Here is a 57,671-nt window from a genome sequence, read left to right as displayed (position 1 = left end):
CAACTAATTGAATTTCTCTCACCACTTCTCCTAACCTATATGTATCAAAATACAAATTTTGCAGCAATTTCACTTCTTGTTGAGAGTTTAAATAGGTTTGATACCCAATATTACTGTAATTAAACAAATTATTAGGTTCTTCCATTATTATTTTACTCAAAAAAGATTCAGAATTTAATTCGTCTTCTAATGCTCCTAAGTTAAAATGACTATCAACAGATACTAAATTAATAGTTTGTTCTAATACGTCATAAGCTCTATAATTAGCATAAGTAATATCTTGACTCCCTCCCAATAAAACTACTACTATATTTTTTTTTACTAAATCAGAAACCACTTCAGCTACAGCAAAATATGTGTCTTTAACCGCACTTCCTTGCTGAATATTACCTAAATCAGCTATAGTTAAATTCCAATCCCCAATAAACAACTTGTAAAATGCTTCTCGAATTTTTGTTAGGTCTTCTCCACATCCTAGGTTATCTATTCCGTTTCTTCCCTCTTTAACCCCTATAAGAGCTACACCCACATCTTCTAAATCTGGAAAATCATTTTGAGATGAGTAAATCTTTATATTTCTCCCTAAAGTATCTGGTGATTGCTCTTCTAATTGAGCGACTACTCTTTCATTAACAGGAGACAAAAAATCTGTATTCATTAATTTGGGGATTAGTGAATGCTGAGCAATATATAAATTTATTTCTTTTTAGAAGTCTTTCTAGTTGTTTTTTTAGTTGTTTTTTTAGAATCAACTAACTTAACCGCATCTTCTTTTGTGAATTTTTCAATCTCGGTAGTTTTAGGTAACTCTATTTTAGTTTTACCCTTAATAACATTAAACCTACCCCATCTTGCTTTCTCTACTCGAATACCTACATCTTCCCAATTATGAATTAATTTCTCTCTTTCTTTTCTCTTTTTATCTTCTATTAATTCTTCTAAGTCTGATTGAGTTAAGTTATCGAAATCATATTTTTTATTCACATTAATAAAAATAGAATTCCACTTTATAAAAGGCCCAAATCTCCCAACACCTTTTTGAATTGGAAAACCTTCATATTCTCCTATTGGAGCATCTGCTTTTCTTTTTGCTTCGATAAGTTCAATTGCTCTATCCATGTCAACAGACATTGGATTTTCATCTTTATCTAAAGAAACATATTTTCCATCAAATTTTATATATGGACCAAACCTTCCATTAGCAACAACAACTTCTTTTTCTTCGTAATTCCCAAGGGTTTTAGGTAATTTAAACAAATCCATAGCTTCTTCATAAGTAATTGAACTCATCGTTTGATCACCTTGTAAACTTGCAAACTTAGGTTTTTCTTCATCTGTAGCCTCTCCAATTTGAACCATAGCACCAAACCTACCTAAACGAACGTATACGTTCTTCCCAGAATCCGGATCGACTCCTAACAACCTTTGTCCGCTAGCTCTTTCCGCATTTTCCGCAACATCTTTAACTGTTGGATGAAAGTCTTTATAAAAATCTTTAATTACTGAAGTCCAATCTTCTTTTCCTCCTGCAATATTATCAAAATCACTTTCTACTTTAGCTGTAAATCCGTAATCTAGAATACTTGAAAAATTCTCAACTAAAAAGTCATTTACAATGTTACCAATATCTGTTGGCATCATTTTTCCTTTATCTGAACCAACTTTTTCTATTAAAACCTGCTCTTTAATTGAATCTGATTTTAATACTAATTGAATGTATTCACGTTCAACTCCTTCTGCAGTTCCTTTTTCTACATAACCTCTTCTTTGTACCGTAGAAATTGTTGGTGCATAAGTAGAAGGTCTACCTATACCTAACTCTTCCAAATGCTTCACTAAAGAAGCTTCTGTATATCTTGCAGGAGGACGAGTATAACGTTGCGTCGTTGTAATATATTCGTTATTTAACTCTTCTCCTACTTTCATTTTTGGCAACATTCCTGCTTGTTCTTCCTCTTCATTATCTGTTCCTTCTAAATATACTTTTAAGAAACCTTCGAATGTAATTACCTCTCCATTTGCAGAAAAATCTTTATCATTTTTATTGTTAGAAATTTTAACATTAGTTCTTTCTAACTGTGCTTCACTCATCTGAGAAGCAATAGTTCTTTTCCAAATTAAACTATACAATCTATCTTGATCATAATCTACAGAAACAGTATGAACCGCCATATTAGTAGGTCGAACAGCTTCGTGAGCTTCTTGAGCTCCTTTAGATTTTGTAGAAAAACTTCTAGGCTTACTATATTCTTTACCATACGAAGCTTTAATTTCTTCTGCTGCTGCATTAACTGCTTCAGAAGATAAATTCACGCTATCAGTTCTCATATAAGTAATCAATCCAGCTTCATATAAACGTTGCGCCATTAACATCGTTTTTGCAACAGGAAAACCTAACTTACGAGAAGCCTCTTGTTGTAATGTTGATGTTGTAAAAGGTGCAGCTGGTGATTTCTTAGCTGGCTTTGTTTGTAAATCTGAAACTGAAAAATCTGCAGACAAACATGAATTTAAAAAAGCTTCTGCTTCTTCTTTAGTGGAAAAATTCTTCGGTAATTTTGCCTTAAATTTTTTACCTTCTGTATTAGTAAACTCAGCATCTACTCTATAAGAAGCTACAGGTTTAAAGTTTTCTATATCGCGTTCACGTTCTACAATTAAACGCACAGCTACAGACTGAACTCTACCCGCAGATAAACCTGCTTTTACTTTTCTCCATAGCACAGGAGATAATTCATATCCTACGATCCTATCTAATACGCGCCTTGCTTGTTGAGCATCTACTAAATCATAATTAATAGTTCTTGGATTTTCTATAGCTTTTAAAATAGCATTTTTAGTAATTGAGTTAAATACGATACGTTTTGTATTGTCTTTATTTAACTTTAATTGCTCCGCTAAGTGCCATGCAATAGCTTCTCCCTCTCGATCTTCATCGGACGCTAACCAAACCATTTCTGCTTTCTTAGCTAAATCCTTTAATTTTTTCACTACCGATTTCTTATCTGAAGAAACAATATACTTAGGTTTAAAATCTCCATCGACATTAACACCTAATTCTTTAGATGGTAAATCAGCAATATGCCCATAACTTGACTCAACTTGAAAATCTTTACCTAAAAATTTCTCAATTGTTTTTGCTTTTGCAGGAGACTCTACAATTACTAAATTCTTTGCCATGTATCTTTTCTTATAGATTTTTTGTTACACCATATATATAGTGTATTTTAAATTGCAAAAGTATACAGTTTTTTTTTATTAGGAATTGTTTTGAAAGAATTAACGCTAATTTAAATTTGAAACGACGTATTATTTAATGACAATTTGTCACGCAATCATAAAATTGGTTGTATATTTGCCCTCTACTTACAAGAGATAAGATTATGGATCAGGTTGAAAAAGTTATAGACGAAAAAAAACAAGGAAAACCTTTATTAACAGAGCAGAAAGAAGGCAACAGCAAAAAACTTTTTATTGAAAGTTATGGCTGTCAAATGAACATGAACGACAGTGAAATTGTTGCAGCAATTCTTGCTGAACAAGGATTTAATACTACTAGCGATATTAATGAAGCTGATTTAGTTTTAGTAAATACTTGCTCTATTAGAGAAAAAGCAGAACAAACTGTTCGTAATAGACTACAAAAATACAATCATGCTAAAAAGCACAATCCTAAAATGAAAGTTGGAGTTTTAGGTTGTATGGCAGAGCGTTTAAAAGCTAAATTTCTAGAAGAAGAAAAAATAGTTGATTTAGTTGTTGGACCTGATGCTTATCGTGATTTACCTAATTTAGTAGAAGAAGTAGAAGCTGGTAGAGATGCTGTAAATGTAATTCTATCCAAAGAAGAAACTTATGCTGATGTTTCTCCTGTTCGTTTAAATTCTAATGGAGTTTCTGCATTTGTATCTATTACTAGAGGATGCGATAATATGTGTACTTTTTGTGTAGTTCCTTTTACCAGAGGTAGAGAACGAAGTAGAGATCCGCAAAGTATTATTGAAGAAATTCGTTCGATGCACGAACAAAACTTTAAAGAAATCACTTTACTTGGACAGAATGTTGATTCATATTTATGGTATGGTGGAGGATTAAAGAAAGATTTCCATAAAGCTTCTGAAATGGCTCAGGCAACTGCTGTAAATTTCGCACAACTTTTAGATATGTGCGCTACTGAATTTCCTAAAATGCGTTTTCGTTTTTCTACATCGAATCCACAAGACATGACTTTAGATGTGATTCATATTATGGCTAAACACAAAAATATCTGTAAATACATTCACTTACCTATTCAAAGTGGAAGTAACACAATGTTAAAAGCCATGAACAGATTACATACTCGTGAAGAATATTTAGAGTTAGTAGAAAATATTTATAAAATCATTCCTGAAATGAATTTAAGTCAAGATATGATTGCTGGTTTCTGTGGAGAAACAGAAGAAGATCATCAAGACACTTTAGATTTAATGGAAAAAGTAAAGTATAGCTTTGGTTTTATGTTTGCTTATTCTGAAAGACCAGGAACGCTTGCAGCTAAAAAAATGGAAGATGACATTCCTTTAGCTATCAAAAAAAGAAGATTACAAGAAATTATAAACTTACAACAAGAACATAGTTTATATAGAGCTAAAGAACATGTTGGAAAAGTTCAAGAAGTTTTAATTGAAGGAACTTCTAAAAAGAGTGAAAATGAATGGAAAGGTAGAAATACCCAAAATACTGTTGTTGTATTCCCTAAAGAACACTATAAAATTGGTGATTTTGTAAATGTAAAAATAGAAGATTGTACTTCTACCACATTAAAAGGAACTGCTGTAGGGTATTCTGAAAATAATTAAATAAGTGATAAAAGAAATTAAAATAAAACCAACATTCTTAGTAAGGGAAATTTTTAAAGTGAATGTTTACTTGATGTCCAAAAGCTGGAAAACATGGGCTCTTTTATTTTTTTTAATTTACTTTTTTATAATCAAAAGCCTTAATGACCCCATAAATACAGTAGCCCTTAAAAGTTTAGCTTTAGTAATCTGTGTTTTATTTTTTTTCTTATCACTTTACAAAAAATCAAAAAAACTAATAAGCGAAAATCCAAGATTAAAAGAAGATATATATTTCATTTTTAATCAAGAATATTTTGAAGAAAAAGGAGACACCTTTTCAGTAAAGCATTACTGGAAGAATGTTATTAAGATTGAAGAAAAAAGAGATTGGTTTTTAGTTTACATAAAAAAAAGTAATGCTATGATTATTAGAAAAAATGATCTAAAAGAACAAATAACTGATTTCAAAAAGCTGATAAAAAACATCAATTTAAAAGCCTAGTAGTTGAAAAAATAAATTTGAAAATGGAAAGTTTACAAGCTGTAAAACAACGATTCGGAATTATTGGTAACGATACTCAGTTAAATAGAGCTATCGAAAAAGCAGTTCGTGTTGCTCCTACAGATATTTCTGCGTTAGTTATTGGAGAAAGCGGTGTTGGAAAAGAAAGCATTCCTAAAATTATTCATCAGTTATCTCACAGAAAGCATGCAAAATACATTGCTGTAAACTGTGGTGCAATTCCTGAAGGAACTATCGACAGTGAACTTTTCGGTCATGAAAAAGGAGCTTTTACAGGAGCTACCCAAACAAGAAAAGGATATTTCGAAGTTGCAGATGGTGGAACAATTTTCTTAGATGAAGTTGGAGAATTACCATTAACAACTCAAGTTCGCTTACTTCGTGTTTTAGAAAATGGTGAATTTATTAAAGTAGGATCTTCTCAAGTACAAAAAACAAATGTTCGAATTGTGGCTGCAACCAATGTTAATATGCATGAAGCCATAAAAAAAGGAAAATTCAGAGAAGATTTATATTATCGTTTAAGTACTATAGAAATCGGACTTCCCCCTTTAAGAGAAAGAGGAACAGATATTCAATTATTATTTAGAAAGTTTGCTTCAGATTTTGCCCAAAAGAATAGAATTCCTGTAATTCGTTTAGATGAAAATGCTAGCAATTTATTATTAAATTATCATTTTCCTGGAAATATTAGGCAACTTAAAAATATTGCTGAACAAATATCAATTATGGAAGAAAACAGAATAATTTCATCGGAAATTATTTCGCAATATCTTCCAAATATCTCTGGTAACTTACCAATGGTTGTTGGAAATTCCAACTCTTCGAAAAATGATTTTGCAAATGAAAGAGACATTATGTATAAGATTTTGTTCGATATGCGTAATGACATTAACGATTTAAAGAAACTTACTTTAGATTTAATGCAAAATGGAAATAGTACTGAGGTTCAAGAAGAAAACAGAAATTTAATTCAACGTATTTACAACGAAGAAACACCTACACATAATGTAGAAGTAGTTGAAATTCCTGAAATAACTTCTCAGAATAATTATGATTTCATTGAGACTATAGAAGAACACGAAAGTTTATCTTTACAAGAAAAAGAGGTTGAGATGATAAAAAAATCACTAGAACGCAATAAAGGAAAACGTAAACTGGCCGCTAAAGAATTAGGGATTTCTGAGCGAACTCTATATAGAAAGATAAAACAATACGATTTATAAATCGAAAGCAAAGCCTACCAAAAAATGAAAAAAAGCATACTTATATTTTTCTACAGTTTTAGTCTTGTTATTTTAATGGGATGCGGAGTTTATTCTTTTACAGGAAAAGGTGATATTGGTGATGCAGAAACTATTCAAATAGATTTCTTCCCAAATCAAGCTCCTTTAGTAGAACCAAGTTTAAGTCAACGATTCACTCAAGACTTACAAGATTTATTTACTAGACAAACAAACTTAACTTTAGTAAGAGCTGGTGGTGATTTACGTTTTGAAGGAGAGATAGTTGATTATAGAATTACACCAATGAGTGCTACTTCTAGCCAAGGAAATCAAACTGCTGCTCAAAACAGATTAACTGTTGTAGTTAATGTTAGATACACAAATTCAAAGAAGGAAGAAGACGACTTCGAAAAACAGTTTTCTTTTTATTCAGATTACGGTGCAGCTCAACAATTATCTGGATCAGTTTTAGAAGCTGCCTTAGATGAAATTTTAACTAGAATACACCAAGATATTTTTAATGCTTCTGTAGCTAAATGGTAAAAGAAAACTACATAGAAATCCTTAATCATCCTGAAAAAATCAAGGATATAAACTCAAATAATTTGAAATCTATTGTAGATAAATATCCGTATTTTCAATCTGCTAGAGTATTACATTTAAAAGCTTTAAAAGATCAAAAAAGTTTTCGATACAATAATGAATTAAAATTAACTGCTGCACATACTTTAGACAGAGTTATTTTATTTAACTTCATTACTTCAGACATTTTTAAAGAGTCAAAAATCACTAGTAAATCTCAAGAAAACAATAACCTCAATAGTGACACTAAAAAGAACGAAAAAGAAAGCATTGAAGAAGAACTTAACATAGGAAAACCGTTAACTTTTACTAAAAATGAAGCTTTTTCTTTCAATCAATGGTTGCAATTATCTTCAGATATCCCTAATACACCCCAAAAAAAACTAGAGAAAAAAGAAAGGAATATTCAAGAAGATATTATTGAACGTTTTATTAACAACAACCCTAAAATTTCAAGAATTAACAAGAACGCTTCAGTTCCTTCAAAGCAAAATGTAGTAAGCCAAGAACCTACATTAATGACCGAAACTTTAGCTAGAATTTACCTTGAACAAAAGAAATACGACAACGCAATAAAAGCTTATGAAATATTAAGTTTGAAATATCCAGAAAAAAGTGGTTTCTTTGCAGACCAGATTAAAAAAATAAGAATTTTACAAAATATAAAATAATGACAACGTATAATTTACTTTTAATATTAATCTTAATTGTTGCAGTAGCTTTAATTTTAATCGTAATGGTTCAAAACCCTAAAGGAGGAGGATTATCATCTTCTTTCGGCGGTGGCGGTGGTATGAACATCGGAGGTGTACAAAACACAAACAACTTTTTAGATCGTACTACTTGGACTTTAGCCATTGCTATGTTCGCTTTAATCTTATTAGCTAACTTTGCTATACCTAGAGCCAACAGCACAAACACACCTGATCTTAAAGAATCGTTAGAAGGTATTGAAACTACAGCTCCTGCTGAAACAACACCTCCAGCAACTAAAGATTCTGTACAGTAGTAAATTTTATACAAAAAAACAAAAATGCTAACGATGACACGTTGGCATTTTTTTTTATATTTTTTTAAGAAAAGAATCCTCCTCAGTAAAATTGTCAGTTTTGTTTCAATGGCACAATTTCTGTCAATTAGAATGGAGAATATAAATTAAGATTAATCAATAATTTTTAAATAAAATGGGATTAAACATCAAACCTTTAGCAGATAGAGTTCTTGTAGAACCAGCTGCAGCTGAAACTACTACCGCTTCAGGAATTATCATACCTGATAATGCAAAAGAAAAACCTCAAAAAGGAACTGTTGTAGCGGTTGGAAATGGTAAAAAAGATGAGCCTTTAACTGTAAAAGTTGGCGATACGGTTTTATACGGTAAGTTCTCTGGAACTGAACTTAAATTTGAAGGAAAAGATTACTTAATGATGAGAGAATCGGACATTTTAGCGATCATCTAAACAATCAATTAATCTATTAAAAACAAAACACAAAATGGCAAAAGATATAAAATTTGATATTGAAGCTCGAGACGGATTAAAACGTGGTGTAGATGCATTAGCAAATGCTGTAAAAGTAACCTTAGGACCAAAAGGTCGTAACGTAATCATCTCTAAATCTTTTGGAGCTCCTCATGTAACTAAAGACGGAGTTTCTGTAGCAAAAGAAGTAGAATTAGAAGACGCTCTTGAAAACATGGGAGCACAAATGGTAAAAGAAGTTGCTTCTAAAACTAACGATTTAGCTGGTGACGGTACTACTACTGCAACTGTTTTAGCTCAAGCTATCGTTAAAGAAGGGTTAAAAAACGTTGCTGCTGGTGCAAATCCAATGGATTTAAAAAGAGGAATCGACAAGGCTGTAACAGCTTTAACTGAAGATTTAGCAAAGCAATCTAAAGAAGTTGGTGATTCTTCAGAAAAAATCCAACAAGTTGCTTCTATTTCTGCAAATAATGACAAAGTAATTGGTGATTTAATCGCTACAGCTTTTGGTAAAGTTGGTAAAGAAGGGGTTATTACTGTTGAAGAAGCTAAAGGGACAGACACTTATGTAGATGTTGTAGAGGGAATGCAGTTTGACAGAGGTTATTTATCTCCTTACTTCGTAACAAATGCTGATAAAATGATCGCTGAGTTAGAAAACCCGTATATCTTATTATTCGATAAGAAGATTTCTAACCTACAAGAGATTTTACCAATCTTAGAGCCAGTTGCTCAATCTGGCCGTCCTTTATTAATTATTGCTGAAGATGTAGACGGACAAGCGTTAGCTACTTTAGTAGTAAATAAGTTAAGAGGTGGATTAAAAATTGCTGCTGTTAAAGCTCCAGGATTTGGTGATAGAAGAAAAGCAATGTTAGAAGATATTGCAATCTTAACTGGTGGTACTGTAATTTCTGAAGAAAGAGGTTTTTCATTAGAAAATGCAACATTAGATTTATTAGGAACTGCTGAAACAGTAACTATCGATAAAGATAATACAACTGTTGTTAATGGTGCTGGTGATGAAGAGCAAATTAAAGCTCGTGTAAACCAAATTAAAGCACAAATCGAAACTACAACTTCTGATTACGATCGTGAGAAGTTACAAGAGCGTTTAGCTAAGTTAGCTGGTGGAGTTGCTGTATTATATGTTGGTGCTGCCTCTGAGGTAGAAATGAAAGAAAAGAAAGATCGTGTAGATGATGCTTTACATGCTACTCGTGCAGCTGTAGAAGAAGGTATTGTTGCTGGTGGTGGTGTTGCTTTAGTTCGTGCTAAAAAAGTATTAGAAACTTTAACTACTGAAAATTTAGATGAGACTACAGGTATTCAAATTGTAAACCGTGCAATTGAAGCTCCTTTACGCACTATCGTAGAAAATGCTGGAGGCGAAGGCTCTGTAGTAATCAATAAAGTATTAGAAGGTGAGAGTAATTTCGGATATGATGCTAAAACTGAACAGTATGTAGATATGTTAGAAGCTGGTATTATTGATCCTAAAAAAGTGACTCGTGTTGCCTTAGAAAATGCTGCTTCTGTTGCTGGTATGATCTTAACTACCGAGTGTGCTTTAGTAGATATTAAAGAAGAAGGCGGTGCTGGTGCAGGAATGCCTCCAATGGGTGGTGGAATGCCAGGAATGATGTAATAAAAACTCAATCATAAAATTTAAAAAGCAATCTTAAAAAGGTTGCTTTTTTTGTATTTATTGTCTCGTCCTGAAATAAGTTGACACAAATTTGACTTATTTATGAAAGATTCAGAAAAACCTAACAACTCTATTTCATATTAAAATCTTTTTAATTGCTATCCACAAGGAGCCTTATTATATAGAAATACACCCTTAAAATAACAAAAGTTTTTAAAACGTTTGTTTAAAAAACAAACACACTTTTAGTATCACATCTTGTTTATATTTATTAGTAAATTTATAGTGCTATCAACCAATAAAATTTAACATTTATGTTATTACAGGATTATCTTAAAAAGTTGAAGCCAATGCCTGATAAAGATGCAGATGAAATAGCTTCTTTCTTTAAACAAGAAACAATTAAAAAAGGTGAATTAATAATTAAAGAAGGGAAAACAAGTAAAAAATCTTATTTTCTCCAAATCGGTATTATTCGCTGCTTTATTTTTGATTTAAATGGAAATGAAGTTACTACAAGATTCTATTCTGCTCCAGATTTTTTAAATGATTATTTATCTTTCTTTAAGCAAGAACCAAGTGAAGAAAATTATGAAGCTCTAACTGATTGTAATGTTTGGAGCATTAACCATAAAAATGTTCAATTTTGTTTTCATAATATTTCAGAGTTTAGAGAATGGGGACGTATGTTATTAACTTTAAATTATGTAAAAATGCATAAGCACATGATTTCTTTCCATAAATATTCTGCTCAACAACGCTATGAAAATTTACTAAAATCACATCCTGAAATTATTCAAAAAATCCCTTTAAAAATAATTGCATCTTATTTAGGTATCACTAAATTTTCTTTAAGCAGAATAAGAAAGAAAATTACTTAATTTTTTACCTGATTCTCAAAAGTTGTCATACAGCAACTTTTTTGTTATTAATCTAAACTTACTTTGTATAAAAAATAAGTTATTATGGATTTATCTATCTCTTCTATTCCTATTTGGTTATCTGCTTTATTTACAATTATTTTTTTTATTATTCCACCGTTAATGATTGCTAATACTGCAAAAACAGCTATAAAATTATCAGGGGGATTAAATAGTAAAGAAATTAAAAAAAACATTTTAGTATTTTATTGGTTTTTTTTTATTGTTGTAGCTATTATTTCTTTGTTAGGAGTATTTTCAGTAAACACTTTCCCTCCTAGAATTATTATAATTACTACACTGCCTTTATTTCTTTTTTATTTATTATATGTTTCCAAAAAAAAATGGTTCCAAATCGTTTTTAAACATGTAAAAACCGAACAATTAGTCTTTATACATATATTTAGACTAGTAGGTGTTTTCTTTTTTATAATTAATTATTATGGATCATTACCTGATTTTTTTGCTCAAGTTGGAGGAATTGGAGATATTCTTACAGCAGTTTTAGCAGTTCCTGTTATATACGCTATAAAAAGAAAATTAAGTTTTGCTAAAACACTTGCTTGGATATGGAATATAATTAGTTTTATTGATATTACCTTAGTTATATCAATAGCTATCTATTTAACAAAAATAGCTTTAAAAAATAATGAAAATGGCATTTTAGAATTAGGTGTTTTTCCTTTTAGTTGGATTCCTGCTTTTGCACCAGCTACTATAATATTTTTACACATATTAATATTCAAAAAACTATTAGAAAAACAAAAAACTCAGGAATAATTCCTGAGTTTTCTTTATTTATGATTTTTGCTTCTTTTTATGATCTTCTTTTACTTCTTCATCTCGATACTTACAACATCCGTGTAAATTATCATAAACTTCTTGAGTGGCTTTAATTTCTTTACTATCGTGACCTACGTTAGCTACACTCTGACAAACTTTTTTCTTGTCTGTTTTTCGTTCATCGATAATTACCATTAACTGATGTGTATCTACATTCCAATTGGCAAATTTCACTCCTTTTGTATTTAAAGCAGCTTTTTCTATACGTTTTTTACACATCACGCAAACACCATCTACTTCAAAAGATAACTTTGCATTTTTTTTCTTTTTTTGTTGACTATAAGTTGTTACTACAACTAGTAAACATAATAATGATATAATTTTTTTCATTTTTTTTATTTTTATTATTTTAATCTATTTTAAATCTAAATCCAGCGTAATAAGCACTACCAAAAATAGGTGCATACACTATTGTACTATCAAAATTAGCTCCAAAAGGATTATCACTACCTAAGATCGGATTCCTTTGTTTCACATTTGTAATATTCTCTCCTCCTATATACATTTCTATTTTTTTAGAAAACACCTTTGTTATTTGAGTGTTTAATAAATTAAATCCATTAGAATAACTAGGTAAACGATCTTGAACAGGGTTAATGTTAGTATTTGGTAATCTTTGTTTACCTATAGAATTATAAGTTACATCAAATTTCCATTGTGCTCCATTAGTTTTCTTATGTGTTTCATATGATATATTTGCAAAAAAACGATGCTTAGCTTGTAAAGGCTTTGTTAAATTGCCTGAAATATAATCTGTAGACACATCAAAAAACTTGTAAGCTGTTCTTAAGTTAAAATGCTTCATTAAATTATAATTAACTTCTACTTGAAAACTATTAGCAATACTTTTTCCTTCTAAATTATAGAATGAAATCTCTCTTGGATTTTCCCAGTCTACAACCGCTTGATTTTCAAAATCAGTAATATAATAATCAAAAGTCACATCGCCTCTTTTCCCCAATAATTTAAATCCTTGTAAAAAAGAAACTCCATAATTCCAAGCAATCTCAGGGTTTAAACCATAAATATTACCTCCTATACTATTAATATTTATTTGCCTAGAAGAAGCGAATAGTTGTTGGTTTTCAGCAAAAATATTAGCACTTCTTTTTCCTCTCCCTATTGAACCTCTTAGCACACCTTTCTCCCACGGTACATAACGCAAATGCAAGCGAGGTGTTAAAAATGTTCCTAATAAATTGTGAAAATCAACCCTTAAACCTGCTGTTAAACTAAAATCTTCTGTATTATCATAAGCGTATTCGAAAAAAGCTCCTAATGAATTCTCATCTCTACTAAAATCTCTTACTTCAACCAGCTCTTTATAATCATCATAAGTAAAACTTAAGCCTGTTTTAAATTTATGTCTTGTATCTCCAATTATAGAATTGAAAATGAAATTTGAATACACACTTTGATGTTCAATATTATAATCTCTTAAACCAAAATATGATTCTTGATCGTGATTACTATACGCTAATTGTAATCCCATATTTTGATACGGGAGTTCTGGAAAAACATAGCCTAATTTACCAGAAAAATCAAATCGAGATGTTTTAATTTCACTTCCCCAAGCATTTGTTGTTTTCTTATCTATATCAGGATTAAAATTAAGTTCACCAGTTTGTTTTCTATCATTTAAATATCTAAAATTCAAAAAACTCACCCATCCAGTTTCATTATTTACATACTGCCAACGATTCATTACATTAATTTGTTCTGCTAATGGTGCATCTATAAAGTTATCATTATTATTATCAAACTTTTGAGATCTTAAATTACCATGTAAGTACAAACCTGTTTGCCATTTATCACTAACTTTTTGATTAAAATGCGTATTTAATTCTAATCTTCCATTTAAATTACCATATCCATTAACAAATATTTTTTTATCTGTTGATGGCTTTACTAACTCTGCATTAATTTGACCTGATATACTTTCAAAACCGTTTACAACACTACCTGCTCCTTTTGTAATTTGAATACTTTCTACCCAAGTACCAGGAGTAAATGTTAATCCATAAACTTGAGATGCTCCTCTTACCATCGGAATATTCTCTTGAGCAATTAATAAATAAGGACTATTAAGTCCTAACATTTGAATTTGTCGAGTTCCAGTTAATGCGTCTGAAAAATTCACATCTATAGATGGATTTGTTTCAAAGCTCTCTGCCAAATTACAACAGGCCGCTTTTAACAATTCTTCGCTATTTACAGTAAATACATTTTCTGTTTGTAAAAACGATTTAGCAGTCGCTTGTTTTTTTACAGAAATAGAAACTTCATCTAATGTAGTTTGTTCTGTTAGAAAATGATGAATTGGCTTTGTAGTATTGATTGTTAGCGTATCTGTTTTATATCCTACAAAACTTACAATTAACTTTTTATATTCTTTTTTATAAGGTATTTCGAACCATCCTTTTTCATTTGTAGTGGTTCCAATTTTTGTATTTAACCAATGCACATTGGCTCCAAACACTCCTAGGTTATCTTTTGGATTATTTTTATCCATAATCATACCTTTAAATGTTTGCTGTGCAGAGACTTGTGAACTTATTAATATAAGCACACAAATCAACATTTTAAAATTCATGATTTTTGTATATAATTTATATGTTTTACTTCTTCTTATCTATTGACTTAAAGTCATTAAAAAAGATTCATAAATCATATTATATATACCTCATATAAAACTTGTAAATCTAGATTTAGATTTGGCGGTGTATAGAATTCATTTAAATTAATTTGTTTGTTAAAATCTGCAAACAAATTATAATATGAAGAGAGAAATGCTACAACAAACTGTTGCTTTTGGATATCAAATTTCTCGAAAGAATTTTTTAAATCATCTTGACCCTGAATTTGTTGAATTTCATCTTTACAACATTTTTTTTTCTTTATTACTTGTGGGTCATCACAATCTTCTTCTCCTTCTTCGTCTCCACAATTTACTGAATTTCCAAAATAAGATATACTAACTAAAAACTCACCACAATAGTGTTTTTCTACAGTAAAAGAAAATGTAGAGAACAACACTAATAGTGCTAATAAGGTTGATGATATTTTAGAAAATACTATTTTCATTATGCTATACAAAAATATAAAAGTTCTAATAATAATCTTACAACATTAACATTTTGGTAACTAAATAATGTTGAATAGTATGATTTAATCGGTAAGTGGTTATTATTGGAAGTTTAAGATTAAATCTTTCTTTCAACAACATAATCAATCATCATTAATAACGATTCTTTGTATTCTGAGTCTGGATAATTTTCTAAAATTTTTAATGCTTTGTTTTTATAATCATGCATTTTATTTATAGTATAATCTATACCTCCATTTTCTTTTACAAATGTTATAACTTCTTTAACTCTTTTTTTATTTTTATTATGTTTTTTCACAGAGTTAATTAACCATTTTCTATCCTTCTCACTACAATTGTTCAATGTATAAATTAGAGGTAAAGTCATTTTTTGCTCTTTAATGTCTATACCTGTAGGTTTTCCTATTTTTTCTTCAGTATAATCAAATAAATCATCTTTAATTTGAAAAGCTATTCCTATATATTCTCCAAATTTTCTCATTTGTTGAACAACTTCGTTACTACAACCTACAGATGCTGCACCAATTCCACAACATGCTGCAATTAAAGTTGCTGTTTTTTGGCGAATAATTTCAAAATATACATCTTCAGTGATATCTAATTTTCTTGCCTTTTCAATTTGAAGTAATTCTCCTTCACTCATTTCTCTAACTGCTATTGAAATGAGTTTTAATAGATCGAAATCTTCATTATCAATAGATAATAACAAGCCTTTTGACAATAAAAAATCACCAACAAGTACTGCAATTTTATTTTTCCAAAGCGCATTTATAGAAAAGAAACCTCTTCTTCTATTACTATCATCTACAACATCATCATGAACTAATGTTGCCGTATGAATAAGCTCTACAATGGAAGCTCCTCTATATGTTCTTTCATCGAAGCCTCCATTAGAAACCATTTTTGCAACTAAAAAAACAAACATCGGACGCATTTGTTTCCCTTTTCTTCTTACGATGTAATATGTAATTCTATTTAATAATGGAACTTTAGAAAGCATTGAATCTTTAAACTTAGATTCAAATAGTTCCATCTCCTTTGCTATTGGAATTTTGATTTGTTCAACAGGTTTCATTAAGCCTTCCTTATACTCGTCAAAAATAAAGAAATAAATTAAGATGCTTATATTTGATTATAAAGTTTAATTAATGAAAAGAGTCATTTCTATTTTAATATTTCTCTCTTCTATTTTGGCTATATCACAAAAGAAAAAAGAGACTTTTCCTAATTCATTTTTAGGTAAATACAGTGGTACACTTGAGATATTCTCTAAAAAAGGGACACAAAAAATCCCAATGGAATTTCATCTCACTAAAGCCGAAAAAGATTCCACTTATAACTACACTATTGTTTACAACAAATCACCTCGTAATTATTTTTTAAAAATAGTTGATGTAGAAAAAGGAATTTATCAAATTGATGAAAATAATGGTATCATTCTCCCTGCATCTTTTCATAAAAATGTGCTTCATAGCATTTTTGAAGTACAAGGAAATATTTTAAGTACACGATTAGCTTTTAATTTAAATCAGGTAGAATTTGAAATTTTATTTTCTCGCCTAGAGAGTAAAACAATTACTGGCGGAACATCTAAGGAAATTCCAAAAGTTTTTGGTTACCCAATAAATGTATTTCAAAAAGCGACCTTAAGCAAAAAAAATTAATTGTTTTTATAATTAATTTTAAACACTTTTTCCATTGAAATCAATTTCCCATCTTTTGAAATTCCTTCTATAAATACTCGAACAGATTCTTGTTTTAGCTTTGGAAAAGTAATTGAATGTTCTTTTTTATTTTCATCTAAATAAATATTAGGTTCCCAATGTACTGCTCCGAACCTCTTAAAACTATCACTATTAGTATTTAAATATTTTGGTTGATAATATTCTTTTTGAACATGAAAACCTATTGGAACTTTGTATTCATAAAAAGCATTAACATAGTTTTCAGTTTTAACCCTGTCTTTAGTGTATAAGTAAATGCGTAAATCAAAAACGTCTGTAATAAAGATTTCATCATACTCACCTAACTTTGTATGCCTAAGATTTAAAAGTCTTTTAGGATCTAAAGTAATATCTTGATTATCTAAAAACACTCTAGTTTTTGATTCTAAAATCTCTCTTTGATCTGCAGTTGAATCAAAAGCTCTTTCTTTAGTCATATTCACTCCAAAATCACTAGCTCCAGATCGTGCAACAATGCCTTCATCAGCAGGATTATTTCTTAAACTAAATGCTCTTTGTCTAGATCTTCTTATTCGAACTGTTTCTGGGTTTGTTAAAATATCAAGACCAACAGATCTTAAAAAACTAAACAAAGCTTGATGTTTAGAATAATCTTCACTTACTTTATAACCTCTAGCTCTATCACCTATTAATGGAGTATGATTAAATTTTAATTTGCCTTTAATTTCAATTTCATTCAATACTTCTTCTGTTTCTGTTAAAAGAGCTGCTAAATCTTGGCCTTCGTCTCGCTTTTCTATTTGATCTTGTTGTTCTGGAATTTTAATTTTTCCTTTATTTATTATTTGAGACGGCTGAACATATAAATTCGGCATCTTAAACTTCCCTTTTTTATCTGAATATGATATATATACTTTAGAGTTATCTTTAATAAATAAGTTATTAAACTCAAATTTATTTCCTTTCAATTTTCTACTCGTAAACAACTTGTTTTGTCCACTTCTAATAAATACATCTACATCATTACCTAAGCCAGTCATATTAAAAGTTCCTTTTACTTTAATTCCTCTTTCAAAATCGAACCTTTCTGTAGGTGGATTATTAAAAATATTATACCAACTGTATTTAGACCATCCTTGAGTTAGAAGCAATAAATCTAACTCCCATAATTTTTTTCTATTTATATCTGTAAAGAAATAATCTCCATTTTTAATGCTCCCTTTAATATAAGGTGCTAAAAGAAATTTAGAATAAATATTTTGATAAGGTTTATATGCCTTAGTATCATATGGTAAAACAGATGCACTTAATTTATATTCTCCTAAATTATTTGTACTCTTAACATTTAATGACACACTATCTTTTCCTTCATTAAGATTGATTATCACATTATCAAATAATGACTTTTGATAATTAAAAAATAAACGTTCTGCAATAGGCTGATCATCATCTGTAAATAAAGTAACAATATTTGTTCCTGGCTTGAAAAGTTTTTTACTTATAAATAGAGAATAGGTTAATAAATTCTCTTTAAATTCTATATCTCTTCTTAGAAATGAATTCGTGTTATGAATTAAAACATAATATTTTCTATCTACTAATTCATCTATTGTTTCCTTATTTGTTGAAACAATCACTTTAGTCATATTACTACTAATATTCTCGAAAGCCAAAGAAACTCCTCTATTGTTTTTTACTGGAAATTTAGTTGTTATTTTTTCTCCATTTCTAAGTTTTATTTCTGCTTTATAATCTTCCTCTAAATTAATATAAACAGGAATTTTAACCATTCCGAATCGATTTAAAGTAAAGTCTTTTATCACTTCATTTTTACTATCAATAATTTGTCCTTTTTCAACCTCAGGGATATTTCCGTGTTGATCTTTTAAAATAATCCCTACACTATTTGTTGAATTGGCAAGTAAATGTCCTCCTTCAGGTAAAACTTGCAAATCATATTTTGTTTGATTAGTAATAGTAGATTCTTTTGTTTGTTCCTTATTTATAATTTTTATTTTCTGAATAAAAGACTGATTCTCCTGAAAATTCTGCATATAATTTGTTGAAGCTTTTATGTAAAAATTCTTCCCCGCAAAAGTTGAATCTACTTTAAAGCTACCATTACCTACCCCGTCATTTAAATAAATGAGTTTTGTTTTTTTAAAAACTCCTTTATCATCGTAAATAGAGCAATATAAATTAGATGTAGATTGATGCAATTTTTGTGTATTTGTGTTTAATACATAAGCTTTAAACCATATTTCTTCTCCTTGCACAAAAGTTGTTTTATTTAAATGTAAATAGGGGATTTCTCTCTCATATCCAAAGTACTTAACATAAGCACTATCAAGAACCTTATCCTGAGCTAACAATGTGTAAACAGAGCTAATAAATAGCAGCAACAATTTTTTAATTTTCATATTAGAATTTTTGGTCTATCTAAAGATACAAAAAACAAACTAACACACTGACTACTATACAAACACAACTATTCTTCTAATATTTTTGAATTTTTATAAGCTTTTCTATAGCTATTAGTTTTCCTTCTTTAGTTATACCTTCTAGGAATACTGTAATCTCATTTTGTTTTAAACTAGGAAAAGTAAATATTTGTTTTTTATTATTCTCATCTAAGTTAACATTAGGTTCCCAATAAATAGCTCCATAGCTTTTAAAGGTGTCACTTGTTGTTGATAAATATTTGGGGTGATAATATTCTTTTGAAACATGAAATCCTAAAGGTATTTTATATTCATAAAAGCCGTTTGAATTATCTATAAACTCAGCTTTATCTTTACTGTATAAGTAAATTTGAAGATCGAAAACATCTGTAATAAAAATCTCTTCATACTCCCCTAATTTTGTGAATTTTAAATTCAATAATCGATGATTATCTCTTGTTATTTCTTGATTATCTAAAAAAACTCTTGTCTTAGAAACAAGTATTTCTCTCTGGTTTGGTCGAAAATTAAATGCACTCTGTCTGATCCTTCTAATTTCTAACGTTTCAAGAGTTGAACGAACTTCTAATCCTTGATTTCTAAGAAAACTTAATAAATTTTGATGAACCGAATAATCTTCACTAACCTTATATCCTCGTGTTCTATCTCCTATTAAAGGCGTGTGATTAAACTTAATTTTCCCCTTCACTTCTACCTCATCTAAAACTTCCTCTGTTTCAGTTAAAAATATTTTTTGAACTTCCTTGGTTCTCCCTACTTCTTGTTCTTTTTTAAGGGGTAATTTGATATTCGATTTATCGAAATCTGGATATGAACTAACATAAAGATTTGGAGATATAAACTCCCCTTTTTTATTTGTATATGAGATGAAAATTGAAGAATTATTTTTCAGCTTTAAATTTTTAAATTCAAATTTATTATTAACAGTCTTTTCATTTACAAACAACTTATTTTGATCACTTCTAATATAAACATCTACTGATTTTCCTAATCCCGAAACATTTAAAGTACCTTTTACATGTATTCCAGTTTCAAAAGGAAACCGTTCAATTGGTGGATTATTAAATACATCATACCAATTGTACTTAGACCATCCTTGAGTTAATAATAACAAGTCTAACTCCCATAGTTTTTTTCTAGTTATATCCTTAAAAAAATAAGCCCCATCATTTATATTCCCTTTAATATAGGGTTGAATAAGAAATTTAGAATAAATATTTTGTGAAGGCTTATAAGCTTTTGTTTGAGCAGGTAAAATCGATACACTTAATCGATATTCATTTGATAATTCTTCTTTGCCTATGATTAAAGAAACACTGTCTTTTTTTTGTTTAAACTCTACTTCAACTGCATCAAATAATGATTTTTGATAGTTAAAAAAAACTCGTTCACCAATAGGTTTATCTGCATCTGTAAATAAGGTAACAATATTTGTTCCTGCTTTAAATAGTTTTTTATTTAAGTATAAAGAATAGGTTAACAGTTCAGGTTTAAACTCTATTTCCCTTTTTAGAAAAGCGTTTGTATTATGAATCAAGACATAATATTTCTTTCCTTGTAGGTTTTTAATTGTTTCCGGATTTGTTTTCACAATAACCTTAACCATATTACTACTAATGTTTTCAAAAGCTAAAGAGACTCCTTGTAATTCTTTTGGAGGCAAAAAAGTTTCTATTATTTGACTTTCACTTCTTTTAACTCGAACTTTTAACTGATCCTTTTGTGAAATAAAAACAGATACTTTAACCATTCCAAACTGGTTTAAAACAAACTCTTTAATCACTTTTCCAAATTGATCGACAAGTTCTCCTTTTTTAAAACCTATCGGATTCCCTGTAGCATCTTTTAAAATAATCCCTAAAGAATTTGTTGTATTTGCTAGTAAATGTCCACCTTCAGGTAAAATCTGTAAATCATATTCCTTTTCTTTATTTACAGGTTTTACGGTTTCTTCTTTACCATCTACAATAGTTATTTTTTGAACAAAAGATTGATTTTCCTCAAAATTTTTCATGTAGTTTGTAGAGGCTTTTATATAGTAACTTTTTCCTGTAAATGTAGAGTCAATTTTAAAGCTCCCATTACCCACACCATCTTTTATATAAATCAAATCTGTTTTTTTAAAAACACCTTGATCATCATAAATTGTGCAATGTAAATTTGTAGTATACGGATGTAGTTTTTGTGTATTTGTATTTAAAACATAAGCTTTAAACCAAACCTCTTCACCAACGGCAAAACTTATTTTATTTAAATGTAAATAAGGAATTTCTCTTTCATATTGAAAATATTTCACGTAAACACTATCAATATTTTTATTTTGAGCACTTAATTTTACAATACTGAATAACAGTAAGAATAATACGCTTTTACTTTTCATAATAGATTTTTAAAATCTATTAAAAGTACAAATATTTATTGAGTTAAGTTTCGAATAGTTTTAAACCTAGTCCAGACTTGTTTATTTCTTCTTTTATATATTGAAAGTGTTCCTCTATCTAATCCGTAATAAAAGAAACAAATTCCAGAAGGAGGATTTGCACTCGGTAAAAATTCGAAAAAATCAAAAGCTTTAGAGGGCCAAAACCAACAATCTAAAGATGTTCCTACAATCTCAATAATTCCAACAATAAAATACATTGCTAAATAGAATAATCTTTCCTTTGGATACTTTCTTAACGAATAAAAAACTAAACCTGTTAACACAAAACCAAAAACATCATTTTTAAACAATAAGAATATAAATGCATAAGCTACAATACTAATTGTAAAGAATAACTCTATTTGTTTTCTAAACTCTTTTACTTTAGATTTTCTAGAAAAGAAATATACGCCTAAAAACACAACAGCATGCCCAAAAGGAATATAATGTGGTATATTATGATGTCTATAAGTATACATTCCTAGACCAATTGAAAAGATATATTCTCCAATTACTCCAATTATAAAAGCGTAAACTAATTGTTCTCTTACCCTTGATGTTCCTGTTTTAAAAAGATAAATATAAACTCCAATTACTAAAATTGTATTTAGCAATTGACCTTTATGATATATTTCTTCTTCAAAATATTTACTATCCAAAAACAGTCCTAAAAAGATGATAAAAATTAACCATCCAATAGACTGAATAGTTTGCCCAAATAATGTTTTAGAAAGATTCATTTACGATTTATTGGCTAATTGTCCGCATGCTGCGTCTATATCTTTTCCTCTAGATCTTCGAACATTTACAACAATATCATGCATCTCTAAATTTGAAATATAATTGTTTAATGCATTTTGAGAAGCTTGTTGAAATTCACCATCGTCAATTGGATTATATTCAATCAGATTCACTTTTGCAGGCACATATTTACAGAACTTCACTAAAGCATCAATATCTTCTTTTCTATCATTAATCCCTTGCCAAACAACATATTCATAGGTTATTTTTCTGTTTGTTTTCTCATACCAATATTCTAATGCTTCTCTTAAATCTTCTAATGGAAATGTAGAATTAAATGGCATTATTGACGTTCGAACTTCATCAATAGCTGAATGTAACGAAACTGCTAAATTAAACTTTACCTCATCATCAGCCATTTTTTTAATCATTTTTGGTACACCAGAAGTTGATAAAGTAATACGTTTTGCAGACATTCCTAAACCTTCAGGAGATGTAATTTTATCTATTGCTTTGATTACGTTATTATAATTCATCAGCGGCTCTCCCATTCCCATAAAAACAATATTTGTTAATTTATGATTATGATACAATCTACTTTGTTGATCGATTGCTACCACCTGATCGTAAATTTCATCTGCATTTAAATTACGCATACGTTTTAAACGAGCTGTTGCACAAAATTTACAATCTAAACTACAACCAACCTGACTAGAAACACAAGCTGTGGTTCTTTTTTCTGTTGGAATTAAAACAGATTCTACAATTAAACCATCGTGAAGTTTAATCGCGTTTTTAATGGTACCATCGTTACTACGTTGCATAGTATCGACTTCGATATGATTAATCACGAAATTTGTATCTAACATTTCTCGTGTAGCTTTAGAAAGGTTGGTCATATCATCGAAAGAATGTGCAGCTTTATTCCACAACCATTCGTATACTTGATTTCCTCTAAAAGCTTTATCTCCATTTTCAACAAAGAAATTTCTAAGTTGTTCTTTCGTAAGCGCCCTAATGTCTTTTTTCTGTGATTTCATCTCTGCAAAAATACAGTATTGATTCTAAAGCCAAAATCTTTAGAAAAACTAATACTTAGAATATTTCAAAATAGTTGAAATAACAATTCAAAATATTTTCATAACACAAAAAACAATTAAATTTATATTTCAAAAGTATTAACAACAACTTTAAAACATCTGAATATGAAAATCTTAAACAAGGCAAAATTATTTTCATCTGCTTCTGAAGTAAAAAAACAATCTATTTATGATATTCAGATTAACGATATTCGTAATCAACCTATTTCACTTTCAGAGTTTAAAGGAAAGAAAATATTATTTGTAAATGTTGCTTCAAAATGTGGATTTACAAAACAGTATAAAGAATTACAAGAATTAAGTGAAACCTATAAAGATCAACTTACTGTAATTGGTTTACCTTGCAATCAATTTGGAAGTCAAGAACCAGGAAACGAAACGCAAATTCAAGAATTCTGTGATATCAATTTTGGTGTTACTTTTCCGTTAACAGAGAAAATAAAAGTAAAAGGTAGTCAACAACATCCTTTATACAACTGGCTTACATCTAAAAATTTAAACGGAAAAAAAAACTCAAAAGTTCGATGGAATTTTCAAAAGTATTTAGTTGATGAACAAGGAAATTTAATTGATTATTTTTATTCAACAACTCATCCTAAAAGTTTAAAAATAATTAAACACCTAAAATAAAAAAACAGCTCATTTCAATTAATGAGCTGTTTTTTCACAAAAGAACGAACAATACTTTCTTTACTTTTTATATAATTAACATCGCATCTCCGTACGAGTAAAATTTATATTTTTCTTTTATTGCTTCATGATATGCTTCCATTACAAAATCATGCCCAGCAAAAGCAGCTATCATCATTAATAATGTAGATTTTGGTGTATGAAAATTAGTAACCATACAGTTTGCTATACTGAAATCATATGGAGGAAAAATAAATTTATTCGTCCACCCTTCATAAGCATTTAATCTTTTGCTAGCAGAAACAGAAGATTCTACTGTTCTCATTACGGTTGTACCAACAGCACATACTCTTCTTTTTTGATCTAAAGCTTTATTTACAGTATCACAAGATTCCTGTGGAATAATTATTTGTTCAGAATCCATTTTATGCTTTGACAGATCTTCTACCTCTACTGGATTAAAAGTACCTAAACCAACGTGTAAAGTCATTTCTGCAAAATCAACACCTTTAATTTCTAAACGCTTCATTAAGTGTTTAGAAAAATGAAGTCCAGCAGTTGGTGCAGCTACAGCTCCTTCATGCTTTGCGAAAATAGTTTGATAACGCTCTTCATCTTCTGGCTCTACATCTCTCTTAATATATTTTGGTAATGGTGTTTGACCTAATTCGATAAGCTTTCTTCTAAACTCATCGTAAGAACCATCAAACAAGAAACGTAATGTTCTACCTCTAGAAGTTGTATTATCGATTACCTCTGCTACTAAACTTTCATCATCACCGAAAAACAATTTATTTCCGATACGAATTTTACGAGCTGGATCAACTAAAACATCCCATAATCTATGCTCTGCATTTAACTCTCTTAATAAAAAAACCTCGATTCTTGCTCCAGTTTTTTCTTTATTACCGTACATACGAGCAGGAAATACTTTGGTGTTATTCAACATCATTACATCTCCTTCATCAAAGTAATTAATTAAATCTTTAAACAACTTATGTTCAATAGTTTGCTCTTTACGATTTAATACCATCAAACGAGCTTCGTCTCTGTGCTCAGAAGGATATTCTGCTAATAATTCACTAGGTAAATCAAAGTTAAATTGAGATAATTTCATTATAGTTATTTATTAATGGCGGCAAATATACGATTTCAACATAGGGCTTGTCAAGCGTTTCATCTTTTATTTTAAGACTTCTTGTTCAATTCCAACCTTTTCAAAATCAGACCAAAAATCTTGGTATGACTTTGTTACAACGGTAGCATCTGCTATTTTTATTGGAACTTTTAAGGCTAATGGAGCAAAAGCCATTGCCATTCTATGATCGTGATACGTCTTTATAGTTACATTTTCTTGTATTGAATTTGAAGTATTTAAAAATAACTCTTCATTCGTTACAGAAATATCACCTCCTAATTTAGTAATTTCTTCTTTTAACGCTTCTAAACGATCTGTTTCTTTTATTTTTAAGGTGTGCAATCCTTTTAAATCACAAGGAACTTTTAAAGCAAAACAAGTAACAGTAATAGTTTGAGCAATATCTGGTGCTTTTACTAAATCTAATACTAATTTATCTTTACTTCCTAATCTTTCTTTCTTTAGCGTAATTGTATGATTATTGAATTCGGTAGTTACTCCAAAATGTTCATAAATTGAAGCCAAACAACTATCTCCTTGCAAACTTTCTTTTTTGTATGAAGACAACGTAATTTCTGTACCTACTTCACTTAAAGCAACCAAAGAATAGTAATACGAAGCCGAACTCCAATCTGCCTCAACAATAATATTTTTTGAGGAAACACTTTTTTTATTGAAAACTTCTATTGTATTTCCTTCAAACTTTGTTTCAATTCCAAGCTGATTCAATAAGCTTAAAGTCATTTTGATATAAGGAATAGATGTAATTTCTCCAGTTAATTCTAACTTTAATCCATTAGGTAAACTTGGTGCAATTAACAGTAAAGCTGAAATATATTGACTACTCACATTTCCTGCAATAGCAACATGATCTTTTGTAAAAGCTTTCCCTTTTATTTTTAGCGGAGGATATCCTTCTTTTTCTAAATAGGTAATATCTGCTCCTAAATCTTGTAACGCATCTACTAAAATTTTAATTGGTCTGTTATGCATTCTTTCAGATCCCTGTAAAACTTTTGTAGTTCCTTCTTGCGAGGCAAAAAGTGCTGTTAAAAATCGCATTGTTGTTCCTGCGTGTCCTATATCTGCAACTTCTTCATTACTATTTAAGGCATTTTGCATATGTACAGAGTCATCCGAACTAGAAAGGTTTTCAATAACCAATTCTGGGAATAACTGCTGAAGAATTAACAATCTATTCGATTCACTTTTAGAACCTGAGATCACTATACTATTTTTAAATAATTGATTTTTAGGAATCTTTAACAATAAGTCCATTAACAAAATTTTATATTTAGCTTCTTAATCAACTAAATCAAATGAAAAAACTACTTTTTGGAGGAGTAATACTGCTCCTTTTCTTGAGTATCAAAGTTAATGCTCAAAATAACAATAGCCAATTTTCTGAAGAATATTTTAACGCAATCGATTGGAGAAACATTGGTCCACACCGTGGAGGGAGAAGTTGTGCTGTAACTGGAGTTCCAAAAAAACCGAATTTATTCTACATGGGAACTACTGGTGGTGGTATATGGAAAACGATTGATGCTGGAAATACTTGGCAGAATATTTCTGATGGATTTTTTGGTGGTTCTGTAGGTTCTATAGCTGTTAGCGAATGGGACAATAACATTATTTATGTTGGAATGGGAGAAAAAACTGTTCGTGGTAATGTTTCTTCTGGTGACGGTGTTTGGAAATCTGAAGATGCTGGTAAAACATGGAAACATATGGGACTACCAAATTCTAGACATATTCCTAGAATGCGTATTCATCCTAAAAACCCAGATATTGTTTATGCTGCCGTTTTAGGAGATTTATATAAGTCTACCACAGAAAGAGGTGTTTACAAATCTACCGATGGAGGAAAAACTTGGAAAAAAGTTTTATACAGCAATGCAGATGCTGGAGCAGTAGATTTAGTTATCGATCCAAATAATCCTAGAACTTTATATGCTTCTACTTGGAATGTAAGAAGAACTCCTTATAGTTTATCTAGTGGCGGTGAAGGTTCTGGAATTTGGAAAAGTACCGATGAAGGTGAAACATGGACAAACATTTCTAAAAACTCTGGATTACCGAAAGGTATTTGGGGAATTTCTGGTTTAGCTGTTTCTCCTGTAAACTCTGAAATTGTTTACGCACTTATAGAAAATGAAAAAGGTGGTGTGTACAAATCTTTAAATGGTGGAAAAACTTGGCGATTAATTAATAGCGAGCGTAAACTTCGTCAAAGAGCTTGGTATTACACAAGAATTTATGCAGACACAAAAGATGAAGACATTGTATATGTTATGAATGTACGTTATCATAAATCTACTGATGGTGGAAAAACCTACAAAACATACAACGCTCCACATGGAGACCATCATGATTTATGGATTGCGCCGGAAGATAATCAGCGTATGATTATTGCTGATGACGGAGGAGGACAAATATCTTTTGACGCTGGTGAAAACTGGTCTACTTATTTAAACCAGCCTACTTCTCAATTTTATCGCGTTACTACAGACAATCATTTTCCATATAGAATTTATGTAGCTCAACAAGATAATTCTACTATTAGAATTGCGCATAGAACAGAAGGAAGATATATTACTTCACAAGATTGGGAATCTACTGCAGGTGGAGAAAGTGCTCACATCGCTGTAGATCCTTTAAATAATGATATCGCTTATGGTGGAAGTTATGGTGGATTATTAACACGTGTTGATCATAAAACTGGTGCATTTAGAGCAATTAATGTTTGGCCAGATGATCCTATGGGACATGGAGCAGAAGATTTCAAATATCGTTTCCAATGGAATTTCCCTGTATTATTTTCTCCTAACAACAAAAAGAAATTATACGCTGCTTCAAATCATTTGCATGCAACTACGAATGAAGGGCAGTCATGGGATATTATTAGTCCAGATTTAACAAGAAATGATCCTAAAACTTTAGGACCTTCAGGAGGACCAATTACTAAAGACAACACTGGTGTTGAATACTATGGAACTATTTTCGCAGTTGCTGAAGTTCCTGGTGAAGATGGAGTTATTTATACTGGTTCAGATGATGGTTTAGTTCATATTACTAAAGATGGCGGAAAAAATTGGACAAACATTACTCCTAAAAAAATGCCAGAATGGATGATGATTAATTGTATTGAAATTGATCCTTATACAAAAGGTGGTGCATATATTGTAGGAACAAAATATAAAACAGGAGATTATCAACCTTATATTTATAAAACGGAAGACTACGGAAAGTCTTGGAGAAAAATAACTTCTGGAATTGGTAATGAGGATTTCACAAGGGCTTTACGTGCTGATCCTAAAAGAAAAGGATTATTATATGCTGGTACAGAAAGAGGAATGTATATTTCTTTTAACGATGGTAAAAACTGGCAAAAATTCCAATTGAATTTACCTTTAGTTCCTATTACAGATTTAGCTATTAAGGAAAATAACTTAATTGCAGCTACTCAAGGTCGTTCTTTATGGATTATTGATGATTTAACCCCACTACATCAATTAAACAGCAAACTTACAAACCAAGATTTCTTTGTTTATAAACCAAAAGAAAGTTATAGAATGGGTGGTGGAAACGGAGCTAAATCTAGAAGAAATGGAACTAACTATCATGGAGGTATTCCTGTGAACTTTTATGTTAAAAATTACACCAAAAAAGATACTGTTTCTCTTAAGTTTTATGATAGTTCTAAAAATTTGATTCGTGTATTTAGTACCCATCCTGACAAAAAACAAAAAGAAGGAAAATTAAAAGTAAAACAAGGTGATAATGTATTTTACTGGGATATGATGTATACTGGAGCAGACCGAGTGAAAGGCATGATTTTATGGTGGGCTTCTTTAAGTGGACCAATGGCTTTACCTGGTGAATATAGAGTTGATTTAACGGTAAATGGAAAAGTTAAATCTGAAAACTTTACTATTAAAAATAAGCCAAACTCTGAATCAACTCCAGCTGACTTAAAAGCGCAATTTGATTTTATTAATAGTATCAATTCTAAAATGACTGAAATTCATAAAGCATTAAAGAATGTGAAGAAAATTAGAGCTCAAGTAAATACTTTAAAGAAATCTATTAAAGATAAAAAGAAACATAAAGACTTATTAGATTTTGCGAATCAATTGGTAAAAGATATGACTGTTGTTGAAAACAACTTATATCAAACAAAAAGCAAGAGTAATCAAGATCCTTTAAACTTTCCTATTAAGTTAAACAACAAATTAGGACATTTAAATTCTTTATCTCGTATTGGTGATTATAAACCCACAGATCAAGCTGTAGCATTTAAAAATGAAATCACTAAGCAAATAGACATAGAATTAAATAAGTTATACGATATTTTCAATAACAAAGTGAAAGATCTAAATCAAAAAGTTAAAGCTAGTCAAATTGATTTCATTCAATTAGATTAAAAAAAACTTTTAACCTATAAAAAAGGCTGTTTAAAATATTTTAAACAGCCTTTTTATTTAAGGATTATTTATATAATTACTTAACTATAATTTGCTTTGTAATTTTCGAATAATCATTGCTTAAGTTTAATAAATAAACTCCTGTAGCTAAATTATCCGTAGCTATTTCTGAATTCTCTAATCTTCCGGTTTTTAATGCTTGTCCGAATGTATTAAAGATTGTGTAAGAAGTGTTTGTTAACTCTTTAGAAGAAATTATTCTTAAAACATTTCCTTTCACAACAGGATTTGGTCCTATTTTAACTGAAGCTAATAAATCTTCATCTTCATCTCCTAAAAGATCATTTCTTACATCAAAATCTTGAGCTGAAACCACAGCAGCAGCAGACGAACAAGATCCTTCGTAAATTCTTACGTTAGTAAACGTAGAAGTATTTCCTGAACCTCCATCATTATCGTTAATAAAAACTAATCTATTCATAGCTCCTGTGTAAGAAGCTCCAACAGTAATTGCATACGTACGAGTTCCTCCAGCATAATTATCAAAATTAGTAATACCATAATTTTGGGTTCCATGAAGTTTGAAATAGTTATTAGCCGATAGGTTATTATCAGTTTCAAAACCAATTCCGTGAATTTCACCTTCAGAAGTACTGCTAAATTCGAACTCTATTACTGTATTAGCTGTTACTGTATAATCTAAAGGAATAGATTTCCAAGTATTGTTTGTTAATGTTATAGAAGAACCATCAGTACTTACAGAGAAATTCCCTGCATTATCCTGATTTGAAAAACTAGACACTGTAAAATTATTAAAATCTAAAGCCTCACAAGCAGGATTTGTTGGAGTTCCTGAATCTCCTCCAGTAGTTAAAGCTAGATTATCAATTGCAATATCACTAGACCAGCTTGTTCCTGTAACTCCTACAAAACGTAAACTAACCGTTCCTCCTAAGTAAGCCGCTAAATCTACAGATACATCATTCCATTGGTTTCCTTGGTTACCAGAATCTGTCCATAAATTCACCCAAGAAGTCCCATCTGTAGACGCTTGTAAAGTTAAAGAACCTACACTTGTTCCAAACATATGATTACTGAAAGAAAAACTTGCAGAAGATTCTCCAGAAAGATCAAAACAAGGACTTTGTAAGATTGCTGTAGCATTATTCCCTATTTGTCCAACACTATTATTTGTTGATGCTTCTAAGAATAAATAAAAACTTCTATCAGCTCCATTACTTGGTCCAGTTCCATTTGAAGGAGTTCCTCCACTATCTCTTAACCAGTTTCCATCATCACCAGTAACTTGAGTCCATCCATCATTCGTTTCAAAACTTTCACTGTATGGGAAAGAAGCAACTGTTGAAGTACATGATGAACTAGCTCCTCCAGACGTAGTTACATTCACAGCAGCACTTGCGTTAGATTCGTTATTAGCTGCATCTTTTGCTATCACTGTAAATGTGTAAGCTGTATTTGCAGTTAAACCTGTAATATTTGTAGAAGTTGTTGCTGTAGTTCCTATTAAGGTTGATCCTTGATACACATCATACCCAGTTACTCCGACATTATCTGTTGAAGCACCCCAACTTAAAGTTAATGAAGTAGAGGTTATATTAGAAACTGTAACATTATTTGGGCTACTTGGTGCTTGAGTATCTGCTACAACATTTGCTGTAAACTCTCCTGTAAACACTCCTCTACCGTAGGTAGATGCAATAATTTTATTTTCTGTATGGTTTCCATTAATATTCCAGTAATCAAAAGCAGTAACACTAACATCACTCATTCCATTATAAGCTTGCGTCCAATTTGGAGCAGCATCATTAAAATTTGAAGTTGACCAAACTCCTAACTGCGTAGCTAAAATTGCTTCATCTCTATCTAATGGATTTTGTAAGATATCTCTAACAGGAATATTTGGTAAATTTCCTTCTTTATTTATCCAATTTGTTCCACCATCTGTAGTAACCCAAACACTCACAACTCCGTAATTATGCATTGTTACAAAAATATCATTCTCGGTAGCACCAAATCTTACAGAAGAAATAGAACCTACGAAAGGTGTATTTATTTGAGTGAATGTTGCATTACTATTATTTACTCCAGAAAGTCTTAATAATCTACCATTAGCTAAACCAACAAACCATCTGTTGTTTGTGAAAGGAGAAGCTCTAAATGCTGTAGGAGATGTATTTAACAAATCATTTGTTAATGTTCCTCTAGAATTTGCAGCTACATTAATACTTAAAATTGAAAAAGCAGCAGGTGTAGTACTTGTAGCTCGAGTTGAGTTATTCGATAATAAGCGATTAGCATCACTATCATAATCCATAGGATTCACAAAATCACCTGTAGTACGACTATTTGATAAAGTTGTTGCACCACCTTGCAATCTACTTCTACCATTCCATGGCAAATCAAAACGATAAATTACGTTATTTGTAAATGTCGAGATCATAAATTGACCATCTTTATCAACAAACGTGTAGAATCCATCTCCATCGCTCAATTCAGTAGAACTATTTATTCCTGCATTAGCATTTCTAAACACCTGAGTTCCGTTATCTTGAGCCCCAGCCGTAAAAATCCCATCAATATCTCCAGCACCATCAGGGCCAATTCCTGCTTTTACAAACTGAGTAACATTATACCCTCTGTTTCTTACACTTATTGTTCCTCCACCATTATCTGAAAAATACACACCTCCATCGTTACCAAATAACATTCTAGTTGAAGAATTACCAGCAAAAACAATTGCATGATGATCAGCATGTACTATGCTTGCATTTCTAAGTCCTAAATTTCTCCATTGAGATATTTGTGTCCAAGTTCCACCACCATTATTACTTCTAAACAAATCGATACCTCCAACATAAAGAACATCATCATCATTAGGATCTGTTTCAATAACTAAATCATAGAACGCTTGTCCTCTTGTAAAATCATTTGCAGGAATATCTCTATCAGCATCATTGGGAAGATTCAAAGTTGTCACTGTATTAAATCCGTTTGTAGTTTCAAAAATACGCACTGGTGTTGCATTTGTTGTTCCTTGTGCTAAAGCATATAATCGATTGGGATTTGAACTTGAAGGCTCTAATTCTACTCTATTAGACTCTACTAAAGGAGAAGCAGCAGCTTCTGTCCAAGTAGCACCATTTGTAGAACTAAATACCCTTCCTCCACCTTGTCCTAAACCAGGAGTAGTAATTGTTCCCATCCATAACCTGTTATCAGATCCAATTTCTAAATCGTTAGGAATAAAATAATAATTAGCTCCGCTAAACTCAAAACTCATACCTGCATTTTCTACTCTATTCCAAGTATTTCCATTATCTGTAGAACGATATAATCCGGCAGATTGTAACCCTAACCAGTTTGTAGGAGAACTAGCATCTGCATACACATTAGCTCCAACTCCCACAAATAACTCTGTAGAGTTTCCATTATCCCAAGCTAAAATATCGTTTACATAGTTGATTCCTGATAAAAAAACATTATTTGCATTAAAATCGAATGTAGCAGCTCCTGCAGCAGGAATATTAACAGCAGCCCATGTTGTACCACCATCTGTACTTCTATATACACCATTACCTACAACATCTCCAGCAGTATATTGTTCTCCTGTACCTAAATACCAATTATTTGAATTTCTAGGATCAACTGTGATTGAAGTTACTGATAAATTTCCTGGAACATTTTGTACTCGTTGCCATTGTGAATTTGCGTTAGTTATATCGTTATTTACCCATAAACCACCACTAACTCCTCCTGCATAAACACGTCTGTTATTTGCATCGTTGGGATCGAATAACATCGCTCTAGTTCTACCTCCAACGTTATTAGGTCCTCTTTCTACCCAAGGCGAATTATTATCCCCAGGCACTCTACGAGCTATACGTTGAGCCGTTAATTCTTCACGAAGTTTAATTACATTTTCATTTTCCAATCTTCCCGTTGCTGGGTTAATTGTTAACTCCCACATTTGCTCGAAATACTTATTAGGTGGAAGTCCATTTAATTTTCTTGTTTTTTTATCCCATTGTAATCTTTCATTAAATGGGCTTTTGTTTAAGAATTTTGCATGAGTTTGTCTTTTATTCTCAATCTCTTCTTCAGCTTTATAAGATTCATATCTCTTATAACCTAAAGTAGCAATTAATGATAATGACAAACCTCCAATTAAAAGTTTAAAGTTACTTTTCATTGTAATAAAGGGTTTTTAGCGATTAACTTCAATAAGAAAATATTTTAACTATTTTCTTAATTTTTAATAATTAAAGCACTAAAAATACAAAAACAATAAATTATTCTCATTAAAATACCTTTTTTATTGAATAATTATTAATCTACCAAAACAATAGACTATTAATGAGTTATTACACATATTTTTAACCTTAAACATACATATAAATCAAAATATTAAGTTAAAATCAAAATATATTTCAATTTAAAAAACATAAATTTTATCAAAAAAAATAAAGAAGCAGACCCTAAAAGAGTCTGCTTCTTTAAATTAATACTATTTTTTTTGAAAATTATTTCATTTTTTTCATCGTAGTATACATACCATACCCAAAACTTATAATAAGCCTTGGTACTAAAAAATTGATCCATTTTCCATTTTTAAACTCTTTTTCCAATACTGCATCGAAATCTCCTGAAAAAACCAATTTCCCGTTATAAAAAAGCAGTGAAAAAATAATTACAAAAATGAAAAAAGGAATAGCAACTTTAACTACATTTTTCCAAAATAATGGATTCTTTAATTTATCTACAACTCCCATTATTTTAGTTTTTCATTATTATGATGACGATCGTGATCTCGTTTTGTTTTTATATCTAATTTCTTATCAAATGCTTCTTGTAAATTAACACCTGTTTGATTCGCCAAACACAATACTACAAAAACTACATCTGCTAACTCTTCACCAAGATCTTTTTGTTTATCGCTTTCCTTTTCACTTTGTTCTCCATATCTACGAGCAATAATTCTAGCTACCTCTCCTACTTCTTCTGTTAGCTGAGCCATATTCGTTAATTCATTAAAATAACGAACTCCGTGATTTTTAATCCAATCGTCTACTTGTTTTTGAGCGTCTTGTATATTCATATTTATATTGAATTTTCACTTTCAAAAATACTATACTTATCATTAAAAATAAATCTTCACTTTAGATTTATATCAACTATTTAATTTAATATTTAAAAAACTTTGTTATGAAAGAATAACTTCTATATTTTATCTATTTGTTTGGTTTTATAATGTAATACTAATAAAAATACTCCACTTAGTAAAGACAAACCAAATATGATATACCAAGTATTATCGAAACCTATTTTATCAATTAAATGCATTCCTGAAAAATGTCCAAAAACATGAGCTAAAGAAAATGAAATGCTGTACCAAGACATATATTGCCCTTGATTTCCTTTTTTTGCTCTTTCCATTGCGTAAGCATTAGAAAAAGGGAACATTACCATTTCTCCAATTGTCATAAAAAACATTCCAACAAGTAAAATTCCAACCCAGCTAGTCATATTCAACACAATAAAACTCAAAGTGACTAAAACCCCACCAACTAACATAAGAGTAATTTTAGTTTGTTTAGAATCTTCTAACCATTTAACTAAGGGCATCTCTAATAAAAAAATAATAAATCCATTTGCTCCTAGCAACAAACCAATTTCTAATTCTGACAAATGATGCACATCTCTATAATATAAAGGAATTGTAGAGAAATATTGTAAAAACACAATTCCAAATAATGCCATAGCTACAAAAAACACCCAAAATAATTTATCAGTATATATAGAAACGGGATTTTCATTCTCTATCTTATCCAATACTCTTGCCTTTTTAGGGTGCAAAACATTTACCAATAAAATTGTTGCTAAAACACAAGTAACACCATCTACCCAAAATAATCCTTGGTATCCTAATGTTGTAATAATTAAACCACCTAGCGCTGGTCCAGCAGAAAACCCTAAATTAATTGCTAAACGGATTAATGTTACCGACCTTGTTTTATTTTCTGGTTTGCTATAAGAACTTAAAGCTACGAACATTGCTGGACGAAATGTATCTGCTACTGTCATTAACACAAAAATTGAAATACAAAAGCCAAATAATGTTGTTACATATTGTAGTAAAACAAATAATACCCCTGTAAAAAACAAGCTTACGAGCATTACTTTATAATACCCGATTTTATCGGTTAAATATCCCCCTAATTTTGATCCAGCCACAGAACCTAGTCCGAAAAAAACCATAATTAATCCCACATCAGAAAAGGTAAAACCTAATCCTTCTTTTAGATACAATGATAAAAATGGAATTACCATTGTTCCGGCTCTGTTAATGAGCGTAATTAAAGATAACCACCAAACCTCTTTAGAGAGTCCTTTGAAAGTTGCTAAGTAATTTCTAAATAACTTTTTCATAATTGTTTGTTTTAAGTTGACGTAATAAAAAATAAAAAGTCCGGCTAAATAGCCGGACTTTTGCAATTGTATATTTTTATATTAATATAACATTTACACATAAATAGCCCGACATGACGATGGTCTTACAACCGACGTCCACTGCTTATATGTACAAATGTTTTTCATGTTTACTTTTTAATTACCGTACAAACATAGAAAAAAAACAAATAGGTTGTATATGAAACACTTATTTTGTTTTTAATTCTATTTCGAGTAATTTCGTTACTACCATAATTTATTATGATAGCAACTAAAGTTAACAATGTTATGAATAATGAAAAACTCTTAAGCATTCTGAAACATTATGCAGATCAAATAGAAGGAGACAAAGGATATTGGAGTTTTCAAATTAATGAAATTACATTTATGTGTTTAACCGATAAGCTTCATAACAGAATGAGAATCATTGCTCCGATTTCTGAAGCAAGCGACTTAACAGGTGTGCAATTAAAAAAATGTATGGAAGCTAATTTTCACACAACATTAGATGTTCGTTATGCTATCTCAGACAATATTTTATGGTCAGCTTTTATTCATCCATTAAAAGAACTAACAGAACATCAAATAATAGATGCACTATCTCAACTTTATTCTAGCGTAAGAACCTTTGGTTCTACTTACAGTAGTGGTTCTTTAGGTTTTTTAACTGAAGAAGAACGAAAATTTAAATTAAATTAATCACATCTCAATTTTTATTAAATTCATTTATGAAGAAAATTATTATATTTCTTTTTGTTTATACACTTATTATATCATGTAATTCTGGAAAAAGAATACCTCAAGGAAAATCTGAATTTCAACGTGAAATGAACGCCAAATTTAAAGATGCTTCAACCTCTCCATTAACCAAGAGTGGATTGAAAAATTTTAAAGGATTAGACTTTTTCCCTATTAATAATAAGTTTAAAGTAATTGCTCAACTTACTAAAACTCCAGAAGCTAAAACATTTAATTTTCCTACTACCACATCAAGAATAGCTAAATATAAAAAATATGGTATTATTAATTTTTCTATAGACGGACAAAGTTTTGAATTAGATATTTATAAAGACCCCAACCCTGAGCCTGATTATATAAATCACTTGTTCCTTCCTTTTTTAGATGAAACTAACGGAAAAGGTTCTTATGGTGGTGGTCGTTTTATTGATGTTTTAACTACAGATATTAAAGAAGATGGAACGGTTACTATAGATTTTAATACAGCATACAATCCTTATTGTGCTTACAGTGATAGATATTCTTGCCCGATTACACCAAGAAATAATTCTTTAGCTATTGCTATTGAAGCTGGAGTGATGGATTATAAAAAATAGTTTATGAAATTCTATCGGCTTACACTTTTAATTATTTGTTTGTATTCCTTAACATCTTGTAATAAAGATGAATATACACAACTAAAACTTCCAAAAGAGAATTTAGAATTCTATTCTTTCGGTCTTGAACAAATGGGAAGAAAAGAGAATAAAATCATACTAAAAAACTCTAAGAGCTATAAAGAGTTAGAAAAATATATTTCAGAATTAGATAGTTTAAAAACTACTAACAGCATTAATTTTCAACCAAAATATACTATTATAAGCGATAGTTTTAAACTTAGTCTTAATTATGAAAAATTAGGAATTGAATATTTAACTAAGGAAAACAAACATGTAAGACTTATTAAAAATATCCATTACGAAGAAATTTTTTCTTTAAATTTTCTTGGTAGTGAAGCTAATGAATATAAAAAGTTTGGAGATTTTTATGGAATTGGACAATTTAAAAAACACACTTATCTTTTTTGTGGACTTGAAGCTGATTCTGTAAAATACTGGTATAAAAAAGGAGATTGGAAATTCTTAAACAAAGAAAAGCAATTGGTTGCCGAAGGAACATTTGATGTTTTAACAGATACAATTAAAGGTCATGGTGGTTGTTTTTATCCTTATAAATATTCTAAAATTGACACTAAAAAATGGAAATTTTATAATGATAAACAAAAATTAGTTAACCCTTCTTTATCTTTAATTTATAAACTAGAAAATCTTAAAAGAATAAAATAGATGAATTATCATTTAGAATATTTTTAAAAAAACAACACAAAACCCCACTTATTTAAAAATGGGGTTTGTTTTTTTAAGCATCAAAAGATAATTCTTGAGCGATATCTTCTTCTATTGCTTTCTCTAATCTTTCTAAAGATTCTTTACGAACTTTTAGTTTTGTATCTCTATGTGCTTTTTTATTTAGTTGGCCGAACATTTGCGCAACTTTAGTTGCTGTTGGTAATAAATGTTCTTGAGACACAATTTTATCTAAGAATCCTGCTGTAACAGCATCTTCAGGATTATACATTTCTGCATTAGCTACACTTCTTTGGAAATATACTGGAGTTAATTTTCCTCTAGCTATTTCAACACCAGCGTTGTGCATCGTCATTCCGATCATTACTTCATTTAATCCGATTTTAAAATCTCCCGCAACTCCTAATCTATAATCAGCAGACAGTAATAAGAAAGCTCCTTTTGCTACCGCATGACCTCCACAAGCCATAATAACAGGATAAGGAAAAGACAATAATCGAAGTGAAAGTTTAGAACCTTTTGTTACTAATTCTTTTGCAGCATCAGGAGATTTAGTCATTACTTTTAAATCAAAACCACCAGATAAAATACCATCTTGCCCAGCAATAATAACTACTCTTTCTTCTTGTTCTGCTTTATCTAAATAAGTATTTAACTCATCGATAACTTCATGAGAAATCGCATTTACTTTTCCATTTACAATTTTTAAAATCGCATAATTTGCTTCTGTACTATAGTGTACTACATTACTCATATGATATATTTTATTAAATAAATTCCTAAAAAAACAGCTAAAAAGCCTAACACGAAACTAGATATCGTATATAACGCAAAAGACATAAAGTCTCCTGATTTTAAAAACACATGATTTTCATAAGCGAAAGTTGAAAATGTTGTAAATCCCCCACAAAAACCGGTGGCTAATAATAATGAGTGATTTTGAGTTAATATTTCATTTTTTGCAGCTAAACCTAAAATAAAACCTATAAGTAAGCTTCCTAAAATATTAGCTAAAAAAGTACCCAAAGGAATACCTGTTTCTGAATTATTTAAAGCTTTACCTAAAAGAAATCGTAAAACACTTCCAAAACCTCCTCCAATAAATACTAAGAATAACTGTTTCATGAATCACGAAAATAAGAAAACCTCACATTTTTGTGAGGTTCTTCTTCTATTTATTTTAAGATCTTTTATTCTACTAAATAATAAATATCTGTTTGAATGTCATGCTCTTTTACTTTAGAAGGATCATTAACATACAATTCATAAAGTGGAAATTTAGGTGTTAACTTATTATCTTTAATGTAAGTTCCTATTTTATTATGTGCTTCTACATCACCAATTCCGTAAGCTCCACATTTGGTTAATGTCACATATTTCCCTCCAGAGACTGTAATTTTATCCATTCCATCAGCCGCAGGAATATCTTTATTTAATAATAAACCAATATGAAAATCTGCTTCTCCTGTTTTTTCATCCCATTTATGATATAAACCTCCAGGAACATAATCTCCTTCTTTTAAACCAGACTTTGCAGCATAGATTCCTGCTTTCGGTAATGCTTCCATAAAAGCTTTTTCCATTGCATCTTGATCAATCTTCAATTTATAATGATAACCAATGAATGATTTATCTTCGTGCTCTATAGTTCTGATTTCTCCTAAACGGAAAGGGTCTGGTGTTAATGTAACTACTTCATCTAAATTATTTAATCCATTTTCTAACATTGGACCTAACATACTATCCCAACCTCCACTAATTGCAGAAAATATTTTAAAAATAAATGGTGCCTTATCATCTTTCATAGTCCAAGTTACCTTGGTACCATCCTTTACCTCTTCAAAATTCCAAAGAATTTCTCCAGGTTCATTATCTCCAAACTTAATTTCTTGTGTAATCGATTTATTAGATTCTAAAGCAATTGTTTTCATACTTCCAGGACCATCTTTACTAGTCCAACTATCACTTGCCCCAACTCCAACAGTTTTTTCTCCATAAGTTACTACTATGGTAGAATCTTCATCATGCCAAGGCCCCCATTTTTCCCAAGTTTTAAGGTCGTTAACTGTATTGAAAATTTTACTAACCGGTTGATTTATAACTTTAGATCGATTTACATCATAATCTGACGGCTGAACTGTAACATACAGCAAACCAATTAACACTAAAGCTAGTATAAGTAACAAGATGTATTTTAAGACTTTCATAGTATAAGGTTTTGATTAACAGTTCCTAAATATAGGAATTAAACTGATAATTAAAACTTTATTTCATCTACATCTCTCCATTTCTTCTTATTCTTAATTACCCCTTTTTCTACAATAATAATACCCGGATTGGCTCTAATAGCAGTTTTAATTGCCTTTTCATCACAACTACCAAAAGTATAAGGTAAATTATATTCTTTAGTAAAAGCATCTAATTTTTCAGTGTTATCTTCATAAATAACATCAGCCATCATTATATCTGAAGTTAAGACATAAACTTCATACCCATTTTGTTTTGCCTTAGCTGCAGTTTCAGAAACAGCTTTTAAACCTTCTTTATTAACTTTTTCAAGAGTTGTCATTAGAATAAGCATTGCTTTATCTTTATTAAGCATCTCTTCTAAAACATCTCCTTCTGAAGTACTAATTTCGAAATCATGAATTTTAGGATCTTCTCCATTTGGACCGAAAGCCATTCCGTCTGCAATATTAGTTCCAATTGCATAAGCTCTAAAATCGATTATAGGCAAATGCTGTAATACATAATAAGCTATTAATGAAGAAATAACTAAAGATCCAACCGTAGTATATGAAGCAATTTTATCTGAAATTAAAGGCTTAATGTATCTTACTCCTAAAATTAAAATTACTATGAATACCATAAAAATAATATTCTTATAAAAAGTTTCTTTAGGTGTTAATTTAATTGCATCTCCAAAGCAACCACAATCAGTTACTTTATTATACGCATAAGAATACCATGTTAAAAACAGGAAAATTAAATTAATACCAAACAAGCTCCAAACAGTAAATTTTGGTTTATATCCTACTAAAAGCATTACACCCAATACCAGTTCTGTGATGATTAATAATATTGAAAAACCTAAGGCTACTGGTATTAAAAACTCAAGATTTAATACATCTGCATTAAAGTATTCTTCAAATTTGTATTTAGAACCTACAGGATCTACTAATTTTACAAATCCAGAATAAATAAATAATAATCCAACAAGAACTCTTGAAATGTGTGTAAGTATTTTTAACATGATTATAGGGATTTTATGATGTCTCTTCATTGAAATGAATCATGGCAAATACAGCATAATTTATCATATCCTGATAATTTGCATCAATTCCTTCAGAAACTAATGTTTTACCTTTATTATCTTCTATTTGTTTTACTCGTAATAACTTTTGTAAAATTAAATCTGTTAAAGAAGAAACTCGCATATCTCGCCACGCTTCACCATAATCATGGTTTTTCTTCTCCATTAATTCCTTCGTTATTTTAACATACTTATCGTACAAGACAGTTGCTTCTTCTGTTGACAAATCTGGTTGTTCTACTACTCCCAAATCTAACTGAACTAAAGCCATAACAGAATAATTTATTATTCCAATAAACTCAGATCTTTCACCTTCATCTACCTTTCTAACTTCATTTTCTTGCAACTGACGAATACGTTGCGCTTTAATAAAAATTTGATCTGTTAACGATGGTAAGCGTAAAATTCTCCATGCGCTACCATAATCTTTCATCTTATTTATAAATAAATTTCGGCATTCATTTACAACCGAATCGTACTGCTCTGAGGTATTATGCATTTTATATATTCAGAAAAAACTACGTAAAAATAGCAAATCAATTAGGTTTTCAGTTATTTTTACATAGAAATTTGTACCAGTAACCAGTAAAAAGGTATTAATGACAATTAATTGCAAAGGCACACTTATCGATTTATCTTCTCCTAAAGTAATGGGAATCTTAAATATTACTCCAGATTCATTCTATGATGGAGGGAAATATAAAAGTGATGTAAGTATTTTAAATCAAACAGATAAAATGCTTACAGACGGAGCTACTTTTATTGATATTGGTGCATATTCTTCTAGACCTGGAGCTCAACATATTTCAGAAGAAGAAGAGTTAAAACGTATAGTTCCTATAATTGAATTGTTACTAAAAAATTTCCCTGAAATTACTATTTCCGTTGATACTTTTAGAAGCAAAGTTGCAGAAGAAACAATTGTAACTGGAGCTAGTCTTATCAACGATATTTCTGGAGGAAATATGGATAACAAAATGTACAGCATAGTAGGCAAATTACAAGTGCCTTACATTTTAATGCACATGCAAGGTACACCTCAAAATATGCAGAAAAACCCTTCATATGAGAATATAATTACTGATTTAATTTCTTTTTTTGCTGAAAAGATTTTTGAACTCCGTAAACTAAAACTCAATGATGTTATTATTGATGTTGGTTTTGGTTTTGGAAAAACAATTGATCATAACTATCAACTTTTAAAAGACCTTGATCTTTTTAAGAACTTAGACGTTCCAATTTTAACAGGAGTATCTAGAAAATCGATGTTATACAAACTTTTAAACATCACTCCAAAAGAAGCTTTAAACGCTACTACCGTTGCTAATACTATCGCTTTGTTAAATGGTACAAATATCCTTCGTGTTCACGATGTAAAAGAAGCCATAGAAGCTATAAAAATTGTAGAACAAGTTTTATAAAAAAACCAAGATCTAAGAATTTAAATAATAACTTTAAACTAGCACTTACCTTTCTTTTTTATTCTTCGGCATCGTTTTTGCGAATAGCTCTTCATACCAAAAATTGCCTAGTAGCCAAACTTTTAAACTATTTATTAATTTTTAAAAACTACTAATTATGAAAAGAGGAACTATTCCTGAAATTAATGCTGGATCTATGGCTGATATCGCATTTTTATTACTCATTTTTTTCCTTGTCACAACTACTATGGATGTAGACAAAGGTATTTTTAGAAAAATGGCCGAAAAAAATGATAATCCACCTCCTATTGATATCCACAAAAGAAATCTCTTCGAGATTAATATCAATTTAAACAATGAAGTATTAATAGGTGATACTATTGTTGACATTAATGAAATTACCGATTTAGCCATAAAATTTATTGATAATGGTGGTGGTAAAGACATTAATGGTCAAGTTTGTGATTGGTGTGATGGTGAAAAAAGAGCAGATTTATCAGATCATCCTTCTAAAGCTTTAATCACAATTACTGCCGATAGAAATACCACTTACGAAACTTATATTAAGGTTTTAAACAACGTAAACCGCTCTTATAATCAACTTCGTAATAAACTAGCCTTAAAACTTTACAACACAAGTTTTACTACTATGGAAGAAGAATTTAGACGAACAAAGGATGAAGAAATTTTTGGGAAAATTAAATTTATTCGTAGCAAATACCCTCTTTTAATTGGAGATATTGAAACTACTATGGCTCAAAAATAATCTCAATCTGCATCTTTATTAAAGAATAAAACCAGTTACTTCTTGTAACTGGTTTTATTTTTATTATTTCTATTTAGCTTTAAAATGCACAAATACCAGAAATAAACAATGGAGTTCCATTATTGTCAATAGTAATTCCGCACCCACTACTACATGGAGGACAATCTCTGTGAGAATCACATTGAAGTAATTGTGGCTGACATCCAAAAAATCCTCCTTTGATGTTTTTTTGATCGTTTTTAGAAAGTGCTTTTCCTAAACTTGAAATTTGATTTTTCATAATAGTAAGGTTTTAAATTAAAAATGATTAATTGTATTTAACTTCATTAAAATACGAAATTCTCATCGAGAACATCTACAGCTAAAACTCTAAAGTTTTGTTAATACTCTCTAGTTAATGTTTTTTATTTTTCTTACTGAAGTTATACTTCCATACAAATTAAAGAGACGTAAATTATTAGTACATTTACGCAAATACAAATAGTTAGATGCTAGATTTTTTAGATTTTTCTTTTTTAGATGTATTAGATATCATTTTAGTAGCAGTACTTCTTTACTATACATACAAATTATTAAAAGGAACTGTAGCTATTAATATTGTTATTGGAATCACTGTAATTTTCTTAATCTGGAAAGCTACTCAAGCACTTCATATGGAAATGCTTAGTGGAATTTTAGGGTATTTACTTTCTGGTGGAGTAATTGCTTTAATTATTGTTTTTCAACAAGAAATACGAAAGTTTTTACTTATGGTTGGAACCAATAACTTTACTAACAAAAGAGGATTTTTAAATCAATTAAAGTTTTTACAATCTGAAATTAATACCGAAACAGATACAGATACTATTATTAAATCTTGTAGTACGTTATCGAAATCTAAAACTGGTGCCTTACTAGTTATTGAACGAACTAATAAACTTGATTTTTTAGTTAGTACTGGAGATAAAATGAATGCTCAGATAAATGATGCAATTATTCAAAGTATTTTTTACAAGAATAGCCCATTACATGATGGAGCAACTATAATTAGAGATAATTACATTATTGCAACTCGTGTTATTTTACCAGTTTCAGATAACACTAAAATTCCTTCGAGATTTGGTCTTCGTCATAGAGCTGCGATTGGAATTACTGAAAAAACAGATGCTGTTTGTGTTATTGTTTCTGAAGAAACAGGAGAAATATCATATGTTAAAGATGGTAGTTTTGTCTTATACAAAACCAAAGAAGAACTTTCTAATATTTTAAAGCAAGATTTATCTAATTAATCTAGACCTAAAACTATCTTCCCTAAGAATTTAGTTTTTGTTTATTCTCTCTATAATTTTTGAAAGTATTGAGTTTTGTTCTCTGTAAAACAAACAGAATTCCCTAAAGACGTATAATAATAGTTTAAATTAGTTAGCCTTTCATTATTAATAACAGACTCTAGGAAATCTGTAAGACATACAAAACACAAACAATTAAACATTAAGAAATTGTATTTAAAACATAAGGAAAAGAAGAATGATGAACATCTATTTTTAACTCTCCATTATCTAATTTATATCCAAAGGTGAATTCTACTTTTGCTTCGTTCCCCTCAATATCTGTAAAGTAATAGTTTCCCATTGCTATAGCTCTTTTCTCTTCTAAAATGATACCTGAATTTTCAAACCTTACTTTTTTCCATGGTTGCAAAGCAAAGCCTTTATCTTCATCACATTTACGATCTTCTCCTGCTATGAAATACGATACAGCTTCTTCTTTTTCTGATCTAAATTGCTCTAAAGCACATTTTGTAGGTTTAAATACTACTGGACCATTTAAATAAGCATAACGCTCATCTATAAAATCTTTTGTAAAATGTTCACACGCTTTTCTGTTTTCTTTTAAACTACCTATTTTAACAACTCCATCTCCCCATTTCTTCTGTACTTCTAAAACTTGCTCTTTTGTTATCATTGATTATAAAATTTAAATTACATCTATTATTTTAATGCAACATTGTTGCAATATAGTTTTTTTTCTTGTAACATGTAAATTTTCAAACAAATTCAACATTGGTTTTATATAAAAAACCGACATTCTAAAATAGATGTCGGTTTAAATTTTGCTTTTAAAAAACAGAAAAACCTTTGAAATTAATTTCAAAGGTTTTTATAACTTTTATCTTATTGTAAAGATTTTAGTTCATAATACTTATTTCGCTGGAGCCATTTTTGCTTGAATAGCCGTCATTACACTATTAAATTTCTTAGAAGCTTCCTCGTCTAAACCTCCAACAATTTCTTTACCCTTAGCTAATAAGTCTGCTCCTTTTTTTACTAAAGCTACGTTTTTATATGCATCTTTACCTTCTGCGATATATTCTTTAGCATACTCAGAATATGCTTTTAAATGCTCACCAACTTTAGGGTCTTTGAACTCAGGAATTGTTACTCCTTCAATAGCTGACTCTACAGTTTTTACTGCTTCCTCAACTACCTCTTTAGCTTCTTCAACTACTTCTTTAGTTTCTTCAACTACAGTATTTGCAGCATCTCCTGTTTTTTCTACTACAGTTTCAGTAGCTTCCTTTACCTCTTCCTTAGCTTCTTTAGCTTGTTTACAAGAAGTAGCTAATAAAGAACCAACTACAAAGACTGATAAAATTACTTTTTTCATCGTTTTATGATTTTAAGTTTAAGATTGAATAACAAATGTAATATTTTAATAGAATTACACAAGTTTAACACTAAGAATTACATAGTTTCTGCACTAAATTGTTTTTCGTACAAATTTCTATAATAACCTTCTTGCTCTAAAAGTTGTTGATGACTACCTAATTCAACAATTTTTCCTTTATCCATTACAATAATTTTATCTGCTTTTTTGATTGTCGCCAATCGATGTGCTATAACTATTGATGTTCTATCCTTAGTAATTTTATCTGTAGCATATTGAATCATTTGTTCAGACTCTGTATCTACAGAAGAAGTTGCTTCATCTAAAATTAAAATACTTGGATTACTTACATAAGCTCTTAAAAAAGCTATTAATTGACGCTGACCAGAAGACAACATAGCACCTCTCTCTTTTACATTATAGTTATATCCGTTTGGTAAACTTTCTATAAAACTATGAATCCCTATTTGTTTTGCAGCTTTTTCAACTTCTTCTAAAGAAATATTTTTATCTCGTAACGTAATATTATTTAAAATTGAATCTGAAAATAAGAATACATCTTGTAATACTACAGCTACTTGATTTCGTAAACTTTCTAAATCATAATCTTCAACAGGTGTTTCGTCTACTTTTATTTGACCACTATCTATTTCATAAAAACGACTAATTAAATTAATAATTGTTGATTTTCCTGCTCCGGTAGAACCAACTATTGCAATAGTTTCTCCTTTTTTAGCTTGAAAAGAAATTCCTTTTAGCACTTCTTCTCCTTCGACATAACTAAAGCGAACGTCTTTAAACTCTATATTACCTTTTAAATAATTAGCTGAGATTGTTCCAGATTGATCGATATAACTTTCTGTATCTATTACTTTAAAAACACGTTCACCTGATACAATTCCCATTTGCAATTGATTAAACTTATCTGCTATTTGACGTAGTGGTCTAAATAACATTTGCGCCATTTGAACAAAACTAATAATTGCTCCAACCGTAATTGCATCTTTTGCTATTACTTGCAAACCTCCATACCAAACTATTAAACCAATTGCTATAGAAGACAAAATTTCTGCTATTGGAAAAAATATCGAATAATACCATACGGTTTTAACATGAGCTTTTTTATGCTTTTCATTAATAGCTTTAAAATTTTCGTATTCTATTTTCTCTCTATTAAACAATTGTACAATTTTCATTCCTGTAACACGCTCTTGAACAAATCCATTTAAATTTGCCACCTGATTACGAACATCTTGAAATGTTTTTTTAATTGCTATTTGAAATAATTTTGTTGCATAAATTAAAATCGGTAATACTGCTAGCGCTATTAGAGCTAGTTGCCAATTAATAACAAACATGACAATTACAACTACCAACATTTTTAACACATCACTCACAATCATAAATACACCTTGCGAAAAAAAGTTTGCAATAGTTTCTATATCAGAAACCACTCTAGTTACTAATCTTCCTACTGAAGTGTTATCAAAGTACGACATTTTAAAACCTAAAATATTTTTAAAAATTATAGCTCGTAAATCTTTAATAATGTGCTGACCTACCCAATTAGCATAGTAAATAAATAAAAATTGTAGTATTACTTGAACTAACAACACACCAAACATAACCATTGTAAAAAACAACAATTTTGCTAAGTCTTTATTAACTGTAAAATCATCTATCGCTTTGTATAATACTACTGGACTAGCTGCTGCAAATACTGCCAATAAAATGGTAGATATTGTTGCAACCCAAAATTGAAAACGATATTGTTTTGCAAAACTCATTAAGCGTGCAAAAATCTTAATATCAAATGCTTTTCCTGAACTACTTTTACTCAAAATTTAAATATAATCGTATGTTACTTCTGTTAAAAATAATGCTTTTGCAGGTACAGACACTCCTGCTTTACTTCTGTTCTTACTTTCTATTACTGCTTTAAAATCGTTTACTGTTATTTTTCCTAAACCAACATCTAGTAAAGTTCCAACAATTGCGCGAACCATGTTTCTTAAAAAACGATTTGCAGAAATAAAAAAGGTTAATTCATTTCCTTGTAAAACCCACTCTGCATTGGTTACTTCACAGTTAAACGTATGTACATCTGTTTTTACTTTCGAAAAACATTCAAAATCTTCATACTCGTAAAGTAATTTCGCAGCTGTATTCATGGCTTCAATATTTATATTTTTATAGTTTAACTGCCATGAGGTATCTAAAACAAATGGATTTCTACCTAACCATATTTTATACTCATAACTTCTGCTTGTTGCGTCAAAACGTGCATGAGCATCATTTGCTACAAGAATGGTTTTGTAAATAACAATATCATTCGGTAAAATTGCATTTAACTTATAGGTAAAGTTTTCATCTAAAACCTTATCAAAATCAAAATGCGCATACATTTGAGAAGCATGAACTCCTGTATCTGTTCTACCAGCACCAACAATACTAATTTCTTTTCTTAAAATAGTACTAATAGCTTTGGTTAGCTTTTCTTGAACCGAAATTACATCTGGTTGCACTTGCCAACCATAATAGTTTTTACCGTGGTATGCTAGCTCTAAAAAATATCGCAAAGAAATCCTTTTTTTAAAGAGCTAAACTACGGATTTTATTTGGTTATTTGTACTTTCGTTTTGTGAAGAAAATCTTATTATTATCGGATACACACAGTTATATTGATGATCAAATTTTAAAGTTTGTACAACAAGCTGATGAAGTTTGGCATGCTGGTGATATTGGTAACTTGCGTGTTACAGATACAATTAAAGAATACAAACCTTTACGTGCTGTTTATGGAAACATTGATGATGCCGAAGCTCGTGCAGAATTTCCTTTAGATGATGCTTTTGAAGTGGAAGGTGTTTCTGTTTGGATGACACATATTGGTGGCTACCCCGGCAAATATAAAACTCGTGTTTATGGAGAACTTCAAAAAAATAGACCTAAAATTTTTATTTGTGGTCATTCTCATATTTTAAAAGTACAATTCGACAAACATTTTAATTTACTTCACATTAATCCTGGAGCCGCAGGTAAACATGGTTTTCATAAAGTACGCACTATGATACGTTTTGAATTACGTGCTGGTGAAATTGAAAATATGGAAGTAATTGAATTAGCGAAAAATTAATGATCTTTTTAAGCCGATGCCATTTCTTTTTTTCGAACTATGCGAACTAAAGGAATACTTGCAATTACTTTTGTTCCATTTCCTTTAGATGACTCTATAAAAAAGTTTCCATTCATCATATTAATTCTGGCTTTTATTTGGTTTAAACCAATACCCACATCCTCATCTTTTGCTTGCTCAAAACCAATACCATCGTCTTTAACAATAAGGTTAATCATTTCTCCTTCTTCTTCTAGCATAATGTAAGCGTTTTTCGCCTTACTATGTTTTAAAATGTTATTAATTAACTCTTGAATAATATTAAACACTTTAATTTCAAAATCTTGAGAATAACGATATACATTACTAATTGCTGTGCTTATTTTTATTTCTGAGTTAGAGAATTTCTTTGCTACATCTTTTATTGCATACTCTAAACCGAATTTTAATAATACAGATGAAACCAAGTTGTGTGATAAATCACGAATTTTTTCTGAAGCTTCTGTAATTATCTGTTGTGTTTTTTGTAATTCTTCTGGAATATTATCTCCGTATTGTTTTTGCGTTGCTTCTAAATGCATATTTGCAGAAGATAACAGTGCACTTACGTTATCGTGTAAAATTTCAGCAATTTGTTTACGCTCTGTTTCTTTACCATCTAAAGTTGCATTTAAAATTTTCACTTGTGCTTGTGAATTTAAACGCTCTAATTTTCGTTGCTGACGTAATTCGTTTTGTGATAGTTTTAAACTTAAGTTACGTTGACGTAGTTTATATAAGTTTGCCAAATACAATAGTAATATAGATATTACAACACCAGCTGTACCTACAGCCCAAGTTTTTTGTTTTTGTTTTAGTTGGTTTTGATCAGCTTTTTGTTGAACGACTTTAACATCATTCTCTGCCAATACTCTGTCTATTTCTTTTTTTAATTCTCTTTCTTTTAAACTATCTCTAATTTCATAAGATTCGGTTACAAACTCGTACGCTGTGTAATCTTTTAATTTATATAGTGTCCAAGCAAAATTCTCATAGATCATTTCTTTATTCTGAACAGCTTCTAATGATCTTTGATTTTCTAAATATTTAATCGCTTTTGCATATATTTTTTTTGCTTCTTTATAATTTTGCTTTTCCAAATATATGTTAGCTAAATTGTTCAATGCTCTAACTAAAGAGACTTCATCTAGTAGTTTTTCATTAATTTCCACAGATTTTAAAAACATTTCTTCAGCTGTTATCAAATCTCTTTTAGAAACATTTACTATTCCTAAGTTAAGATACGCTCTTGCTTTTTTATCCAAAACTTCATTATCAAAACTCTCAATACCAACTACTTTTTTAGCATAATATTCTGTACTATCCTTTCTTTTAGCCCCAATATAAAACTTAGATAATGATAAATAATTTTGTGCTAACAATCTCTTATTTTCTATATTTTCGCCTAACTCTAAATCATTCAATGATTTAAGTGTCTCGAGTGATTTTTCTAAATAATAAGATGCTTTATGGTGTTCAATTCCTTTTGTAAGCTTGTATAATTGACTGGCTTCTCTAGAATCAACATACTTGTTTAAGATCTTGCCAATCAACAAATTAACCTTAACTTCTAAAATTTCGTCTTTCAAATCCATTTCCGAAAGAGGTAAAATCATTTTTAGAGATTTAATGTAATCCGCCTGTTCAAATAATATTTCTGCAACTTCATATATTTTATGTTCCCTTAAATTTACATCTGACTGATAATAATCATAGTAACAACTAAAAGCCGAGTGGGCAGACTCAGCTTTTAGTTTCAAACATAAAAATATAAAAACAAGGGGGACTATGTTTTTTATCAAAATAATTTCACTTTTAAGTTATTATTCACCTTGCCCGTATCTTGGAATTTTTCTTTCAACGTATGCAATGCTTTTTCCTTTTAGATTATCATTATCACTAACAACCTTAATGTAATTTACAAAATCTATTTTTAATGGTAAATGTTCCGCTTTTTTGTACAATTTAGTAAAAGCTGTTCCATTAGAAGGACCCTCTTTTAAATGCACTTCGTAAATATTTTCATCTGAGTTATATTTAAAATCTACTTGAATTCCTTCTCTTACTGTAAAATCAAGAACGAATTGATCGTCTCCAAAACTTTCAACACTATAAGTCTGTAAAAAATTAATATTTACTTCTCCTTTTGCTAAGATAATATTCTCATCTTCAACTGTTATCGAATTACGTTCTTCCCCATTTTCAAAAACACCTAGTTTAATTTTATTATTCTGTAATTCAATATCTGATATATTACTTGTAGTTTTGTACGATAATGCATTTTTACTTTCAAAAGCATGTAAATTTGTAGTTTGTGTAGCATCATCTTTTACTAAATTTGCTTGCGCATTTTTAGCTAAAGTATAATCTATTGTATATTTTCCTGAAGCATCTCTGCTTATTTTATGTGATTGTAAAAGAGATTCGTTAACTCCTTCTACTTCAGCATTTACTATATCATTTTCTTCTGTGCTACATGATGAAATTAATGTAGCAACTATCATTAAAAAAGGTAAGTATCTTTTTATCATCGTACTATAATTTTTGAATATTGGATTATATTAATTTTTTATAAAAAAAGGTAGTTGCTCGGGGGGACTACATTATTTATAAAAAAGAGTGAAAAAGTAGTAGGCTTGACAATACTTCAGATAATACAGCTTCTTTGGGGGGGGAACATATATAAGGACGGGGAACCTCTATATAAAAATTGAAGGGAGGTCGATTAAACTATATTATTCTTAACAGCATATATTGCCAAACCTACTACATTTTTCACTTTTAACTTTTTATATAAGTTTCTTCTGTGAGTTTCTATTGTTTTAACCGTTAGGTCTAATTTTTTTGCTATTTCAGAAGTACTTAATTCTTGTGTTATTAGTTTTAATACTTCTATTTCTCGCTCTGTTAACGGTTCTGTCACAGAACTGCTTTTAATAGCATCATCAGTTTTAGTATCGTTAATATATAAGTCGAATAAACTTTCTTTTATATTATCACTATAATACTTTTCTCCTCGATGCACAGCTTTAATAGCTTTAATTATGTGGTCGCTTGCCGAACTTTTTTCTATGAAACCTTTAGCTCCTAGTGCTATCATTTCATGAACAAGTTTCGGGTCGCTTAAACCAGATAGTATTATGGTTTTTTGATCTACGTTTCTATTTTTAAACGCTTTTAAAACACCTATACCATCTAATTTTGGCATGTTAATATCAAGTACAAGAACGTCGGCTTTATTTTTACGAGCCCATTCAACAACATCTTTGCCCGTAAGTGAGTAGCCTTCTAACTCAAGTTGATCTTCTGTCTTTATTAACGCAGATATTCCGTCTATAATAATCTGGTGATCGTCTGCGATATGAACTTTGATTTTCTTTATCATTGTTACATGTACAAATTTATAAGGTTAATGCGATGTAGCCAAATTACAAACACCCTGAAAACCCTCTCAGGGTTTACCCTGAGTACCTAAGGGTTTTCCCTTAGATGAGTCTTACGGAGGCCTTTATTTATCTGGTATTAGCTTTTCAAAAGTAGGGATTAAAATTTTACTTTTCAGCATAAAAAAAATGCAAAAAAAGCTAGTTTGGTTTAAATTTTAACATAATAGTACTATAACATAAAAAAACCGAGAATAGTATCATTCTCGGTTTATTCGCACTAAATATATTAAGATGTTAGGTTTATCGTAATCTATCTACTGATTTTACAAGATCTTCATCCTTTTTAATGGCTTTGTTTGCGAACACTAGTAAAACTAATGATATAACAGGAATGAACATCCCAATACCTTTCTCAGAAACCGAAGCTTCTCCAGATAACGTTAGAGATAAATATACCAACACCCCTAATAAAAAAAGGTTTGTCAAAATATTAAGACGACCTATAACAAATTGTAATTGTCTATTCTTAAATAAGAATATAGCTACTACAGATAATAAGGCCGATAAGAAGAATGATACAGGAATACTTTTTTGTAAAAAAGATGCTGTTTGCAATAAATCTATTGAAAATATTGTCTCTTTAGGAGTACTCCATAAATTGAATACAAAAGTTAATCCTCCGGAAATTATTCCAGCTAAAAAAAGGTATAACGTTTGAATTCTTTGTATCATATTTAAAAATTGGATTGCAAATTTACATTTTCTTTTTTTAAAAAGAAACTTTGCAAATCAAAATATTTATATATATTTGTCGGGTAAGGATACCTCACACTACTTACTTAAATACAAGTAAGCTATTCAAAAAAACGAAGACCTAAATTACATCCCCTTATTTTCAAAAAGATACATTTAATTTAAAAATATTCTAATGTTCGAAATCTCGGATTTAAAAGCTAAAAAATTAGTTGAATTACAAGAAATTGCAAAAAAAATTGGTTTAAAAAAAACAAGCCAATTAAAAAAGCTTGATCTTATTTACAGGATTTTAGATGCTCAAGCAGAGGCTTCTAAAGAGCAAAAAAAGGAAAAACCTGCAACTACTGAGGCTAAACCAAAGACTACTCCTGAGAAAAAAGAAGTAGAAAAACCTACAACTACTGAGGTTAAAACTGAAAGACCTAAAAGAAAACGTATTTCTAAATCTGTTGAACAAGCTGCAAGTACAGTAAAGCAAGGGACTAATGCTGTTCCGAGCACAACGAAAAACGAACAGAAAAAGCCTCAACAGACTAGTAATAACAATCAGAACAACAATCAAAATAATAACACTAGAGCTCAAAAAAATTCTTCTGGAGATCATCAGAGTAATAAAACTCAAAACAATCATCAGAAGAACAGAAATAATAACAACCAGAATAAAAATAATAAGCATCAAAATAAAAATCAAGGACCTAAACATAAAAGCGGGAACCGTTACCGCGATCCTGATTTTGAATTTGATGGAATTATTGAAAGCGAAGGTGTACTAGAAATGATGCCAGATGGTTATGGTTTTTTACGTTCTTCTGATTATAATTATTTATCATCTCCTGACGATATTTATGTATCACAATCTCAAATTAAATTATTCGGTTTAAAAACTGGAGATACTGTAAAAGGAAATGTTCGTCCACCAAAAGAAGGAGAGAAATATTTCCCTCTAATTCGAGTATCTAAAATTAATGGATTAAGTCCAAATATTGTTAGAGATCGTGTTTCTTTCGAGCATTTAACACCACTTTTCGCTAATGAAAAATTCAATTTAGCAGAAAAAGGAAGTTCTTTATCTACAAGGATTATGGATTTATTTTCTCCTATTGGTAAAGGACAACGTGGTATGTTAGTAGCACAACCAAAAACTGGTAAAACCATGTTATTAAAGGATGTTGCTAATGCTATTGCTGCAAATCATCCTGAAGTATACCAAATCGTTTTATTAATAGATGAGCGACCAGAAGAAGTAACAGATATGAAACGTAGTGTTCGTGGAGAAGTTGTTGCATCTACGTTTGACGAGCCTGCTGATAAGCATGTTCGTGTTGCTAATATCGTGTTAGAAAAAGCAAAACGTTTAGTAGAATGTGGACATGATGTAGTTATTCTCTTAGATTCTATTACTCGTTTAGCTCGTGCATATAACACAGTAGCTCCTGCTTCTGGTAAAATTTTATCGGGAGGTATAGATGCTAACGCTTTACACAAACCAAAACGTTTCTTTGGTGCGGCACGTAACATTGAAAATGGTGGTTCGTTAACAATTATAGCTACAGCGTTAACAGAAACTGGTTCTAAAATGGATGAAGTAATCTTCGAAGAATTTAAAGGAACTGGTAATATGGAGCTTCAATTAGAGCGTAATATTGCTAATAGAAGAATTTACCCTGCAATTGATTTGATTAAATCAAGCACTCGTAGAGATGACTTATTATTAGACCCTAAAACAGTTCAACGCATGTGGGTATTAAGAAAATATTTAGCCGATATGAACCCTATAGAAGCTATGGAATTTATCCAACAAAGAATAAAAACTTCTATTAATAACGATGAATTTTTAATTTCTATGAATGGTTAGTATTAGTTTTCAATAAAATTAAATAAAAAAAATACCCATTAATGGGTATTTTTTTTATTTAATTAACATATGTTAATTTCCATTCACCTTTTCATACATCTGTTTCATCGATACATTTAGGTTATTCATCTAAGCTTTTAGCACAATAGCTCACATTTAAAGTATCTTTAATAACAGAAGCAAGGGACAAATATTTGGTCACAAGCATTTTAATAATTTGGGAGCGATTTTAACATTTTTACATTAAATAGACAGGCTCAAATATATTGTCACATTCCCCCGATTGACATATGGATTTGGATAATTTACAATTATCCAAATCTTTGTTTTTATACTTATTTAGAGCAAATCACCTCACTATTAAAATTAACATATGTTAATTTTATCGACACTTTAATCGTATCTCATCTATTCTTTAAACTAAAAAAAGATATTTGCCTTAATTTTACATTATGAGTAAGGGACTATATTAAGCCTTTTTATTAACTAATTTAGGTACAATTTTAGTGTTATATCAGATAAATAAGGTTTAAATATGGAGGGATACCCCTAAAATATAAAAATTTGGATAATGGTTAGTTATCCAAATTTTTACTTTTTAGGATATATTACTTTTTGTAAAGGAAAATCAAACTCGTTTAAATCATCTATAAAATGAATTGGTTTATAATAGTTTAACCCAATAGTTTTTACACTTTCTTTACAATCACTTAAAAAACGATCATAAAACCCCTTACCATAACCAACTCTATATTGCTTTTCATCAGAAATTAATAAAGGAACAAAAACTAAATCTATTACTTTTACACTTACTCTTTTTGCATTTTTAGGTTCTGGAATTCCATATTTATTGAGCTCTAAAACTGTCTCTTTTTCAAAGAGATAGTGTGTTAGTGTAGCATCCGTAAAATTACTTTTACTAATAATTATATTTTTCCCTTGATTTCTAAGGAAATCTATAATAGGATAAGTATTGATTTCTTTTTGTTTTTCTATCGGAAGAAATATATGAATATTATGAACTGTAGAAAAATCATATTCAAATACCTGCTGGTAAATATCTTTTTCTAATAAATGTATTGTTTCACTAGAGAGTTCATTTCTTTTCTGTTTGTAAATTTTTCTTAACTCATTTTTATTCATACTACAAAAATACTAAGAAAATCGCTCGACTTGAAAAGGAGTAATATCCATACTTGTTTTCTTTTCATTTAAAATTTCTGTGATTAACTTACCTGTGGCAGGACCTAAACTCCACCCCATCATAGCGTGTCCAGTACCTACTGTAACATTTTTCAATTTAGTCAATCTTCCAATATAAGGAAGTCCGTCTGGTGAACATGGCCTTAAACCACATTTAGCTGAAGTTTTTTCTTTTTCATTAATTTCAATCTCATTATAATAACTTTCAGCAGCATTAGCTATGGCATTTACTCTTTTATTATTTACAGTATGATTTATCCCTCCTAACTCCATAGTTCCAGCAAAACGAGTAACACTATCCATTGGAGTTACAGCCACTTTTGCTTCCAATAAAATTGACGGGATATTAATTTTGGTTCGATTAACCACATCTATCCTGTACCCTTTACCTGCTTGAATAGGAACATTAACTTTCAATTTCTTTAATAGATTTTGAGACCAAGAACCACTTGCTACAACTAATTCGTCAAGCTTTATTAATTCATGATTGGTTTTTACACCTGTAACCAGATTAGATTGTATTTCAAAATCTTCTACTTCTGTATGTTCTTTAAAAATTACTCCTTTAGCTGTTAAAAAACTTTTCATTTGTTGCATAAATTGGTGTGGGGTCATATGAGCATCGGACAAATAGTGCACTGCTCCTTTAACTGAAGAATTCACTGTTGGCTCTATTTCTTGTAACTGTTTTTGTGAAATTTGCTCCACTTTTAAACCACATTCAATTGCTTTTTTACCAACATTCCATTCTTCTTCTCCAGCCTTGTCTGTTTTATACAACATCAATAAACCTTTATGTTTATAAAAAAAACTAAAACTTTTATCAGATATCATTTCTTCGTAAAGCCTCCTACTAAGTAAA

The 57,671-nt window shown here is 29.9% G+C and carries 53 protein-coding genes (2 of these 53 running past the window's edge); 21 read left to right on the top strand and 32 right to left on the bottom strand.

The features are described from left to right. On the bottom strand, positions 1–658 hold the 5' portion of the coding sequence (locus AC2TEO_RS13690; protein ID WP_442265369.1) for a formimidoylglutamase. Its footprint begins 506 nt before the window's first position; 658 of the gene's 1,164 nt are visible here — the first part of the coding sequence; it begins with the start codon at positions 656–658; its stop codon lies beyond the left edge, outside the window. A 38-nt stretch (positions 659–696) separates the two neighbouring features. Then, positions 697–3,180, bottom strand: a complete 2,484-nt coding sequence (gene topA / locus AC2TEO_RS13685) for a type I DNA topoisomerase (RefSeq protein ID WP_442265368.1) — start codon at positions 3,178–3,180, stop codon at positions 697–699. A 203-nt stretch (positions 3,181–3,383) separates the two neighbouring features. Between topA and miaB the strand changes: the two genes are divergently transcribed. The 10 genes from miaB to AC2TEO_RS13635 all read left to right on the top strand — a co-directional run bounded on the left by miaB (position 3,384) and on the right by AC2TEO_RS13635 (position 11,983). Beyond that, positions 3,384–4,838 carry a tRNA (N6-isopentenyl adenosine(37)-C2)-methylthiotransferase MiaB gene (gene miaB, locus AC2TEO_RS13680; protein WP_442265367.1) on the top strand — a complete coding sequence of 485 codons (1,455 nt, stop codon included), beginning with the start codon at positions 3,384–3,386 and terminating at the stop codon, positions 4,836–4,838. Between the two features lie 73 nt (positions 4,839–4,911). Further along, positions 4,912–5,322 carry a YcxB family protein gene (locus tag AC2TEO_RS13675; RefSeq protein WP_484730890.1) on the top strand — a complete coding sequence of 137 codons (411 nt, stop codon included), beginning with the start codon at positions 4,912–4,914 and terminating at the stop codon, positions 5,320–5,322. A gap of 23 nt (positions 5,323–5,345) precedes the next feature. Next, positions 5,346–6,569: a sigma 54-interacting transcriptional regulator gene (locus tag AC2TEO_RS13670; RefSeq protein WP_442265365.1), complete on the top strand. Its 1,224-nt coding sequence runs from the start codon at positions 5,346–5,348 to the stop codon at positions 6,567–6,569. 24 nt (positions 6,570–6,593) lie between these two features. Beyond that, on the top strand, positions 6,594–7,112 hold the full coding sequence (lptE, locus tag AC2TEO_RS13665) for an LptE family protein (protein ID WP_442265364.1): 519 nt from the start codon (positions 6,594–6,596) through the stop codon (positions 7,110–7,112). Beyond that, positions 7,106–7,822 carry a tetratricopeptide repeat protein gene (locus AC2TEO_RS13660; RefSeq protein ID WP_442265363.1) on the top strand — a complete coding sequence of 239 codons (717 nt, stop codon included), beginning with the start codon at positions 7,106–7,108 and terminating at the stop codon, positions 7,820–7,822. Before lptE ends, AC2TEO_RS13660 begins: the two co-directional genes overlap by 7 nt. Beyond that, positions 7,822–8,160, top strand: coding sequence for a preprotein translocase subunit SecG (gene secG, locus AC2TEO_RS13655; RefSeq protein ID WP_442265362.1), 339 nt, complete (start codon positions 7,822–7,824; stop codon positions 8,158–8,160). Before AC2TEO_RS13660 ends, secG begins: the two co-directional genes overlap by 1 nt. A gap of 175 nt (positions 8,161–8,335) precedes the next feature. Then, the gene (locus AC2TEO_RS13650; protein ID WP_095074248.1) at positions 8,336–8,611 is read left to right on the top strand and encodes a co-chaperone GroES; all 276 of its coding nucleotides are present in this window, start codon (positions 8,336–8,338) and stop codon (positions 8,609–8,611) included. A 34-nt stretch (positions 8,612–8,645) separates the two neighbouring features. After that, a complete protein-coding gene (groL, locus tag AC2TEO_RS13645; protein ID WP_442265361.1) occupies positions 8,646–10,283 on the top strand; it encodes a chaperonin GroEL in 1,638 nt (545 codons plus the stop codon). 350 nt (positions 10,284–10,633) lie between these two features. Beyond that, positions 10,634–11,164: a Crp/Fnr family transcriptional regulator gene (locus AC2TEO_RS13640; protein WP_484730860.1), complete on the top strand. Its 531-nt coding sequence runs from the start codon at positions 10,634–10,636 to the stop codon at positions 11,162–11,164. 84 nt (positions 11,165–11,248) lie between these two features. After that, positions 11,249–11,983 carry a DUF8737 domain-containing protein gene (locus AC2TEO_RS13635; protein WP_442265359.1) on the top strand — a complete coding sequence of 245 codons (735 nt, stop codon included), beginning with the start codon at positions 11,249–11,251 and terminating at the stop codon, positions 11,981–11,983. Between the two features lie 18 nt (positions 11,984–12,001). Here AC2TEO_RS13635 and AC2TEO_RS13630 read toward each other — a convergent pair whose 3' ends face one another. The 4 genes from AC2TEO_RS13630 to AC2TEO_RS13615 all read right to left on the bottom strand — a co-directional run bounded on the left by AC2TEO_RS13630 (position 12,002) and on the right by AC2TEO_RS13615 (position 16,227). Further along, a complete protein-coding gene (locus AC2TEO_RS13630; protein ID WP_442265358.1) occupies positions 12,002–12,376 on the bottom strand; it encodes a heavy-metal-associated domain-containing protein in 375 nt (124 codons plus the stop codon). A 19-nt stretch (positions 12,377–12,395) separates the two neighbouring features. Beyond that, positions 12,396–14,627 carry a TonB-dependent receptor gene (locus tag AC2TEO_RS13625; protein WP_442267768.1) on the bottom strand — a complete coding sequence of 744 codons (2,232 nt, stop codon included), beginning with the start codon at positions 14,625–14,627 and terminating at the stop codon, positions 12,396–12,398. Between the two features lie 86 nt (positions 14,628–14,713). Next, on the bottom strand, positions 14,714–15,130 hold the full coding sequence (locus AC2TEO_RS13620) for an HYC_CC_PP family protein (protein WP_442265357.1): 417 nt from the start codon (positions 15,128–15,130) through the stop codon (positions 14,714–14,716). Positions 15,131–15,249: 119 nt separating this feature from the next. Then, positions 15,250–16,227 (bottom strand): polyprenyl synthetase family protein, encoded by a 978-nt coding sequence (locus AC2TEO_RS13615; RefSeq protein ID WP_442265356.1) that lies wholly within the window; start codon positions 16,225–16,227, stop codon positions 15,250–15,252. A gap of 73 nt (positions 16,228–16,300) precedes the next feature. Here AC2TEO_RS13615 and AC2TEO_RS13610 point away from each other — a divergent pair, with 73 nt between their 5' ends. Further along, positions 16,301–16,816: a hypothetical protein gene (locus tag AC2TEO_RS13610; protein WP_442265355.1), complete on the top strand. Its 516-nt coding sequence runs from the start codon at positions 16,301–16,303 to the stop codon at positions 16,814–16,816. Here AC2TEO_RS13610 and AC2TEO_RS13605 read toward each other — a convergent pair. The 4 genes from AC2TEO_RS13605 to rlmN all read right to left on the bottom strand — a co-directional run bounded on the left by AC2TEO_RS13605 (position 16,813) and on the right by rlmN (position 23,502). Next, entirely contained in the window at positions 16,813–19,257 is a 2,445-nt protein-coding gene (locus AC2TEO_RS13605; RefSeq protein ID WP_442265354.1) for a hypothetical protein, read from the bottom strand. The two genes, AC2TEO_RS13610 and AC2TEO_RS13605, sit on opposite strands and share 4 nt — an antisense overlap. 76 nt (positions 19,258–19,333) lie before the next feature. Continuing rightward, the gene (locus AC2TEO_RS13600) at positions 19,334–21,679 is read right to left on the bottom strand and encodes a hypothetical protein (protein ID WP_442265353.1); all 2,346 of its coding nucleotides are present in this window, start codon (positions 21,677–21,679) and stop codon (positions 19,334–19,336) included. Positions 21,680–21,714: 35 nt separating this feature from the next. Further along, positions 21,715–22,461, bottom strand: coding sequence for a hypothetical protein (locus AC2TEO_RS13595; protein WP_442265352.1), 747 nt, complete (start codon positions 22,459–22,461; stop codon positions 21,715–21,717). Continuing rightward, the gene (gene rlmN / locus AC2TEO_RS13590) at positions 22,462–23,502 is read right to left on the bottom strand and encodes a dual-specificity RNA methyltransferase RlmN (RefSeq protein WP_442265351.1); all 1,041 of its coding nucleotides are present in this window, start codon (positions 23,500–23,502) and stop codon (positions 22,462–22,464) included. It abuts the gene before it with no gap. Between the two features lie 165 nt (positions 23,503–23,667). On the opposite strand from rlmN, the gene AC2TEO_RS13585 reads away from it, so the two are divergent. After that, positions 23,668–24,192, top strand: a complete 525-nt coding sequence (locus tag AC2TEO_RS13585; protein ID WP_442265350.1) for a glutathione peroxidase — start codon at positions 23,668–23,670, stop codon at positions 24,190–24,192. A 67-nt stretch (positions 24,193–24,259) separates the two neighbouring features. Here the strand turns inward: AC2TEO_RS13585 and queA are convergent, their stop codons facing one another. Continuing rightward, on the bottom strand, positions 24,260–25,309 hold the full coding sequence (queA, locus tag AC2TEO_RS13580) for a tRNA preQ1(34) S-adenosylmethionine ribosyltransferase-isomerase QueA (RefSeq protein WP_442265349.1): 1,050 nt from the start codon (positions 25,307–25,309) through the stop codon (positions 24,260–24,262). A 66-nt stretch (positions 25,310–25,375) separates the two neighbouring features. Beyond that, positions 25,376–26,608 (bottom strand): 3-phosphoshikimate 1-carboxyvinyltransferase, encoded by a 1,233-nt coding sequence (locus AC2TEO_RS13575; protein ID WP_442265348.1) that lies wholly within the window; start codon positions 26,606–26,608, stop codon positions 25,376–25,378. A gap of 41 nt (positions 26,609–26,649) precedes the next feature. On the opposite strand from AC2TEO_RS13575, the gene AC2TEO_RS13570 reads away from it, so the two are divergent. Continuing rightward, positions 26,650–29,757, top strand: a complete 3,108-nt coding sequence (locus AC2TEO_RS13570) for a VPS10 domain-containing protein (RefSeq protein WP_442265347.1) — start codon at positions 26,650–26,652, stop codon at positions 29,755–29,757. Between the two features lie 76 nt (positions 29,758–29,833). Here the strand turns inward: AC2TEO_RS13570 and AC2TEO_RS13565 are convergent, their stop codons facing one another. From AC2TEO_RS13565 to AC2TEO_RS13550, 4 genes are all read right to left on the bottom strand, one after another. After that, positions 29,834–33,967, bottom strand: coding sequence for a fibronectin type III domain-containing protein (locus tag AC2TEO_RS13565; protein ID WP_442265346.1), 4,134 nt, complete (start codon positions 33,965–33,967; stop codon positions 29,834–29,836). Between the two features lie 331 nt (positions 33,968–34,298). After that, a complete protein-coding gene (locus AC2TEO_RS13560) occupies positions 34,299–34,547 on the bottom strand; it encodes a hypothetical protein (RefSeq protein WP_442265345.1) in 249 nt (82 codons plus the stop codon). Continuing rightward, on the bottom strand, positions 34,547–34,873 hold the full coding sequence (locus tag AC2TEO_RS13555; RefSeq protein WP_299109156.1) for a nucleotide pyrophosphohydrolase: 327 nt from the start codon (positions 34,871–34,873) through the stop codon (positions 34,547–34,549). Before AC2TEO_RS13555 ends, AC2TEO_RS13560 begins: the two co-directional genes overlap by 1 nt. Positions 34,874–34,995: 122 nt before the next feature. Then, positions 34,996–36,204, bottom strand: a complete 1,209-nt coding sequence (locus tag AC2TEO_RS13550) for an MDR family MFS transporter (protein ID WP_442265344.1) — start codon at positions 36,202–36,204, stop codon at positions 34,996–34,998. Between the two features lie 282 nt (positions 36,205–36,486). Here AC2TEO_RS13550 and AC2TEO_RS13545 point away from each other — a divergent pair, with 282 nt between their 5' ends. From AC2TEO_RS13545 to AC2TEO_RS13535, 3 genes are read left to right on the top strand one after another with little or no spacing between them, the layout of a single operon-like run. Beyond that, positions 36,487–36,924 carry a type III secretion system chaperone family protein gene (locus AC2TEO_RS13545; protein ID WP_442265343.1) on the top strand — a complete coding sequence of 146 codons (438 nt, stop codon included), beginning with the start codon at positions 36,487–36,489 and terminating at the stop codon, positions 36,922–36,924. A 29-nt stretch (positions 36,925–36,953) separates the two neighbouring features. Then, the gene (locus tag AC2TEO_RS13540; protein ID WP_442265342.1) at positions 36,954–37,559 is read left to right on the top strand and encodes a DUF1684 domain-containing protein; all 606 of its coding nucleotides are present in this window, start codon (positions 36,954–36,956) and stop codon (positions 37,557–37,559) included. A 3-nt stretch (positions 37,560–37,562) separates the two neighbouring features. Next, positions 37,563–38,288 carry a hypothetical protein gene (locus AC2TEO_RS13535; protein WP_442265341.1) on the top strand — a complete coding sequence of 242 codons (726 nt, stop codon included), beginning with the start codon at positions 37,563–37,565 and terminating at the stop codon, positions 38,286–38,288. 73 nt (positions 38,289–38,361) lie between these two features. Here AC2TEO_RS13535 and AC2TEO_RS13530 read toward each other — a convergent pair whose 3' ends face one another. From AC2TEO_RS13530 to AC2TEO_RS13510, 5 genes are all read right to left on the bottom strand, one after another. Beyond that, a complete protein-coding gene (locus AC2TEO_RS13530; RefSeq protein WP_442265340.1) occupies positions 38,362–39,063 on the bottom strand; it encodes a crotonase/enoyl-CoA hydratase family protein in 702 nt (233 codons plus the stop codon). Then, on the bottom strand, positions 39,060–39,434 hold the full coding sequence (gene crcB, locus AC2TEO_RS13525) for a fluoride efflux transporter CrcB (protein WP_442265339.1): 375 nt from the start codon (positions 39,432–39,434) through the stop codon (positions 39,060–39,062). Before crcB ends, AC2TEO_RS13530 begins: the two co-directional genes overlap by 4 nt. Before the next feature lie 65 nt (positions 39,435–39,499). Continuing rightward, entirely contained in the window at positions 39,500–40,516 is a 1,017-nt protein-coding gene (locus AC2TEO_RS13520) for an SRPBCC family protein (protein WP_442265338.1), read from the bottom strand. A 50-nt stretch (positions 40,517–40,566) separates the two neighbouring features. Further along, complete coding sequence (locus tag AC2TEO_RS13515; RefSeq protein WP_442265337.1) at positions 40,567–41,562, bottom strand: DoxX family protein; 996 nt, start codon at positions 41,560–41,562, stop codon at positions 40,567–40,569. A 13-nt stretch (positions 41,563–41,575) separates the two neighbouring features. Beyond that, positions 41,576–42,121, bottom strand: a complete 546-nt coding sequence (locus AC2TEO_RS13510; protein ID WP_442265336.1) for a DUF1599 domain-containing protein — start codon at positions 42,119–42,121, stop codon at positions 41,576–41,578. Positions 42,122–42,221: 100 nt separating this feature from the next. Here AC2TEO_RS13510 and folP point away from each other — a divergent pair, with 100 nt between their 5' ends. Next, entirely contained in the window at positions 42,222–43,043 is an 822-nt protein-coding gene (gene folP / locus AC2TEO_RS13505; RefSeq protein WP_442265335.1) for a dihydropteroate synthase, read from the top strand. Positions 43,044–43,200: 157 nt separating this feature from the next. Then, on the top strand, positions 43,201–43,809 hold the full coding sequence (locus AC2TEO_RS13500; protein WP_442265334.1) for an ExbD/TolR family protein: 609 nt from the start codon (positions 43,201–43,203) through the stop codon (positions 43,807–43,809). Positions 43,810–43,888: 79 nt separating this feature from the next. Here AC2TEO_RS13500 and AC2TEO_RS13495 read toward each other — a convergent pair whose 3' ends face one another. Further along, positions 43,889–44,089 carry a hypothetical protein gene (locus AC2TEO_RS13495; RefSeq protein WP_442265333.1) on the bottom strand — a complete coding sequence of 67 codons (201 nt, stop codon included), beginning with the start codon at positions 44,087–44,089 and terminating at the stop codon, positions 43,889–43,891. Positions 44,090–44,297: 208 nt separating this feature from the next. Between AC2TEO_RS13495 and cdaA the strand changes: the two genes are divergently transcribed. Then, positions 44,298–45,077: a diadenylate cyclase CdaA gene (cdaA, locus tag AC2TEO_RS13490; RefSeq protein ID WP_442265332.1), complete on the top strand. Its 780-nt coding sequence runs from the start codon at positions 44,298–44,300 to the stop codon at positions 45,075–45,077. Positions 45,078–45,279: 202 nt separating this feature from the next. On the opposite strand, the gene AC2TEO_RS13485 is transcribed toward cdaA, so the two are convergent. The 4 genes from AC2TEO_RS13485 to truA all read right to left on the bottom strand — a co-directional run bounded on the left by AC2TEO_RS13485 (position 45,280) and on the right by truA (position 49,034). Further along, a complete protein-coding gene (locus AC2TEO_RS13485; RefSeq protein WP_442265331.1) occupies positions 45,280–45,753 on the bottom strand; it encodes a metal-independent carbonic anhydrase family protein in 474 nt (157 codons plus the stop codon). A gap of 237 nt (positions 45,754–45,990) precedes the next feature. Beyond that, positions 45,991–46,455, bottom strand: a complete 465-nt coding sequence (locus tag AC2TEO_RS13480; protein ID WP_442265330.1) for a hypothetical protein — start codon at positions 46,453–46,455, stop codon at positions 45,991–45,993. Between the two features lie 77 nt (positions 46,456–46,532). After that, positions 46,533–48,242, bottom strand: coding sequence for an ABC transporter ATP-binding protein (locus AC2TEO_RS13475; RefSeq protein ID WP_442267767.1), 1,710 nt, complete (start codon positions 48,240–48,242; stop codon positions 46,533–46,535). A 57-nt stretch (positions 48,243–48,299) separates the two neighbouring features. Continuing rightward, a complete protein-coding gene (gene truA / locus AC2TEO_RS13470) occupies positions 48,300–49,034 on the bottom strand; it encodes a tRNA pseudouridine(38-40) synthase TruA (RefSeq protein WP_442265329.1) in 735 nt (244 codons plus the stop codon). A gap of 62 nt (positions 49,035–49,096) precedes the next feature. On the opposite strand from truA, the gene AC2TEO_RS13465 reads away from it, so the two are divergent. Further along, positions 49,097–49,591, top strand: a complete 495-nt coding sequence (locus AC2TEO_RS13465; RefSeq protein ID WP_442265328.1) for a metallophosphoesterase family protein — start codon at positions 49,097–49,099, stop codon at positions 49,589–49,591. Between the two features lie 8 nt (positions 49,592–49,599). Here AC2TEO_RS13465 and AC2TEO_RS13460 read toward each other — a convergent pair whose 3' ends face one another. From AC2TEO_RS13460 to AC2TEO_RS13445, 4 genes are all read right to left on the bottom strand, one after another. Then, entirely contained in the window at positions 49,600–51,225 is a 1,626-nt protein-coding gene (locus AC2TEO_RS13460) for an ATP-binding protein (protein ID WP_442265327.1), read from the bottom strand. A gap of 207 nt (positions 51,226–51,432) precedes the next feature. Further along, on the bottom strand, positions 51,433–52,140 hold the full coding sequence (locus AC2TEO_RS13455; protein ID WP_442265326.1) for a hypothetical protein: 708 nt from the start codon (positions 52,138–52,140) through the stop codon (positions 51,433–51,435). Between the two features lie 194 nt (positions 52,141–52,334). Next, positions 52,335–52,994 carry a response regulator gene (locus AC2TEO_RS13450; protein WP_299674091.1) on the bottom strand — a complete coding sequence of 220 codons (660 nt, stop codon included), beginning with the start codon at positions 52,992–52,994 and terminating at the stop codon, positions 52,335–52,337. Between the two features lie 301 nt (positions 52,995–53,295). Continuing rightward, the gene (locus AC2TEO_RS13445) at positions 53,296–53,727 is read right to left on the bottom strand and encodes a DUF4293 domain-containing protein (protein WP_442265325.1); all 432 of its coding nucleotides are present in this window, start codon (positions 53,725–53,727) and stop codon (positions 53,296–53,298) included. 196 nt (positions 53,728–53,923) lie between these two features. Between AC2TEO_RS13445 and rho the strand changes: the two genes are divergently transcribed. Further along, positions 53,924–55,606, top strand: coding sequence for a transcription termination factor Rho (rho, locus tag AC2TEO_RS13440; RefSeq protein WP_442265324.1), 1,683 nt, complete (start codon positions 53,924–53,926; stop codon positions 55,604–55,606). A gap of 591 nt (positions 55,607–56,197) precedes the next feature. On the opposite strand, the gene AC2TEO_RS13435 is transcribed toward rho, so the two are convergent. Next, a complete protein-coding gene (locus AC2TEO_RS13435; protein ID WP_442265323.1) occupies positions 56,198–56,749 on the bottom strand; it encodes a 5-formyltetrahydrofolate cyclo-ligase in 552 nt (183 codons plus the stop codon). A gap of 12 nt (positions 56,750–56,761) precedes the next feature. After that, positions 56,762–57,671 carry the 3' portion of an NAD(P)/FAD-dependent oxidoreductase gene (locus tag AC2TEO_RS13430; protein WP_442265322.1) on the bottom strand. 338 nt of this gene lie beyond the right edge of the window, so only the last 910 of its 1,248 coding nucleotides appear in the window; its start codon lies beyond the right edge, outside the window; its stop codon occupies positions 56,762–56,764.

This window comes from Tenacibaculum aquaeponti, from assembly GCF_057221555.1.
The sequence above is the reverse complement of the archived record's forward strand: the minus strand, read 5'-3'. Positions and strand labels throughout refer to the sequence as shown.

Excerpts from the sequence above, each read along its gene's own strand:
- AC2TEO_RS13540 (WP_442265342.1), top strand. The coding sequence starts at position 36,954 with ATGAAGAAAATTATTATATTTCTTTTTGTTTATACACTTATTATATCA.
- AC2TEO_RS13610 (WP_442265355.1), top strand. The coding sequence starts at position 16,301 with ATGAAAAGAGTCATTTCTATTTTAATATTTCTCTCTTCTATTTTGGCT.
- rho (WP_442265324.1), top strand. The coding sequence starts at position 53,924 with ATGTTCGAAATCTCGGATTTAAAAGCTAAAAAATTAGTTGAATTACAA.
- secG (WP_442265362.1), top strand. The coding sequence starts at position 7,822 with ATGACAACGTATAATTTACTTTTAATATTAATCTTAATTGTTGCAGTA.
- AC2TEO_RS13460 (WP_442265327.1), bottom strand. The coding sequence starts at position 51,225 with ATGATTTTACCTCTTTCGGAAATGGATTTGAAAGACGAAATTTTAGAA.
- AC2TEO_RS13520 (WP_442265338.1), bottom strand. The coding sequence starts at position 40,516 with ATGAAAGTCTTAAAATACATCTTGTTACTTATACTAGCTTTAGTGTTA.
- AC2TEO_RS13605 (WP_442265354.1), bottom strand. The coding sequence starts at position 19,257 with ATGAAAATTAAAAAATTGTTGCTGCTATTTATTAGCTCTGTTTACACA.
- AC2TEO_RS13475 (WP_442267767.1), bottom strand. The coding sequence starts at position 48,242 with ATGAGTTTTGCAAAACAATATCGTTTTCAATTTTGGGTTGCAACAATA.
- AC2TEO_RS13555 (WP_299109156.1), bottom strand. The coding sequence starts at position 34,873 with ATGAATATACAAGACGCTCAAAAACAAGTAGACGATTGGATTAAAAAT.
- queA (WP_442265349.1), bottom strand. The coding sequence starts at position 25,309 with ATGAAATTATCTCAATTTAACTTTGATTTACCTAGTGAATTATTAGCA.
- AC2TEO_RS13575 (WP_442265348.1), bottom strand. The coding sequence starts at position 26,608 with ATGGACTTATTGTTAAAGATTCCTAAAAATCAATTATTTAAAAATAGT.
- topA (WP_442265368.1), bottom strand. The coding sequence starts at position 3,180 with ATGGCAAAGAATTTAGTAATTGTAGAGTCTCCTGCAAAAGCAAAAACA.
- AC2TEO_RS13545 (WP_442265343.1), top strand. The coding sequence starts at position 36,487 with ATGATAGCAACTAAAGTTAACAATGTTATGAATAATGAAAAACTCTTA.
- AC2TEO_RS13640 (WP_484730860.1), top strand. The coding sequence starts at position 10,634 with ATGCCTGATAAAGATGCAGATGAAATAGCTTCTTTCTTTAAACAAGAA.
- AC2TEO_RS13660 (WP_442265363.1), top strand. The coding sequence starts at position 7,106 with ATGGTAAAAGAAAACTACATAGAAATCCTTAATCATCCTGAAAAAATC.
- AC2TEO_RS13585 (WP_442265350.1), top strand. The coding sequence starts at position 23,668 with ATGAAAATCTTAAACAAGGCAAAATTATTTTCATCTGCTTCTGAAGTA.
- AC2TEO_RS13600 (WP_442265353.1), bottom strand. The coding sequence starts at position 21,679 with ATGAAAAGTAAAAGCGTATTATTCTTACTGTTATTCAGTATTGTAAAA.
- AC2TEO_RS13530 (WP_442265340.1), bottom strand. The coding sequence starts at position 39,063 with ATGAGTAATGTAGTACACTATAGTACAGAAGCAAATTATGCGATTTTA.
- AC2TEO_RS13675 (WP_484730890.1), top strand. The coding sequence starts at position 4,912 with ATGTCCAAAAGCTGGAAAACATGGGCTCTTTTATTTTTTTTAATTTAC.
- AC2TEO_RS13560 (WP_442265345.1), bottom strand. The coding sequence starts at position 34,547 with ATGGGAGTTGTAGATAAATTAAAGAATCCATTATTTTGGAAAAATGTA.
- miaB (WP_442265367.1), top strand. The coding sequence starts at position 3,384 with ATGGATCAGGTTGAAAAAGTTATAGACGAAAAAAAACAAGGAAAACCT.
- AC2TEO_RS13650 (WP_095074248.1), top strand. The coding sequence starts at position 8,336 with ATGGGATTAAACATCAAACCTTTAGCAGATAGAGTTCTTGTAGAACCA.
- AC2TEO_RS13630 (WP_442265358.1), bottom strand. The coding sequence starts at position 12,376 with ATGAAAAAAATTATATCATTATTATGTTTACTAGTTGTAGTAACAACT.
- groL (WP_442265361.1), top strand. The coding sequence starts at position 8,646 with ATGGCAAAAGATATAAAATTTGATATTGAAGCTCGAGACGGATTAAAA.
- AC2TEO_RS13550 (WP_442265344.1), bottom strand. The coding sequence starts at position 36,204 with ATGAAAAAGTTATTTAGAAATTACTTAGCAACTTTCAAAGGACTCTCT.
- cdaA (WP_442265332.1), top strand. The coding sequence starts at position 44,298 with ATGCTAGATTTTTTAGATTTTTCTTTTTTAGATGTATTAGATATCATT.
- AC2TEO_RS13635 (WP_442265359.1), top strand. The coding sequence starts at position 11,249 with ATGGATTTATCTATCTCTTCTATTCCTATTTGGTTATCTGCTTTATTT.
- AC2TEO_RS13595 (WP_442265352.1), bottom strand. The coding sequence starts at position 22,461 with ATGAATCTTTCTAAAACATTATTTGGGCAAACTATTCAGTCTATTGGA.
- AC2TEO_RS13445 (WP_442265325.1), bottom strand. The coding sequence starts at position 53,727 with ATGATACAAAGAATTCAAACGTTATACCTTTTTTTAGCTGGAATAATT.
- AC2TEO_RS13515 (WP_442265337.1), bottom strand. The coding sequence starts at position 41,562 with ATGTTAAAAATACTTACACACATTTCAAGAGTTCTTGTTGGATTATTA.
- AC2TEO_RS13620 (WP_442265357.1), bottom strand. The coding sequence starts at position 15,130 with ATGAAAATAGTATTTTCTAAAATATCATCAACCTTATTAGCACTATTA.
- AC2TEO_RS13480 (WP_442265330.1), bottom strand. The coding sequence starts at position 46,455 with ATGAAAAAAGTAATTTTATCAGTCTTTGTAGTTGGTTCTTTATTAGCT.
- AC2TEO_RS13450 (WP_299674091.1), bottom strand. The coding sequence starts at position 52,994 with ATGATAAAGAAAATCAAAGTTCATATCGCAGACGATCACCAGATTATT.
- AC2TEO_RS13615 (WP_442265356.1), bottom strand. The coding sequence starts at position 16,227 with ATGAAACCTGTTGAACAAATCAAAATTCCAATAGCAAAGGAGATGGAA.
- AC2TEO_RS13570 (WP_442265347.1), top strand. The coding sequence starts at position 26,650 with ATGAAAAAACTACTTTTTGGAGGAGTAATACTGCTCCTTTTCTTGAGT.
- folP (WP_442265335.1), top strand. The coding sequence starts at position 42,222 with ATGACAATTAATTGCAAAGGCACACTTATCGATTTATCTTCTCCTAAA.
- AC2TEO_RS13435 (WP_442265323.1), bottom strand. The coding sequence starts at position 56,749 with ATGAATAAAAATGAGTTAAGAAAAATTTACAAACAGAAAAGAAATGAA.
- AC2TEO_RS13535 (WP_442265341.1), top strand. The coding sequence starts at position 37,563 with ATGAAATTCTATCGGCTTACACTTTTAATTATTTGTTTGTATTCCTTA.
- AC2TEO_RS13500 (WP_442265334.1), top strand. The coding sequence starts at position 43,201 with ATGAAAAGAGGAACTATTCCTGAAATTAATGCTGGATCTATGGCTGAT.
- AC2TEO_RS13565 (WP_442265346.1), bottom strand. The coding sequence starts at position 33,967 with ATGAAAAGTAACTTTAAACTTTTAATTGGAGGTTTGTCATTATCATTA.
- crcB (WP_442265339.1), bottom strand. The coding sequence starts at position 39,434 with ATGAAACAGTTATTCTTAGTATTTATTGGAGGAGGTTTTGGAAGTGTT.
- AC2TEO_RS13510 (WP_442265336.1), bottom strand. The coding sequence starts at position 42,121 with ATGCATAATACCTCAGAGCAGTACGATTCGGTTGTAAATGAATGCCGA.
- AC2TEO_RS13485 (WP_442265331.1), bottom strand. The coding sequence starts at position 45,753 with ATGATAACAAAAGAGCAAGTTTTAGAAGTACAGAAGAAATGGGGAGAT.
- AC2TEO_RS13670 (WP_442265365.1), top strand. The coding sequence starts at position 5,346 with ATGGAAAGTTTACAAGCTGTAAAACAACGATTCGGAATTATTGGTAAC.
- AC2TEO_RS13495 (WP_442265333.1), bottom strand. The coding sequence starts at position 44,089 with ATGAAAAATCAAATTTCAAGTTTAGGAAAAGCACTTTCTAAAAACGAT.
- lptE (WP_442265364.1), top strand. The coding sequence starts at position 6,594 with ATGAAAAAAAGCATACTTATATTTTTCTACAGTTTTAGTCTTGTTATT.
- AC2TEO_RS13455 (WP_442265326.1), bottom strand. The coding sequence starts at position 52,140 with ATGATAAAAAGATACTTACCTTTTTTAATGATAGTTGCTACATTAATT.
- rlmN (WP_442265351.1), bottom strand. The coding sequence starts at position 23,502 with ATGAAATCACAGAAAAAAGACATTAGGGCGCTTACGAAAGAACAACTT.
- AC2TEO_RS13625 (WP_442267768.1), bottom strand. The coding sequence starts at position 14,627 with ATGTTGATTTGTGTGCTTATATTAATAAGTTCACAAGTCTCTGCACAG.